This is a genomic window from Marinibaculum pumilum, from assembly GCF_042646425.1.
Taxonomy (GTDB): Bacteria; Pseudomonadota; Alphaproteobacteria; order Ferrovibrionales; family Ferrovibrionaceae; genus Marinibaculum; species Marinibaculum pumilum.
Window position 1 is genome coordinate 1 of record NZ_JBHRTR010000004.1, and the last position, 57,321, is coordinate 57,321.

At 70.9% G+C, this 57,321-nt stretch carries 47 protein-coding genes, 1 tRNA gene and 1 pseudogene (1 of these 49 only partly in view); 33 read left to right on the forward strand and 16 right to left on the reverse strand.

Translation table 11 applies throughout. The features are described from left to right. Positions 1-317 (reverse strand): annotated as a pseudogene (locus ACFOGJ_RS00480) (hypothetical protein); the annotation flags it as partial. A gap of 313 nt (positions 318-630) precedes the next feature. On the opposite strand from ACFOGJ_RS00480, the gene ACFOGJ_RS00485 reads away from it, so the two are divergent. From ACFOGJ_RS00485 to ACFOGJ_RS00510, 6 genes are all read left to right on the forward strand, one after another. Next, positions 631-2,295 (forward strand): electron transfer flavoprotein-ubiquinone oxidoreductase, encoded by a 1,665-nt coding sequence (locus ACFOGJ_RS00485; protein ID WP_379897419.1) that lies wholly within the window; start codon positions 631-633, stop codon positions 2,293-2,295. 168 nt (positions 2,296-2,463) lie between these two features. Beyond that, positions 2,464-4,344 (forward strand): tetratricopeptide repeat protein, encoded by a 1,881-nt coding sequence (locus tag ACFOGJ_RS00490; RefSeq protein ID WP_379897420.1) that lies wholly within the window; start codon positions 2,464-2,466, stop codon positions 4,342-4,344. Further along, on the forward strand, positions 4,341-5,249 hold the full coding sequence (locus ACFOGJ_RS00495) for a 4-(cytidine 5'-diphospho)-2-C-methyl-D-erythritol kinase (protein WP_379897421.1): 909 nt from the start codon (positions 4,341-4,343) through the stop codon (positions 5,247-5,249). The genes ACFOGJ_RS00490 and ACFOGJ_RS00495 overlap by 4 nt, the downstream gene beginning before the upstream one ends. A gap of 154 nt (positions 5,250-5,403) precedes the next feature. Continuing rightward, a complete protein-coding gene (locus ACFOGJ_RS00500; RefSeq protein ID WP_379897422.1) occupies positions 5,404-6,342 on the forward strand; it encodes an MBL fold metallo-hydrolase in 939 nt (312 codons plus the stop codon). A gap of 102 nt (positions 6,343-6,444) precedes the next feature. Then, on the forward strand, positions 6,445-7,209 hold the full coding sequence (locus tag ACFOGJ_RS00505; RefSeq protein WP_379897423.1) for an HpcH/HpaI aldolase family protein: 765 nt from the start codon (positions 6,445-6,447) through the stop codon (positions 7,207-7,209). 96 nt (positions 7,210-7,305) lie between these two features. Further along, positions 7,306-7,379, forward strand: a tRNA-Gln gene (locus tag ACFOGJ_RS00510). 34 nt (positions 7,380-7,413) lie between these two features. On the opposite strand, the gene ACFOGJ_RS00515 is transcribed toward ACFOGJ_RS00510, so the two are convergent. Both ACFOGJ_RS00515 and ACFOGJ_RS00520 read right to left on the reverse strand, forming a co-directional pair. Beyond that, positions 7,414-7,848: an HIT family protein gene (locus ACFOGJ_RS00515; protein WP_379897424.1), complete on the reverse strand. Its 435-nt coding sequence runs from the start codon at positions 7,846-7,848 to the stop codon at positions 7,414-7,416. A gap of 46 nt (positions 7,849-7,894) precedes the next feature. After that, a complete protein-coding gene (locus ACFOGJ_RS00520; protein WP_379897425.1) occupies positions 7,895-8,302 on the reverse strand; it encodes a VOC family protein in 408 nt (135 codons plus the stop codon). Between the two features lie 261 nt (positions 8,303-8,563). Here ACFOGJ_RS00520 and ACFOGJ_RS00525 point away from each other — a divergent pair, with 261 nt between their 5' ends. The 4 genes from ACFOGJ_RS00525 to ACFOGJ_RS00540 all read left to right on the forward strand — a co-directional run bounded on the left by ACFOGJ_RS00525 (position 8,564) and on the right by ACFOGJ_RS00540 (position 18,066). After that, positions 8,564-15,604, forward strand: a complete 7,041-nt coding sequence (locus ACFOGJ_RS00525) for a hypothetical protein (protein WP_379897426.1) — start codon at positions 8,564-8,566, stop codon at positions 15,602-15,604. 652 nt (positions 15,605-16,256) lie between these two features. After that, a complete protein-coding gene (locus ACFOGJ_RS00530) occupies positions 16,257-16,730 on the forward strand; it encodes a PadR family transcriptional regulator (protein WP_379897427.1) in 474 nt (157 codons plus the stop codon). Next, positions 16,727-17,536 (forward strand): siderophore-interacting protein, encoded by an 810-nt coding sequence (locus tag ACFOGJ_RS00535; RefSeq protein ID WP_379897428.1) that lies wholly within the window; start codon positions 16,727-16,729, stop codon positions 17,534-17,536. Before ACFOGJ_RS00530 ends, ACFOGJ_RS00535 begins: the two co-directional genes overlap by 4 nt. An 80-nt stretch (positions 17,537-17,616) precedes the next feature. Next, positions 17,617-18,066: a hypothetical protein gene (locus ACFOGJ_RS00540; RefSeq protein WP_379897429.1), complete on the forward strand. Its 450-nt coding sequence runs from the start codon at positions 17,617-17,619 to the stop codon at positions 18,064-18,066. An 18-nt stretch (positions 18,067-18,084) separates the two neighbouring features. Here ACFOGJ_RS00540 and ACFOGJ_RS00545 read toward each other — a convergent pair whose 3' ends face one another. Further along, positions 18,085-19,443, reverse strand: coding sequence for a GAF domain-containing protein (locus ACFOGJ_RS00545; RefSeq protein ID WP_379897430.1), 1,359 nt, complete (start codon positions 19,441-19,443; stop codon positions 18,085-18,087). After that, positions 19,440-19,907 carry a hypothetical protein gene (locus tag ACFOGJ_RS00550; RefSeq protein WP_379897431.1) on the reverse strand — a complete coding sequence of 156 codons (468 nt, stop codon included), beginning with the start codon at positions 19,905-19,907 and terminating at the stop codon, positions 19,440-19,442. Before ACFOGJ_RS00550 ends, ACFOGJ_RS00545 begins: the two co-directional genes overlap by 4 nt. Positions 19,908-20,033: 126 nt before the next feature. Here ACFOGJ_RS00550 and ACFOGJ_RS00555 point away from each other — a divergent pair, with 126 nt between their 5' ends. Then, complete coding sequence (locus ACFOGJ_RS00555; RefSeq protein WP_379897432.1) at positions 20,034-21,602, forward strand: flavin-containing monooxygenase; 1,569 nt, start codon at positions 20,034-20,036, stop codon at positions 21,600-21,602. Positions 21,603-21,611: 9 nt separating this feature from the next. Here ACFOGJ_RS00555 and ACFOGJ_RS00560 read toward each other — a convergent pair whose 3' ends face one another. Further along, entirely contained in the window at positions 21,612-22,094 is a 483-nt protein-coding gene (locus ACFOGJ_RS00560) for a TspO/MBR family protein (protein ID WP_379897433.1), read from the reverse strand. Between the two features lie 10 nt (positions 22,095-22,104). Then, positions 22,105-23,715, reverse strand: coding sequence for a gamma-glutamyltransferase (ggt, locus tag ACFOGJ_RS00565; RefSeq protein WP_379897434.1), 1,611 nt, complete (start codon positions 23,713-23,715; stop codon positions 22,105-22,107). Positions 23,716-23,819: 104 nt separating this feature from the next. Here ggt and ACFOGJ_RS00570 point away from each other — a divergent pair, with 104 nt between their 5' ends. Beyond that, positions 23,820-25,001 (forward strand): alpha/beta hydrolase, encoded by a 1,182-nt coding sequence (locus ACFOGJ_RS00570; RefSeq protein WP_379897435.1) that lies wholly within the window; start codon positions 23,820-23,822, stop codon positions 24,999-25,001. Between the two features lie 215 nt (positions 25,002-25,216). On the opposite strand, the gene ACFOGJ_RS00575 is transcribed toward ACFOGJ_RS00570, so the two are convergent. The 3 genes from ACFOGJ_RS00575 to ACFOGJ_RS00585 are packed head-to-tail and all read right to left on the reverse strand — an operon-like array spanning position 25,217 to position 28,797. Then, positions 25,217-26,836, reverse strand: a complete 1,620-nt coding sequence (locus tag ACFOGJ_RS00575) for a GMC oxidoreductase (RefSeq protein ID WP_379897436.1) — start codon at positions 26,834-26,836, stop codon at positions 25,217-25,219. Beyond that, on the reverse strand, positions 26,829-27,110 hold the full coding sequence (locus ACFOGJ_RS00580) for a hypothetical protein (protein WP_379897437.1): 282 nt from the start codon (positions 27,108-27,110) through the stop codon (positions 26,829-26,831). Before ACFOGJ_RS00580 ends, ACFOGJ_RS00575 begins: the two co-directional genes overlap by 8 nt. 10 nt (positions 27,111-27,120) lie before the next feature. Beyond that, positions 27,121-28,797 (reverse strand): sugar porter family MFS transporter, encoded by a 1,677-nt coding sequence (locus tag ACFOGJ_RS00585; RefSeq protein WP_379897523.1) that lies wholly within the window; start codon positions 28,795-28,797, stop codon positions 27,121-27,123. Here ACFOGJ_RS00585 and ACFOGJ_RS00590 point away from each other — a divergent pair. Then, positions 28,760-30,079: a DegT/DnrJ/EryC1/StrS family aminotransferase gene (locus ACFOGJ_RS00590; protein WP_379897438.1), complete on the forward strand. Its 1,320-nt coding sequence runs from the start codon at positions 28,760-28,762 to the stop codon at positions 30,077-30,079. The genes ACFOGJ_RS00585 and ACFOGJ_RS00590 overlap by 38 nt on opposite strands. Before the next feature lie 46 nt (positions 30,080-30,125). Beyond that, positions 30,126-31,481: a sugar porter family MFS transporter gene (locus ACFOGJ_RS00595; protein WP_379897439.1), complete on the forward strand. Its 1,356-nt coding sequence runs from the start codon at positions 30,126-30,128 to the stop codon at positions 31,479-31,481. 52 nt (positions 31,482-31,533) lie between these two features. On the opposite strand, the gene ACFOGJ_RS00600 is transcribed toward ACFOGJ_RS00595, so the two are convergent. The 5 genes from ACFOGJ_RS00600 to ACFOGJ_RS00620 form a co-directional block, all read right to left on the reverse strand. Further along, on the reverse strand, positions 31,534-32,052 hold the full coding sequence (locus tag ACFOGJ_RS00600) for a MarR family winged helix-turn-helix transcriptional regulator (RefSeq protein WP_379897440.1): 519 nt from the start codon (positions 32,050-32,052) through the stop codon (positions 31,534-31,536). Next, positions 32,045-33,313: an NAD(P)/FAD-dependent oxidoreductase gene (locus ACFOGJ_RS00605; RefSeq protein WP_379897441.1), complete on the reverse strand. Its 1,269-nt coding sequence runs from the start codon at positions 33,311-33,313 to the stop codon at positions 32,045-32,047. The genes ACFOGJ_RS00600 and ACFOGJ_RS00605 overlap by 8 nt, the downstream gene beginning before the upstream one ends. 19 nt (positions 33,314-33,332) lie before the next feature. Then, positions 33,333-33,656: a 2Fe-2S iron-sulfur cluster-binding protein gene (locus ACFOGJ_RS00610; protein WP_379897443.1), complete on the reverse strand. Its 324-nt coding sequence runs from the start codon at positions 33,654-33,656 to the stop codon at positions 33,333-33,335. A gap of 100 nt (positions 33,657-33,756) precedes the next feature. Further along, positions 33,757-34,959 (reverse strand): cytochrome P450, encoded by a 1,203-nt coding sequence (locus ACFOGJ_RS00615; RefSeq protein ID WP_379897444.1) that lies wholly within the window; start codon positions 34,957-34,959, stop codon positions 33,757-33,759. A gap of 135 nt (positions 34,960-35,094) precedes the next feature. Further along, entirely contained in the window at positions 35,095-37,524 is a 2,430-nt protein-coding gene (locus ACFOGJ_RS00620) for a xanthine dehydrogenase family protein molybdopterin-binding subunit (protein WP_379897445.1), read from the reverse strand. 172 nt (positions 37,525-37,696) lie between these two features. Here ACFOGJ_RS00620 and ACFOGJ_RS00625 point away from each other — a divergent pair, with 172 nt between their 5' ends. From ACFOGJ_RS00625 to ACFOGJ_RS00710, 18 genes are all read left to right on the forward strand, one after another. After that, positions 37,697-38,593: a UPF0280 family protein gene (locus ACFOGJ_RS00625; protein ID WP_379897446.1), complete on the forward strand. Its 897-nt coding sequence runs from the start codon at positions 37,697-37,699 to the stop codon at positions 38,591-38,593. An 89-nt stretch (positions 38,594-38,682) separates the two neighbouring features. Continuing rightward, positions 38,683-39,126, forward strand: coding sequence for a DUF4864 domain-containing protein (locus tag ACFOGJ_RS00630; RefSeq protein ID WP_379897447.1), 444 nt, complete (start codon positions 38,683-38,685; stop codon positions 39,124-39,126). Positions 39,127-39,554: 428 nt separating this feature from the next. Continuing rightward, a complete protein-coding gene (locus ACFOGJ_RS00635; RefSeq protein ID WP_379897448.1) occupies positions 39,555-40,019 on the forward strand; it encodes an Lrp/AsnC family transcriptional regulator in 465 nt (154 codons plus the stop codon). 73 nt (positions 40,020-40,092) lie between these two features. Next, positions 40,093-40,908 (forward strand): aspartate dehydrogenase, encoded by an 816-nt coding sequence (locus ACFOGJ_RS00640; RefSeq protein WP_379897449.1) that lies wholly within the window; start codon positions 40,093-40,095, stop codon positions 40,906-40,908. Between the two features lie 44 nt (positions 40,909-40,952). Beyond that, positions 40,953-41,618: a dioxygenase family protein gene (locus tag ACFOGJ_RS00645; protein WP_379897450.1), complete on the forward strand. Its 666-nt coding sequence runs from the start codon at positions 40,953-40,955 to the stop codon at positions 41,616-41,618. Between the two features lie 262 nt (positions 41,619-41,880). Next, on the forward strand, positions 41,881-43,122 hold the full coding sequence (locus ACFOGJ_RS00650; RefSeq protein ID WP_379897451.1) for a PAS-domain containing protein: 1,242 nt from the start codon (positions 41,881-41,883) through the stop codon (positions 43,120-43,122). Further along, positions 43,100-43,648: a SiaB family protein kinase gene (locus ACFOGJ_RS00655; protein WP_379897452.1), complete on the forward strand. Its 549-nt coding sequence runs from the start codon at positions 43,100-43,102 to the stop codon at positions 43,646-43,648. Before ACFOGJ_RS00650 ends, ACFOGJ_RS00655 begins: the two co-directional genes overlap by 23 nt. Positions 43,649-43,674: 26 nt before the next feature. Continuing rightward, positions 43,675-44,055 carry a biofilm regulation phosphoprotein SiaC gene (gene siaC, locus ACFOGJ_RS00660; protein ID WP_379897453.1) on the forward strand — a complete coding sequence of 127 codons (381 nt, stop codon included), beginning with the start codon at positions 43,675-43,677 and terminating at the stop codon, positions 44,053-44,055. A gap of 13 nt (positions 44,056-44,068) precedes the next feature. After that, positions 44,069-44,785, forward strand: a complete 717-nt coding sequence (locus tag ACFOGJ_RS00665) for a diguanylate cyclase domain-containing protein (protein ID WP_379897454.1) — start codon at positions 44,069-44,071, stop codon at positions 44,783-44,785. Positions 44,786-44,857: 72 nt separating this feature from the next. Beyond that, on the forward strand, positions 44,858-45,886 hold the full coding sequence (locus ACFOGJ_RS00670; RefSeq protein WP_379897455.1) for an LLM class flavin-dependent oxidoreductase: 1,029 nt from the start codon (positions 44,858-44,860) through the stop codon (positions 45,884-45,886). Positions 45,887-45,943: 57 nt separating this feature from the next. Continuing rightward, positions 45,944-46,624 carry a 2-phospho-L-lactate guanylyltransferase gene (cofC, locus tag ACFOGJ_RS00675; RefSeq protein WP_379897456.1) on the forward strand — a complete coding sequence of 227 codons (681 nt, stop codon included), beginning with the start codon at positions 45,944-45,946 and terminating at the stop codon, positions 46,622-46,624. Between the two features lie 31 nt (positions 46,625-46,655). Next, positions 46,656-47,618 (forward strand): 2-phospho-L-lactate transferase, encoded by a 963-nt coding sequence (cofD, locus tag ACFOGJ_RS00680; RefSeq protein WP_379897457.1) that lies wholly within the window; start codon positions 46,656-46,658, stop codon positions 47,616-47,618. Further along, positions 47,608-48,465, forward strand: coding sequence for a coenzyme F420-0:L-glutamate ligase (gene cofE / locus ACFOGJ_RS00685; RefSeq protein ID WP_379897458.1), 858 nt, complete (start codon positions 47,608-47,610; stop codon positions 48,463-48,465). The genes cofD and cofE overlap by 11 nt, the downstream gene beginning before the upstream one ends. Positions 48,466-48,580: 115 nt before the next feature. Then, positions 48,581-49,912: a hypothetical protein gene (locus ACFOGJ_RS00690; RefSeq protein WP_379897459.1), complete on the forward strand. Its 1,332-nt coding sequence runs from the start codon at positions 48,581-48,583 to the stop codon at positions 49,910-49,912. 292 nt (positions 49,913-50,204) lie between these two features. Beyond that, the gene (locus ACFOGJ_RS00695) at positions 50,205-51,755 is read left to right on the forward strand and encodes an ABC transporter ATP-binding protein (RefSeq protein WP_379897460.1); all 1,551 of its coding nucleotides are present in this window, start codon (positions 50,205-50,207) and stop codon (positions 51,753-51,755) included. A 31-nt stretch (positions 51,756-51,786) separates the two neighbouring features. After that, a complete protein-coding gene (locus tag ACFOGJ_RS00700) occupies positions 51,787-52,854 on the forward strand; it encodes an ABC transporter permease (protein ID WP_379897461.1) in 1,068 nt (355 codons plus the stop codon). Beyond that, positions 52,851-53,771: an ABC transporter permease gene (locus ACFOGJ_RS00705; protein ID WP_379897462.1), complete on the forward strand. Its 921-nt coding sequence runs from the start codon at positions 52,851-52,853 to the stop codon at positions 53,769-53,771. Before ACFOGJ_RS00700 ends, ACFOGJ_RS00705 begins: the two co-directional genes overlap by 4 nt. A gap of 62 nt (positions 53,772-53,833) precedes the next feature. Beyond that, positions 53,834-54,910 carry a BMP family ABC transporter substrate-binding protein gene (locus ACFOGJ_RS00710; protein ID WP_379897463.1) on the forward strand — a complete coding sequence of 359 codons (1,077 nt, stop codon included), beginning with the start codon at positions 53,834-53,836 and terminating at the stop codon, positions 54,908-54,910. A 350-nt stretch (positions 54,911-55,260) separates the two neighbouring features. Here the strand turns inward: ACFOGJ_RS00710 and yghU are convergent, their stop codons facing one another. Next, on the reverse strand, positions 55,261-56,133 hold the full coding sequence (gene yghU / locus ACFOGJ_RS00715) for a glutathione-dependent disulfide-bond oxidoreductase (RefSeq protein WP_379897464.1): 873 nt from the start codon (positions 56,131-56,133) through the stop codon (positions 55,261-55,263). 185 nt (positions 56,134-56,318) lie between these two features. On the opposite strand from yghU, the gene ACFOGJ_RS00720 reads away from it, so the two are divergent. Continuing rightward, a protein-coding gene (locus tag ACFOGJ_RS00720) for a metal-dependent hydrolase family protein (protein WP_379897465.1) crosses the window boundary here: on the forward strand, positions 56,319-57,321 show its 5' portion. The gene runs 233 nt beyond the window's last position; only the first 1,003 of its 1,236 coding nucleotides appear in the window; the start codon lies at positions 56,319-56,321; its stop codon lies off the right edge, out of view.

Here is a 57,321-nt window from a genome sequence, read left to right on the forward strand (position 1 = left end):
GCGGCCGGTCGCGCCGGCGCCGGCCCGCCCGATGCCGGTCCTGCCGGTCCTGCCGGCCGGGCCTGCGAGCGAGGCGCTGCCCCGTGCGGGGCCCGGGCCGGAACACTGGCCGGGGCGCCGGCCGCAGCGCTGACCGGGGGCCGGGCCGCGGCGCTGGCCGTGGCGGTGACCGGCTGGCGGCTCCAGTCGCGCGGGCTCTCGTCCACCGCGACCTCAACGCCGGCGTCGCGGTAGAAGGCCAGGATGCGGCGCAGCCTGTCCGCCTCGAACGGCCCGCCGGCCGCCGCCGTTCCACCTGCCTCGCCGCCGTCGTTCATCCTCTCTCCGGTGCTGACTGTGGCCCTGCCCGGGGTCCCGACTGGGTGATGCGGGCCGGAGGTCCGGCTTCTCGGAAGTCCCCGGGCCCGGCGGCCACGGGTTTCCGCCGCCGCCGGCAGGCCCATATACCTTCGCGGATCCGCCCCGCCGTCGCCGACCGCCTTCCCTTGGCATCTCGGGCGGAACCACCCTATTTTGGGCGTTTACAGTTGCCGGCAGGGGGGCGCGCGTCAAATCCGGGGCGCGTTGGCGGGCGCGGCATGGCGGCGCGGTTCGGGCCGGCACGGCGAGAGACAAAAGGATCGGGAGACGATGGAACGCGAATCGATGGAGTACGACGTTGTGGTCGTGGGCGGCGGGCCGGCGGGCCTGGCCGCGGCGATCCGGTTCCGCCAGCTCTGCCTGGAGAACGATGTCGACCTGTCGGTGGTCGTGGTCGAGAAGGGCTCCGAGATCGGCGCCCATATCCTCTCCGGCGCGGTGATCGACCCGATCGCCCTGGACGAGCTGATCCCGGACTGGAAGGACAAGGGCGCGCCGCTCACCACGCCGGTCACGGCGGACCATTTCATGGTGCTGACCGAGCACAACCACATCCGCATCCCGAACTTCCTGCTGCCGCCACTGATGAACAATCACGGCAACTACATCGTCTCCCTGGGCAATGTGTGCCGCTGGCTGGCGCAGCAGGCGGAGGAGATGGGGGTTGAGATCTATCCCGGCTTCGCCGCCGCGGAGGTGCTGTATGATGAGAACGGCGCCGTGAAGGGGGTGGCGACCGGCGATATGGGCGTCGGCCGCGACGGCGAGAAGAAGTCCGGCTACGAGCCCGGCGTCGAACTGCACGGCAAGTACACCCTGTTCGCGGAGGGCGCGCGCGGCTCCCTGTCCAAGGGACTGCAGGCCAAGTTCGGCCTGCGCGACGGGGTGGAGCCGCCGAAGTTCGGCATCGGCATCAAGGAGCTGTGGCAGGTCGACCCGGCGGTGCACAGGCCGGGCCTGGTGCAGCACAGCCAGGGCTGGCCGCTGGACAGCGCCACCGGCGGCGGCTCCTTCCTCTACCATCTGGCGGAGGACAACCAGGTGGCGGTCGGCTTCGTCGTTCACCTGAACTACCAGAACCCCTATCTGAGCCCGTTCGACGAGTTCCAGCGGTTCAAGACGCATCCCTCGATCCGCGAGACCTTTGAGGGCGGCAAGCGCGTCTCTTATGGCGCCCGCGCGATCACCGAGGGCGGGCTGCAGTCGGTGCCGAAGCTGGTCTTCCCCGGCGGGGCGCTGATCGGCTGTGCCGCCGGTTTCGTCAACGTGCCGCGCATCAAGGGCTCCCACAACGCGATGAAGACCGGCATGCTGGCCGCGGAATCCGCCTTCGCGTCCCTGCGCGAGGGCGGCGCCGGCCGCGACGTGCTGGAGAGCTATGAGAGCGGCTGGCGCCAGTCCTGGGTCTACAAGGACCTGCACAAGGTGCGGAACGTGAAGCCGGCGCTGCGCCACGGCATGTGGATGGGCACCGTCATCGGCGGCACGCATATGTGGCTCAACGACCTGGGCCTCGGCTTCCTGGTGCCCTGGACCAGCCCGCACGGCAAGGCCGACCACGAGACCTTGAAGCCGGCCTCGGCATCGAAGCCGATCGAGTATCCGAAGCCGGATGGCAAGATCAGCTTCGACAAGCTGTCGTCGGTGTTCATTTCCAACACCAACCACGAGGAGGACCAGCCGGTCCACCTGCAGCTGCGCGACCCGTCGGTGCCGATCGAGAAGAACCTGCCGATATACGACGAGCCGGCGCAGCGCTACTGCCCGGCAGCCGTGTACGAGGTGGTGCGCGACGACGACGGCAGCAATCCGCGCTTCCAGATCAACGCGCAGAACTGTGTGCACTGCAAGACCTGCGACATCAAGGATCCCGCCCAGAACATCAACTGGGTGGTGCCGGAAGGCGGCGGCGGCCCCAACTATCCGAACATGTGAATGCCTTGTGTACGGGCGGTTGCGCCGCCTCTTTGATGGCGGCGGTCTGTCCTGGCGCGGCCGCATCGGCTCACGCTTTCGGATACGGGGCGGCACCCCGGGGGATATGTTAGATTGGCCGGGTTCCGTGGGGGCGGCACCGCGGCGATGAGACCGGAATGTGACGTGATGGCTAGTCCAGAGTCGGAGAAGCTCCTGCCTTTCGGCGGCGCTGCGGGGGCGCCCCTGCCGCCCGCCTCGCGTACCCTGCGTGGGGCCAGGATCCTGACCGCCGGCGCGCTGCTTGCCGCCGGCACCGCGATTTCGGCCTGCGGGGCGCAGGAGCGGCCGGTGAGGCTGGCGGAGGGCCCCTCCGGACCGGCCGGCGTCGCGGTGGCGGAACTCGGCACCGTTCGCGAGCCGATCCCAGGCATGGAGGGGCTGGAATTCCCCAACCAGTCGGCGCTGGGCAGCTACCTGGCCGGGCGCATCGCCCGGGCGGAGCGCGACACCCAGGCGGCCGCCCTGTTCTACGGCCGGGCGCTGGACGCCGACCCGGAGAATTCGATGCTGGCGCGGCGGACCTTCATTCTGCTGCTGGCCGACGGCCGGTTCGAGGAGGCGCGGGTCCTGGCCCCGGCCCTGGAGGCGAGCGGCGAGGAAGCCTCCGTCGTGGCCCTGCTGTACAGCGTCGATGCCCTGCGGGCGGAGGATTATGACGGCGCGATCGCCGCGATCGAGAAGGCGCCCGTCGCCGGCTTCGTGACCCTGCTGGCACCGCTGGTCACCGCCTGGGCCGATGTCGGCCGCGGCGACACCGACGCCGCCCTGGCGGAACTGAAGAAGCTGGACGAGACCCCGGGCCTGTCGCTGTTCGGCGACTATCATCGCGCCCTGGTGCTGGACGCCAGCGGCCGCGATGCGGAGGCGGAGGCCGCCTACAAGAAGGTGCTGGCCGGCGGCCGCAATGCCGCCGTCCGCGCCGACACCGCCTATGGCCGCTTCCTGGAAAATCGCGGCCGGTCCGACGAGGCACGGGCGCTGTACAGCCAGGATATCGGCCTGCTGGAGGTCGAGCGCCAGGCCGGGCTGCGCCGGCTGGATGCGGGGGTGACCCCGGAGCCGCTGGTCTCCACCCCGTCGGAAGGGGTGGCGGAAGCCCTTCTAGGCGCGGCGACCGTGATCAGCCGCGACGATCCGGGCGAGGCCGTGGACATGTATATCCGCCTTGCCCTGCTGGCGCGGCCGGACATGCCGGCCGCGCAGATGTTGCTGGGCGACCTGCTGGAAAGCCGCGGCCACTACGATCGTGCGGTCGCGGCCTATCGCCGGGTACCCGCGAATGCCGCCTATCACGGCGAGGCACGGCTGCGCGCGGCCTGGGCGCTGAACCGGCTGAAGCGCTCCGACGAGGCGCAGGCGATCCTGCGGGAGATGGCGGCGGAGGATCCCACCACGGTGGAGCCGCTGGTCACCCTGGGCGATATCCTGCGCGAGGAGGAGCGCTTCGACGAGGCGGCGAAGATCTACAGCCGGGCGGTCGACCGGCTGGGCCCGGCCAATGCGCGGCACTGGCCGCTCTACTACAGCCGCGGCATCGCCTATGAGCGGGCGAAGGACTGGGACGCGGCCGAGCGCGACTTCCTGAAGGCGCTGGAGCTGCAGCCGGAACAGCCCTTCGTGCTGAACTATCTGGGCTATTCCTGGGTCGATCGCGGCGTCCGGCTGGAAGAGGCCCGCGACATGATCGCCCGCGCGGTGAAGGCCCGGCCCGACGACGGCTATATCGTCGACAGCCTGGGCTGGGCGCTGTACCGCATGGGCGATTTCGAGGGTGCGGTCGAGCAGCTGGAACGCGCGGTGGAACTGTCGCCCAGCGACCCCACCATCAACGACCATCTGGGCGATGCCTACTGGCAGGTCGGCCGCAAGTCGGAGGCCCGCTTCCAGTGGCAGCGCGCGATGTCGCTCGACCCGCCAGAGGAAATCGTCGACGAACTGGCGGTGAAGCTGAAGGACGGCATGGCGCCGGCGGCGCCGCCGGCCCGCCGCGCGGCAGAGGGCCGTTGAACGACGGTACCCTGTCGGAGCCGGCGCCGGCGAAACTGAACCTCTATCTGCACGTCACCGGTCGGCGGGCCGACGGCTATCACCTGCTGGACAGCCTGGCGCTGTTCGTCGACCTGGGCGAACGGCTGCAGGCGACCCCGGCCGCGGGCCTGTCCCTTGCGGTTGAGGGCCCGCTGGCCCCCGCGCTGTCCGACACCGCGGACCGCGACAACCTGGTGCTGCGTGCCGCGGCGGAGCTGCAGGCCGCGCTCTGGCCAGACCGGCCGGCGGGCGACCGGCCCGGCGCCGCGCTGACCCTGACCAAGACGATCCCGGTCGCGGCCGGCCTGGGTGGCGGCTCTGCCGATGCGGCCGCCGCCCTGCGGCTGCTGCAGCGGCTCTGGGACCGGGCCCTGCCTGCGGACCGGCTTGCCGACCTTGCCGCAGGGCTGGGCGCCGACGTGCCGGTCTGCCTGGCGGGCCTGCCGGCCCGCATGGCCGGGATCGGCGAGATCCTGGAGCCGGCGCCGGCCCTGCCGGCGCTGCAGCTGGTGCTGGTCAATCCCGGGGTGCCGGTGCCGACCGGCGCCGTCTTCGCCGGCCTGCAGGGTCGCTACGGCACCGCGCTGCCGCTGACCCGGCCGCAGCCCAGCCCGGCCGCCCTGGCGGAGGCGCTGTCGCAGCGCCGCAACGACCTGGAGCGACCGGCCCGCTTCCTGGCGCCGGCAGTGGACCGGGCGCTGGCCACCCTGTCGGCGCAGGAGGGCTGCCTGCTCGCCCGCATGAGCGGCAGCGGTGCGACCTGCTTCGGGCTGTTCGCCCACCCCCCCGCCGCCACCCGTGCCGCTTCGGCGATCCGCGCCGCGGAGCCCGGCTGGTGGGTCGCCGCTTCCGCCACCGCCGCCACGGCACTGGATGGCGGTTGAAGCGGCAGGTCCCTGTCCTAGCTGAAACTCTGCAGATGCGGTCCGCACCTGCGGACCGGGGTGCAGGCTCTCGAAAAAAGCCGCAGAAACAGGGGACTAGCTCATGACTGGTAGGACATTTGCCGCGGGCTTGGCGGCCGCAGCCGGGCTCGCCATGACCCTCGCGGGGCTTCCGGCGGCACAGGCCGACGATCACATGGGCGTGAAGGTGACGCCGCTCGGCAGCCATGAGGGCGAGTTCTGCCAGCTCGACCGGGCGCTGATCTTCGAGGATCCGGACGGCACCCGCATCCTCTACGACGCCGGCCGCACCGTCGCCGGTCCGGACGATCCGCGGCTGGGGCAGATCGACGTCGTGCTGCTGAGCCACATGCATGGCGACCATTTCGGCGACCGCCATATCGGCGCGGTGAAGCAGGGCGCCTGTGGCGACCTGGCGTTTCCGGTGGCCGCTACGCCGAACTCCAACACCCTGGACATCGTGAAGGCGAAGGGCGCCAAGCTGATCGCCGGCAGCGAGATGCCGGGCTTCCTGGCCCCGAAACTGGGCGCGATGGGCGGCAACAAGGACGATGTCCAGCTGGCCCGCTTCGGGGCGGAACGCCAGGTCGGCGGGGTGAAGATCACCACCGTGCCCGCCGCCCATTCCAACGGCCTCAGCGGGCATTTCATCGACGGCGATATGGGCAAGATGCTGAACGACGCGGGCCTGACCGCCTATGTCGGCCCGCCGACCGGCTATGTCCTGACCTTCTCCAACGGCCTGGTGGTCTATCTCTCCGGCGATACCGGCGTGACGGCGGAGCAGGAGACGGTGGTCAACCGCCAGTACGGCGCGCAGCTGGCGGTGCTGAACATCGGCGGCACCTTCACCACCGGGCCGGTGGAGGCCGCGTTCGTGGTCAACGAACTGGTGAAGCCGAAGTCGGTCATCGCCTCCCACGCCAACGAGCCGGCGACAGAGGGCGGCAAGGTGAAACCGGGCACCAAGACCGACACCTTCATAAAGGCCGCGAAGATGCCGGTCCATGTGCCGCTGTCGGGCCGCACCATGACCTTCGACGCCGATGGCGCCTGCACCGGCGGGTGCTGAACCGCGGCGGCGCGCCCCGCCCGCCGGCATCCGTCCCGCTCGACGCCGGACCGTTCCGCTTGCTATGAGCGGAACTGTCCGGAATCGAGGGAGGATGCGGAAATGGCGGCACCGGTAAACCGGCTGCGGGAGATCTGGGCGGCCGGGCGGCCGGCGGCGAATGCCTGGCTGTCGCTGCCGGGCCTCCTGAACGCGGAGGTGGTGGTCAAGGGCGGCTGGGATTCGGTCACCGTCGACCTGCAGCACGGCATGGCGGAACCGGTGGAGATGCTGCGCATGCTGGCGCCCATCCATGCCGCGGGCGCGGTGCCGATGGTGCGGGTGCCCTGGAACGACCCCGCCGCCGTGATGCGGGCACTGGATGCCGGCGCCCTCGGCGTGATCTGCCCGATGATCGAGACCGGGGAGGAGGCGGCCGCCTTCGTCGCCAACTGCCTCTACCCGCCGAAGGGCAAGCGCAGCTGGGGGCCGCTGCGGGCGAACCTGATGTGGGGGCCCGGCTATTCTGATGCCGCCAATGACATCGTGGTTCCCTGGGCGATGGTGGAAACAAGCAAGGCGATGGCCAACCTGGACGCCATCCTCGCCACCCCGGGCCTGGGCGGCATCTATATCGGCCCCTCCGACCTGTCGATCTCGCACGGCTTCAAGCCCGGCCTGGACCGGCAGGAGCCGGAGATGCTGGAACGGATCGAGACGATCCTGGCCACCGCCACGGCAAAGGGCCTTCCGGTCGGCATCCAGTGCGCCACCCCCGACTATGCCCGCGGCATGGCGGAGCGCGGCATGCGTCTGCTGACCATCGGCAACGATGCCGGCTTCCTGCAGGCCGGCGCCACCGCCGCGGTGCAGGCCTTCCGCACCTGACGGGAGGCGGCTGTCGCCGGGCCTTGGCAACAGGCCCGGCCGCCTCTATTTTCCGCAGCCTTCGGGCTGCCGCAGATGCCGGTCGGCCCGGCGTGTTGGGGCGTGGCCAAGTGGTAAGGCAACGGTTTTTGGTACCGTGATCGCAGGTTCGATCCCTGCCGCCCCAGCCAGTCCCCGCGCCAGGGCCCTGGTTCGCCCGTCGTCTCAATCCGGCCAGTGCGCCCGTATTTCCGCCTGCAGCGCCGCCATCTGTGCCGTTGTCAGGTCCGCCGCTGCCTTCAGGTCCGGCGCGCCGGGCCAGCCCGGATCCGGGATCGCGGCGCCCGCCACCTGCACAGCCGCGCCGTAGCGCGGGATGACATGAAAATGGACATGCGGGTCCACCATCATCAGCGCCAGGTAATTGAACTTCTCCGCGCCGAAGGCGGCTCTCAGCGTCTGCTCGATCGCCGCGACCAGGGCGGGCAGTTCCGCGCCGGCTTCCGGCGCGATCGCACCCAGCGAGATCGCCTCCGCCTTGCAGATCAGCACCAGGCACCCGGCGGTAACCTGCTGGGGCCGCAGTTGCACCGTCCAGTGCGCGCTTTCCGCGACCAGGCTGTCCGGATAGCCGAATGCCAGCATCGTCTGGTGGGCCATTGCCGCCTCCTGCCTGTCCTGACTTGATCCGTCCCGTCCGCTCCGCCTACTCGGTACCGGCGGACGGACCGTCGCCATAGCACACCGCCTGCAGCTTGTTGCCGTCCGGATCCCTTACATAGGCGGCATAATAGTCGGATCCGTATTGCGGGCGGGGACCGGGCGGCCCCTCGCAGCTCCCGCCCAGAGCCAGTGCCCGTTCGTGAAACGCATGGACCTGCAGGCGATTGTCCGCGAGGAAGGCGATGTGGGTGCCGTTGCCCCATGTCGCCGGACGCCCGTCCGCCGGCGTGTAGAGGTAGATCGTCGGCATACGGCCGTCGCGCGCATAGGCCGGTGGCTTGCCCGGCGGCTTCGGCAGGCGGTCGAAGCCGAGAACCCCCAGCACCGCGTCATAGAAACGGCCGGCGCGGGCGGGGTCGTTGGTCCCCAGGGTGATGTGGCTGAGCGGCATCTGGCAAAATGTTCCCTTTATGTTCCATCCCGTCTGATCTTAGTCCGCGGACCACGCCCTGTCATGCGCCGGGTCCAAGCGCCCAGCGAAAGGATCCGGGCGCGTGGAGCGGGCGCGCCCGCCGCGACGTTTTTTTCCTGCAGGCGTTCATCTTTGGTTAGAACGGCCCGGCTCTAGTGCATCCCGTTTGTCCAGGCGCGGTACCGGCGCAAGGGCAGGTCCAGCAATTCGCAGCAGGAGCGGGATGGGATGAGTTCGGCCATGAGGGCAAGGCGTATCAGCGTGCATCTGGCGCAGACAGGCATGCCCGTCGCGATCGCATTGCTCTCGGCCACCGCCCCGACGCCGGCGGCGGCGCATTGCGACATTTCCGACAAGGTCGAGACCTGTACCGGCAGTGTGACCGGCGGTGCCATCGTGCACGACGAGAACGGCGTCCACAGCCTGACGGTCAGCGACCTCGCGAATGCCATCGACGCGGCGGACAGCGCGGATGCGGACAAGCAGGACGGCCCGGTGATCCTCCTGCAGGATCCGGGCGGGGTGACGGCGGCACCGAGCGACTGGAGCGATTCCAACAGGAACGGACAGGCGGGAATCGCGGGCGATTCCGGCAGCGACCTGGACGCGACCCTCAGTCTGGACACCGGTTATGGACTTCAGGGCCAGAGCGGCGTGACCCTGGGATCCTCGGGCTGGCAGGGCAGTCCCGGCCATGAAGCCCATCATTTCGACAAGCATGCAACGGGCGGACAGGGCGGCACCGGCGGCGATGGTGGCGACCTTGTCCTGACGGGCAAGTCGAACGGTGGCGGCCAGGCCCCCAAGGCGATCACCGCGACAGGCGGCGGCGACAGCTCGACCGGCCTTGCGCTTTTCACGATCGGCGGCGCCGGCGGGGATGGCGGATGGGCGCATTCGGAAGGCGGGCTGAAGGACGCGCAGGGCGGTGCGGGCGGCAATGGCGGTGCCGCCGGGACGGTCCGGGTGGAGCTTCTGGACGGTCATGCCCTGACCTATTCCGGCGCCGGAATCGGCATCGTGGTCGAAGCGAGCGGCGGTGCCGGGGGGAACGGCGGCTATGGCGAGGTCGACGGGATCGACGCCGATTCCGCCCATGGCGGCGCCGGCGGCAAGGGCGGCAGCGGCGGGTCGATCGCACTGACGGCGGAAGCGGGCGCAAATGCGATCGCCGCTTCCGGCCCCGCCGGGATCGCCCTTGTGAGCCTCGGTGGCGATGGCGGGACGGGCGGTGCCGGCAAGGGGGGGCACGACTATGCGGGCGCCGGCGGCGATGCCGGCGATGGCGGCGATATCCAGGCAATTGTCTCGGCCCGGATCACCATGACCGGTGCCGACAGCGGCTTCGGCATCTTCCTCAAAAGCGCCGGCGGTTTCGCCGGCGACAGCGGCAGCGATTCCGGCGGCATCAAGAACCATCCCGGCGCGCCGGGCGACCCCGGCCAGGCCGGCAGTGTCACCTTGAGCGCGACGGGGGCGGAGGTCACGACGGACAATGCCGGGGCGGACGGAATCCTCCTGCAAAGCGTCGGCGGGATGGGGAGCAGCGGCGGCGACAGCTCCGGCCTCTTCACCTATGGCAGCAAGGGCGGCAGCGGCGGCGCCGGCGGCGCGGTTTCCGCGACCCTGACCGCCACGACCGTCAAGACCCTCGGCAACCATGCCAGCGCCTTTCACGTTCACAATATCGGCGGTGGCGGCGGCAAGGCCGGGAAGGCCTCGGGCCTGTCGGCGCTCGCCGCGGCGGCGGGCGCCGGCGGTACCGGCGGGGCCGTCGAGATCGTCCTCACCGGCACGACCCTGCAGACCGGGGGCATCAATTCCGCGGCCCTCAATCTTCAGAGCATCGGCGGCGGCGGCGGCAGCTCCGGCGCGGCGGAAGGGGTCTATGCCGTCGGGGGGCAGGGCGGTCTGGGCGGCGCCGGCGGTGCCGTCAGCCTGACGGTCGACGGCGCTGCCATCTCGACGGCCGGCTTTCATGCGCGCGGCATCGCCCTGTCGAGCATCGGGGCCGGCGGCGGCGATTCCCATTCGCCATCCGGCGTGATCGCCCTCGGACAGGATGGCGGCGGCGGCGGCAATGGTGTCGACGTCACCTATCTCAGCCGCAACGACGGGGCCCAGGTCGCCACCCAGGGCCATCTGTCCGACGCCATCCTGCTGCAGTCGGTCGGCGGCGGCGGCGGCAACGCCGGGAGCAGCTTCGAGGCCATCGGCGATTTCTCCAGCCATGTCGGCGCGACGGGCGGTGGCGGCGGATCGGCCGGCGATATCAGCTATACCGGCACCGGCGCCGATACCGTCGCCACGGCGGGCCATCACGCCCGCGGCATCGTGCTGCAGAGCATCGGCGGGGGCGGCGGCACCGGCGGCAATATCGTCACCATCAGCACGGGCTTGAGTTTCGGCAGCAGTGCGGGTTCCTCCGATGTCGATTCCACTCATCATGGCGGCAGCGTCACGGCGGATATCGGCGGCAAGATCGCCACGCAGGGCGACGGTTCGGTGGCGGTCCTGGCGCACAGCGTCGGCGGCGGCGGGGGCGCGGCCGGAAGCCAGACCTCCATCACGGTCGGGATCTCGCTGGGGCACGACCAGGGGGCGAGCGGCGGCAAGGGCGGCAGCGGCGGCACCGTGACCGTGACGTCGAGCGCCGACATCTCGACCGACGGGGCCGGCGCGGACGGCATAATGGCGCAGTCCGTTGGCGGCGGTGGCGGGCAATCCAGCAATATCGTGAACGCGGATGTGGGCCTTGAGATGTCGGGCTTCACGTCGCAGCAGGGCGCCAGCGGCGGCGCCGGCGGCGATGGCGGCGATGTCACGGCGGAATCGACCGGCAGCATCGCCACCAAAGGCGACAATGCGCTCGGCCTGGTCGCCCAGAGCATCGCCGGTGGCGGCGGCAGGGCCGGCCACACGATCTCTGCCGCGGTGGCGGTCGATCTCGGCAGCGTCACCCTTGGCCAGTCCGGCGGTCAGGGGGGCAATGCGGGCAAGGTCTCGGTCGATGCCGCGGGCAGTGTGACCACCGGCGGCGCGCTGGCGACCGCGGTCCTGGCGCAGAGCATCGGCGGCGGCGGCGGGCATGCCGGCCTGACCGTCAATGGAGAGCTGTCCGGGCTCCAGTTCAGTTCTACCCAGGGCGGCGCGGGCGGCGGGGGCGGGACCGGCGGCGCGGTTTCGGTCACCGGCAGCGGGTCCCTGTCGACGGCCGGCGACGGCGCCATGGCGATCCTCGCGCAGAGCATGGGCGGCGCCGGCGGCGCCGGCGGCACGACGGTTCATGGCTCGGTCAGCGTGATTTCCCTGTCCAATGACATGGGCGGCGATGGCGGCGATGGCGGCACGGCCGGGACCGTGACCGTCAGCAGCGCGGGCAAGGTCGCGACCGCGGGCAACCGGGCGGGCGCGATCGTGGCGCAGAGCATCGGCGGCAGCGGCGGCACCGCCGGCACGCTGGTCAATGGCAACGGGACTGGCGGCGAAGTCTCCGGCGCCCTGACCCTGTCGGTCGGCGGCTCGGGCGGCGGCGGCGGCAAGGCGGCGGATGTCGTGGTCACCGGGAAGGAAGGGGGGACGATCACGACCGCCGGCTACAATGCGAATGGCGTGACCGCGCAGTCGATCGGCGGCGATGGCGGCAGCGGCGGCAATGTGATCTCGGGCGATCTGGCGGCATCGTCCGAAGGCTCCCTGACCGTCAATGTCAGCGTCGGCGGCGAAGGCGGCAAGGGCGGCCAGGCCGGCGGCGCACAGGTCCGCAATGACGGCGGGGTCGCGACCACCGGCGATTATTCGGACGCCATTTTCGCGCAATCGGTCGGCGGCAATGGCGGCGATGGCGGCTCCAGCCATGCCTTGACCGCGAACGCCACCCTTGGCGCCAACATCGAATCGACGATCACCGTCGGGGGTGCCGGCGGTTCCGGTGCCATCGCGTCGAAGGTGCAGGTGACCAATACCGGACAATTGTCGACCGCCGGCGGCAGCGCCGCGGCGATCTACGCCCAGTCCATCGGCGGCAATGGCGGTGTCGGCGGCAGCGGCCTCGCCTTCTTCGGCAATTTCGAGGCGACGGCGGAGGACTACATCTCCATCGCAGCGGATGTCCATGTGGGCGGCGCGGGTGGCTCGGGCAGCGATGCCGGCGCGGTCGACGTGACGAATGACGGCGACATCGCCACTGCCGGCGACACATCGCCGGGGATCTGGGCGCAGTCCGCCGGCGGCGGCGGCGGCGATGGCGGCAGCGCCGGTTCCTATTCGATGGGATACCTCAAGAACCTGTCGACAGAGGAAGGCGAGGAACTGGAGAGCAAGGGCTTCAAGCTCGCCGTGACGGTCGGCGGCGGCGGCGGCGGCGGCGGCGATGGCGGGGCGGCGACGGTTTCCAGTTCGCAGTCCATCACCTCCGAGGGTGTCGCGTCCTACGGCATCTTCGCCCAGAGCGTCGGCGGCGGCGGCGGCAGCGGCGGCAATGGCAGTCCGGGGCTCGAAGGCTGGTTTGCCGACATCTACGAAGATGTCGAGAAGTTCCACCAGTGGCAGGAGGTCTACGAGGAGTTCAAGAAGGCCAAGAACAAGGACTGGAAGGGCCTGTTCCTGGAAGGGTTCTCGGTCGATGTCGGCGGCAGCGCGGGCGGCACCGGCGATGGCGGCGCGGTGACCGTCACCAACAGCGGCACGATCGCCACATCGGGGGATTCCGCGACGGCGATCTACGCCCAGTCGGTCGGTGGCGGCGGCGGAACCGGCGGCGACGGCTCGCAGGGCATGCTGACGTCGGTCACCGTGTCCGGCAGTGGCGGCGCCGGCGGCGATGGCGGCAAGGTGAGTGTCGACAATCATGGCACGATCCGGACCTCGGGCGCTGGCGCGATGGGCATCTACGCCCAGTCGGTCGGTGGCGGCGGCGGCTCAGCCGGCGATGTCGAAGGCACGATCGCGTCCGAAATCGGCGGTCTCGACGAAATTCTCGGCTACAACATCTTCGGCTCCACCGGCGGCAGCGCCGGCGATGGCGGCGATGGTGGGGATGTCGCGATCACGATGGCCGGCTCGATCGAGACCAGCGGCGAGAACGCCCATGGCATCTGGGTCCAGTCCGCCGGCGGCGGCGGCGGCGCCGCCTCCTCCTACGGCAATGAGCAGGGCGACAATGCGGTGGGCAGTGACGGGCTGGAGGGGAACAGCGGCTACGTTTCCATCGCTTTGCCGGGCTCGCTCCGTGTCGGCGGCACCGGTGCGCATGGCATTTTCGCGCAGAGCGTGTCCGGGGGCTCCGGCACCAGCTATTCCGGTGGCGTGGGCATCAGCATTTCCGGCACGCTGACCGCCTCTGGCGCCAATGCCCGTGCCATCCTGGCTCACGCAGCGTCGTACACCGCGAACGACTCGACGAGCGACACCGTTGCCGGCACCGTCCAGATCGACATTCACCAGGGGGCCGTGGTCTCCACAACCAGCAAGGACGCCTTCGAGACCGTCCTGATCAAGGGCGGCCGCAGCATCGACGGGGATACCGGCTTCTTGGTCTCCAACCGGCTCACCAATTCCGGCACCCTGTCCAGCGCAGGCCCGGATGCCATCGTCCTGGCCACCGACGATGCGGCGGGCCTGCTGGTCCACAACCACGGTCTCATGAGCGGCTCGGTCTCGGCGGGCAACAGCAACGCCGTCCACTTCTACAATTATGGGGGCGGCAGCTTCGCGCTGGGAACACAGGTCGATTTCGGAACGAACAGCGGCAGCTTCTTTCACAATTCGGGAGTGATCTCGGCGGCAGGGCTGGGGACCGTCGGATCCTCGACCCTGACGACGGGGCGGCTCGAGCAGTCGGCTTCGGGCGCCATCCAGGTCGATCTGAGCAACGGCGGCACGAACGCCGCACCGGCCAGCGATCTGATCACGGTGGATGTGAACGGCAAGGCGGGGGCGGTCGTGCTGGCCGGCAAGATCGCGCCGAACTGGGTCGGCCCGACCGGGTTCGCGTCCGGCGACACGGGAAGCTTCACCTACCTGGAAACGGCCGATGGCGCGGCGATCGACAGCAGCGCGCTTTCCGCGCCCGCTTCGCCCGCCATCGCCTACACCCTGCGCAGTGCCAAGGGCGATACCGCGCTGGTGGCCGATTATGTCGTGGATTATACGGGCGCCGCGAGCGGCCTGGATCTCGGCAGCAATGCCGTCGGCTTCGCCCGGTATTTCAGCTCCGCGATGGCCGCGCTGGGGGGCGCCCCCGGCAAGACCGCGGTGTCCCGTGCGCTGCAGGCGCTGGCGACGGAGTTCCTGAACCACGGCAGCGGCGAGATCCTGGCCGCGGCCTATGGCGAGCATGTCCTCGACGAGGGCCTGATCGGGGCGGCCAATGCGATCGACACCGCCCATGACCTGCACGGGCTGCTGCAAAGCTGCCCGGAACTGGAAGCCGGGGCCGACCGGCCGTTCTACCGGCAGCGCGAATGCGTCTGGGCGGAGGTCCAGGGCGAGGTCTATCGCCAGGACGCCACCGAAACGGCGCCAAGCTTCGACGAATATGCCTCCGGCCTGTCCGCCGCCGCGCAGAAGGAAGTCGTCGACGACACCTTCATCGAGTTCGGCGGGCAGCTGGAGCAGGTGCGCGTGAGCGGCAGCAATTTCACCGACCAGGGGACCAGGACGAGTGCCGGCGTGGCGCTCAAGAAGGAGATCGGCGCCTTCACCCTCTCCGCCACATTGGGTGGCGGCCATTACGGCTATGACCGGCGGCGGGGCTATTCGGTCGCCGGCATCGGCTATACGGCGGAGGCCGACCTGAGCGGCGTCTTCGCCACCGGCGAGGCGCGGGTCTCCGCGGTGCTGCCGTGGGACGGCTTCTACGCCAAGCCGGCGCTCGCCCTCTCGGCGACCCGGCTGTGGCAGGACGGGTATACGGAGACCGGCCAGGGCCCCTTGAACTGGCAGGTCGATTCAGTTTCTTCCACCAGCTTGGCGGCGCATCCGTCGCTCGAGCTCGGGCATGCCTTCGAGCATGCCGATCATGCGGCTGTCGCCTTCGTGCGGGTCGGCGTGAACGCCACCCTGTCCGATACCGGTACGGTCATGACCACCCGCCTCGTCGGCGCTCCGCTCGGCGATCTCATCGTGACCTCAGAGGAAGACCGGTATGCGCTTGACCTGACGGGGGGGCTGGACATGGACCTGAGCCACAGCCTGGCGGTGGCGGTCCAGGGGCAGACCTCGTTGTCGGAGATCGCACGGGCCTATGGCGGTGCCGTCCGGTTGAAGCTGCGCTTCTGAGGGCAATTGCCGGTGCGCGCTCTGGGCTTGGTGCAGCGCGACGCGGGCATGCCGCGGCGGCATTGGGCAGCCTGAAGCGGATGCGCCTGAGCCGCGATCTGCCGGGGGCGGAGGCGCTGGCGCGCCGGCCGATCCCGCCCAGGCCGAACTGCCGGCCATCCTCAACCAGCGCGGCGCGCGATCGACCTTCCGCCGGACAGTGCCGGTGCCCGGGTGATCCTGGGTCAGGCCCTGATCGCCCAGGACCGGCCGGAGGCGGCGATCCCGGCGCTGGAGGAGGGGATGGTGGTGATGCTTCCCGCCGCCAGCTTCCAGCGCACGATCCCGTTCCGCGCGGCCGGCGAACGGGGATCTCCTTCAACTGCAGCCCTACTAGGCTTTCCGGCTTGCCCGCACGCGGGCTTGAACTTCGCATTCTTAAAACGATATATCGTTCGATATAATCAAAAGAGGAAACGATATGGATCCCTTTGCGGTCTGCGACGACCTGATCTCCTGTGCCGGGAACGGCCACGGGCGGGGGCGTGGCGATGGGCATGGAAGAGGCGGCAGCCGGCGACATGACCACGGTCAGGGACATGGCCGGGGCCGGGGACATGGCGGAGGGCGGGGTTCGGCGCATGGCGGCGGCTTCGGCCGCCGCGGCGGCCGGGTGTTCGGCCCGGGCGACCTGCGGCTGGTGCTGCTGGCGCTGGTCGCGGAGCAGCCCCGCCATGGCTACGAACTGATCAAGGCGATCGAGGAGAAGTTCGGCGGCACCTATGCGCCGAGCCCCGGCTCGGTCTATCCGACCCTGACCCTGCTGGAGGAACTGGGCCAGGTGGCCGCCGCCACGACGGAAGGCGCCAAGCGGCTGTTCGAGATCACGGAGGAGGGGCGCGCCTTCCTGGCGGAGAACAAGGCCGCGGTCGACGGTGTGATGGAGCGGATGGCGATGGCCGCCCGCGCGATGACCGGCGAGGCGCCGCCCGAGGTGATCTTCGAGGCGATGCACACGCTGAAGGCGGCCCTGCGCTTCCACCGCGCCGGCTGGGACGATGCCGAGACCGAGCGGGTGCGGGCGATCCTGGTACGCGCAGCCAGGGAAATCGGGGCCGGAGAGACCGGCGAGGGAGACGGCGAATGACCGCCTTCGAACGGCTGGCGCGCCGGGTGCGCCACGACCTGAAGCCGCGCCTGCTGACCGTGCGCCAGACCGGCCAGCTGACCGCCACCCTGCACCGGGTGGTGCTGGAGGGCGCGGACCTGGAAGGCTTTGTCAGCCTGGGCTTCGACGATCATGTGAAGCTGGTCCTTCCGGCGCCGGGCGCGGCACGGCCGGTCCTGCCGCGGCCGGGCGAGGGCCTGCCGGCAATCGCCGGGCAGGCGCTGCGCGACTATACCCCGCGCCGCCACGATGCGGCCGCCGGCACCCTGGCGATCGACTTCGTCATGCACGGCGACGGGCCGGCGGCCAGCTGGGCCGCCGCGGCCCGCCCTGGCGACGCGCTCGGCGTGCTGGGGCCGCGCGGCTCCTTCGTGGTGCCGGCGGAACTGGACTGGCACCTGCTGGCCGGGGATGAGGCGGCGCTGCCGGCCATCGCCCGCCGGCTGGAGGAACTGCCTGCCGGCACCCGCGCCTTCGTCGCGGTGGAGGTCGCGGAACTGGCGGCCGAGCTGCCGCTGCCCAGCCGGGCCCAGGTGGAACTGCGCTGGCTGCACCGGCACGGCAGAGCACCCGGCGATGCGGCTGCCCAGCTGGCGGCGGTCGCCGGCTTCGACCTGCCGCCGGGCGCGGGCTATGCCTGGGCGGCAGCGGAGGCAGGTGTCGCCCGTGCCCTTCGCCACCATCTGGTGGCGGTACGCGGGCTGCCGCCGGCGCAGGTCAAGGCGGCCGCCTACTGGACCCGCGACAGGGCCGGCTCGGGCGGGGTGGTGGAGGCGGCGGCGTAGGTCCTGCCTGCGCCCCGCCGGCGGTCCTGGCCTGCCTGTTGCATCGCTCCGCGTCCGAACAACCGAACGGAGGAGCAGGCATGCGATCCATTCTCGTGGCGGGACTGCTGTTTCTTTCAGGGACGGCATCGGCACTTGCCGGCCAGGACTGGACCATCTCCGCGCCTGGCCAGACAATCTGGCAGGTCGAGGCACAGGGCGGCTGCACCGTCGCGAGCCAGTCGGGCGACGGTCTCAGCGGCAGCTGCGACGCGACCGGCGGCGGCGCGGATGCCCAGGTCCGCTTCGCGCTGTCGCAGAACCTGGGGGCGCCCGGTGTGGTCACCAACCCCTGCACGATCCTGCTGCAGGCCGATGCCGGCGGCGCCCTCGGCCTCTCCACCCCTTCGGCGGGCAGCGAGATGTACTGCTATACCCTGGACATTTCCGGCGGCGGCAGCGGCCAGGGCTACAGCTGGACCCTGACCCATCCGGGCTGCCTGGACGTAAACTGCAACCAGACCAAGAGCGATGGAGGCTGGGGAGACTGAGCCCGCCATCGCCTTCGGCTACGGCTGTTCGATGACGGGCCGGCCGCGCAGATCGAGGCGCAGGCGGCCGCGGCCGATGCGATGCAGGGTCACCGGCAGGCGCTTCTCGTCGAGACGGCGGCGGAGCAGCAACAGGCGGGTTTCCAGATTGTCCTTCAGCGGCGGCAGCTTGAGGGCCTCGACCAGGCGGAGTTCGCGATTGCTGAACTCGGTCCGCCCCTCCCGCAGGTGGAGTTCCAGCATGCAGACCAGCAGTCGGCCCGGCAGCCCTTTGATGACATAGCCATTGTCGATGAAGACGCTGTCGTCGTAGCGGTGATGCACGATGCGGATCTCGGTATCCGGCGCGCCCGGCCGGTTCCGGCTTGCCGCATCTGCCGGACCCGGGGCGGGTGCCGGCTCCCGGGGCGGGGCTTCCAGTGCGGCCAGTGCGTTGGCCGTTTGCCCGGCGACAATCCGGAACAGCGCCTCGTCCGCCGCGTCGAACGCCATCCTGCGGTCGCTCTCCGCATAGAGCACGCCGTGCAGTCGGCCCTGCGCCAGCAGCGGCATGGCGATCTGGCTGAGGCTGCCGGGCAGGCCGGGCAGAGGGATCTGCCGGACATCGTCCCCGGCCGGACCGCTGGCGCGCACTGCCGCGGTCATGCGGCGCACCCGGCTCATGTCGGTGATCCGCACCGGGCGGCGATCCGCCGCGGCCACGCCGATCGTGCCACTGCCAGGGGCGACTTCGGAGCCGATGCCTGCCGCCGGAAAGCCGTGGCTGGCGACGGTGGCCAGCACCCCGCGATGCTCGTCATGGGCCAGCACCAGGATGCCGGTGCGCGGGAAACGGGCCGACAGCCCGTCCAGCAGGGCGTCGAGCAGATCCTCGACCTCCTCCGCGGCGGCGATGGCGCCGGCCAGGGCGGCGACCGCCTCCAGACTGGCGGGTGGCGGCGCGGCGATCGCCTCTTCCGGCGGCGGTGCCGGGACCCGGTCGATCCGCTCCACCCGGTAGATGTCGACGCCGCGCAGGCGCATCACCTTCGCCATGCCGGTCTGGGTGATGCCGGCGCGCAACTGGGCGTCAACCCGCTCGAACAGGCTTCCGTCGCTCTCCGTCCGCAGCCAGACGGCCCGCAGCCGGTACTGCTGGCCGGTGCGGCCGTCCACCAGCAGCAGCGCCGCCCGCGGGTTCTGCCGGAGGTTCGCTGCCGTCTTGCCGAAGAACTGGTTCGACAGAGCGACATGCTCGTCGCCGACCCGAACAACCTGGGAGAGGTAGGAGAGGTTCGGCCGGCCGTCCGCATCGGCGGTGGCGACCAGGGCGGGGACCACCCCCTCGAAGCAGTCGGCGAGGTCGGCAAGGCGCAGGCCGTTGACATTTGCGCTCATCGCGTGGCGTCCAGTGGCCGGCCGGCCTGCGCCCCGGGGGTCTGTACGAAGACCCGGGCGGGTGTCAGGCGCAGTACCGCGGGGTCGCGGCAGACCAGCCAGGGGGCGATCACCGCCTGCGGCAGGCCGAGGCCCTGTAGTTCGGCATCGATCGCGGCCATGTACCGTTCGGCATGCGCCAGGTCCGCCGCGTCGGCGGGCCGCAGCGCCGCCGATCCCTTGACCTGGTAGGCGACATAGTCGCTGGGCCGAGCGAAAGTCGCTGCCGCCTGGCCGGTGCGGCGCAGATTGTCCAGGGTGGCCGGCCATTGCCAGCCGGACAGGACGATCTCGACGATGCCGTCCGCGGCGATCCGTGCGCCAAGCCCGCGGCCGATCTCGGGCCGCAGCTCCGCATCGCAGGTGCCGATCACGATCATCACCGGACTGGCCACGAAGGCCGCCCGTTCCGCGTCCAGCTGCATTTTCCAAGTACCCGGCGACCGTTTAGGCATCTTTTAGGATCCGCCGACGCGCTTAGGAAGGGTTTAGGATGCGCCGGCGTCCGCGCGGCCTTAGTCGAAGGCGATCACGGACAGGGAGCCTTCGCCATGAGACAGGATGACCAGGACCAGGCTGCGCCGCGCGCCATGCCGGACGATGCGGTGGCGATCGTCGGGGCGGGGCCGGGCGGCCTCGCCGCTGCCCGCTGGCTGCTGGCGCATGGCATGGAGCCGGTGCTGTTCGAGGCCGCCGACGCGCCGGGCGGGCAGTGGAATCCGGCGGCGCCGGGCAGCGGCACCTGGCCGGGCATGTGCACCAATACCAGCCGCGTGATGACCGCCTTCTCCGACCTCGATCATCCGGACGGCACCGCCACCTGCCCGAGCCGCGAGGAAATGCAGGCCTACCTGCAGCATTATGCCGGCCTGCATGGCATTGCGGCGCGGGTCCGGTGCCGCACCCGGGTCGCCGGTCTGGAGCCGGCCACCGGCGGCGGCTGGCTGCTGCGCACCGAGGGCCCGGACGGCCCGCAGGCATGGCGCTTTGCCCGGGTGATCGTCGCCAGCGGTCGCCACGCGGTGCCGGAGATCCCGGCGATTCCCGGGCTGGACGGCTTCACCGGCCGCCACGGCGCCATCCATGCCGCCGCCTATGACGGGCCGGAGCGCTATCGCGGTGCCACCATCGTCACCGCCGGCTGCTCGATCAGCGCACTGGAGATCGCTTCCGACCTGGCGCTGAACCGGGTGCGGGTGGTCGCCAGCTATCGCCGCCAGCGCTACGTCCTGCCGAAGCTGAATGCCGGGCTGCCGACCGACCATGTCCTGTTCAACCGCGCCGCCGCGCTGGCCGCGGAGCGGCTGCCGCCGGCCGCCCTGGAAGGCGGGCTGAAGACGGCGGTGCTGCGCGCCGGCGGCGACCCGGCGCCCTACGGCGCGCCGGCGGCCGACCCCAGCATCTTCGCCGCCGGCATCGCCCAGGCGCAGCATTTTCTGCCCTGCGTGGCGGAGGGCCGCATCGCGGTGAAGCCCTGGATCGCCGCGGTGGAAGGGTCGGAGATCCGTTTCACCGACGGCAGCACGGTGACCGCGGACGGCCTGCTGTTCGGCACCGGCTATCGCCTCGACCTGCCATGGCTTGCGCCGCGGGTCCGCGACCGGCTGGCCCCGGACGGCTGGCACCTGGATCTCTGCGACTTCACCTTCCATCCCGACCTGCCGGTGCTCGCTTTCCTGGGGCTCTACGAGATGGCCGGCCCCTATTTGCCGGTGCTGGAACTGCAGGCGCGGTGGATCGCCTATGCCTTTGCCGGCCTGCGCCCGGCGCCGACCGAGGCGGGCTTGCGCGACGGCGTCGCCCGCGCCCGGGCCGCGCGGAGCGGTCCGCCGGTCCTGCCGATGCACGACATGGCACTGCTGTTCGCCCGCCGTGCCGGGGTGGAGCCGGAGCTGGACCGCTGGCCGGCACTGGAGCGCGCGCTGTTGTTCGGGCCGCTGTCTCCCGCCTCGTTCCGGCTGCAGGGGCCGGACAGTCTGGCAGAGGCGCCGGACCGCGCCCGCGCGGCGGCAGCGGCCTTCGGCGGCGAGGCGGAGAACCGCTTCACGCCGGAGGAGGAGGGGTTGCGAGGCCTGCTGCACGGCAACCCGGCGGCAGAGGCGCGCGGCAGCGCCGCCTGACATGGCGCCTCAGTTCAGTGCCAGGATCGCCGCGTTCAGGGCCGTGGCATAGGCCGTCCAGGCGGCATAGGGCAGGAACAGCAGCGCCGCCACCCGGTCCGCCCGCCAGGCTGTGGCGATGAAGGCCAGGATGCAGGCCAGCAGGGCCGCGACGATGGCCAGCGCCAGGCCGACCTGGTGGGCCGCGAAGAAGGCCGGCGACCAGAGGAAGTTCAGCGCCAGCTGCACCGCCCACAGCCCGGCCGGCAGGCTCAGGTGCTGTCGCCCGGCGTCTGCGTCTGCATCGGCTGGCCCGGGCCGGCGCCGCCAGATCCGCCAGCCCGCCACCGCGATCAGGATGTAGAGCAGGGTCCAGGCCGGGGCGAAGACCCAGTCCGGCGGGGTGAAGGCGGGCTTCGCCAGGGTCGCGTACCAGTCGCCCGGCGCGGTGACATAGCCGATCACCAGCCCGCCGCCGACCACCAGCAGAAGGAAGCTGGCGAGCGCTGCCATGGTGCCGCACCTATACCGTCAGCGCCACGCCGTCATGACCGGGGTCGGCGCCGCCGTCGCATTTCCCGTCCACGATGCGGATGCCGTGCACCGCGGCGATGCCGTAGGTGAAGGGGGAACGGATCACCTCGTAGCCCTGTGCCTCCAGTTCCTCGGTCACGTAGCGGGGAATCCGGTTGGTGACGTCGATGGCGTCGGAGGTGGCGGAGAAGCGGGGCGCGGAAACCGCCTCCGTCATCGTCATGCCATGGTCCAGCACGTTCAGCACGACCGTGGTGACCCCCATGGCGATCTGCGTGCCGCCCGGCGCACCCAGCACGACATGCGGGTCCTCGCCGTCGAACACGATGGTCGGGCAGAGCGAGGAGAAGCGCGACTTGCCCGGCTGGACGGAGCCGGCGCGGCCCGGCCGCGGGTCGAACACCCCCATGCAGCCGTTGTACATGAAGCCCAGCCCGTCGGTGATCACGCCGGACGGCATGCCCAGCGAATGGGTCATCGTCACGCAGGTGCCATGCTCGTCCACCACCGCGACATGGGTGGTGTTCGGGCTCTCCGCCCGATCGCCGGCATAGCGGGTGACATGGCGCTTCTGCCCGGCCCTGATCTGGTCGGCGCAGGCCTTACCGTGCGCCTTGCCGGTCAGCCGTTCGATCGGGACATCGACGAAGGCCGGGTCGCCGACATGATCGTCCTTGTCGGCGGTGGCATGCTTCATCGCCTCCGCCACCACCCGAAGATATTCGGCGCTGTTATGGCCGATCGCGGCAAGGTCGAAATTTTCCAGGATCGCCAGCATCTCCGCCAGCTGCACGCCGCCGCCGGGCGGCTGGTTGGTGGCATAGGACCAGCGGCGATAGCTGCCGCGCAGCGGCGCGCTCCAGGTGGTGCGGTACTCGGCCAGGTCGCGCTCGCTCAGCAGGCCGCCATTGGCGGCGAAATCCTCGGCAATGCGGGCGGCGATCTCGCCGGTATAGAAATCGGCCGCACCGTGCTTCGCGATGCGCCGCAGGGTCGCCGCCAGGTCGGGATTGTCGAGCCGGTCGCCGACCTGCTTCACATTGCCGTCGCTGCGGAAATAGACCGCGCGCCCGGTCTTGGTCAGCGCCAGCCGCTCATGGCCCTGGGCCCGCCCCATCAGGTCCGGCGTGGTCCAGAAGAAATGCATGTGCGGGCGAACGGTGACGCCGCGCTCGCACTCCGCGATCGCCGGCGCGACGATGTCCGCCCAGTCCCAGCTGCCCCAGTTCTCGATCGCCTGCGCATAGGCCATCAGGCTGCCTGGCGTGGTGACCGACTGGTAGCCGATATCGTTGACCTTGCCCTTCAGCAGGAAGCCGAAGCCGTCGCGGGTCTCCCCCTCCAGCAGGTGGGTCCACATCTCCGGCGTGGCGGCGAGCGGCGTCTTGCCGTGGAAGTCGATGCACTGGTGCACGCCGCGGGACGGCATGTAGACCTGCAGGTTGCCGAAGCCGGCCACCCCGGTCATCTGCGGGTCGACCACCCCCTGCACCAGGGCGCAGGCGATCGCGGCATCCACCGCATTGCCGCCCCGCATCAGCACCCGCGCGCCGGCCTCGGCCGCTTCCGGCTGTGCGGCGGAGATGGTCCCGTGTGTCATCGCGTATCCCCCTCTGCGCTGTCGCAGCTGTTATGGTTGGCCCGAACTTTAGGGCGAGCAGGGGCCGCGACGGAAGCGGCGCGCAGCAGGCAAGGGGGAATGATATGACGCAAGCGCCGGCGCCGGATGCGGCGGGCTATGGGGGCGCAAGCCTGCCCGCAGGGGTGACGGCGCGCTTCGTCGAGGGGGTGAACGGGCTGCGCATGCATGTCCTGGAGGCGGGCGGCGGCGCCGGCCGGCCGCTGCTCCTGCTGCTGCACGGCTTTCCGGAACTCGCCTGGTCCTGGCGCAAGGTGATGCCGGCGCTGGCGGAGGGCGGCTTCCATGTCGTCGCGCCCGACCAGCGCGGCTATGGCCTGACCACCGGCTGGGCCGACGGCTACGACACCGACCTGCGCCCCTTCGGCATGCTGGGCCTGGTGCGCGATGCGGTGGGGCTGGTGGCGGCGCTGGGGCATGACCGTGCGGCCGCAGTGATCGGCCACGACTTCGGTTCGCCGGTGGCGGCCTGGGCGGCGCTGCTTCGGCCCGACATCTTCCGCGCCGCGGCACTGATGAGCGCGCCGTTCGGCGGCCCGCCCGACCTGCCGGAGGCCGGCCGTGGGGCCGGTGCCGCCGTCGGCGCCCCGCCGTCGGGCGGTGGCCTGGCGGAGGCGCTGGCCGACCTGCCGCAGCCCCGCAAGCATTACCAGCATTACTATGCCACCCGCGATGCCGATGCCGACATGCGGAACGCGCCGCAGGGCCTGCACGCCTTCCTGCGCGCCTATTATCACGTGAAAAGCGCCGACTGGCCGGGCAACCAGCCCCATGCCCTGGCCGACTGGTCGGCGGTAGAGCTGGCGCAGCTGCCGACCTACTACGTGATGGATCTGGCCCGCACGATGGCGGAGACGGTGGCGCCGCAGATGCCGTCGCCCGCCCAGGTTGCGGCCTGCACCTGGCTGACCGAGGCCGACCTGGCGGTCTATGCCGAGTGCTTCGCGGCCACCGGCTTCCAGGGCGGGCTGAACTGGTACCGCGCCGCACAGGCGCCGGCGATCGTGACAGAGCAGCAGCTGTTCGCCGGCCGCGGCATCGAGGTGCCGGCCTGCTACATCGCCGGCGCCGCCGACTGGGGCATCTACCAGTCGCCAGGGGCGCTGGAGCGGATGGAGCAGGCGGGCTGCCGCCGCTTCCTGGGTCGCCACCTGGTGCCCAATGCCGGCCACTGGGTGCAGCAGGAGCAGCCGGATGCGACGGCCCGGCTGCTGCTGGCCTTCCTGGCGGAGGCGGGGACGGCCTGACGTCGACCCACAGGTTCCCTCGCCCTCGGGCCTGACCCTACGGCATTCACACATCTCGCAAGCGGGCCCAAATCAGCCCCGCGGTGCTACCTTTTTGCCGTCATCCTCGGCCCCCGAGCCGAGGATCGTGGCAAGACGGCGAAGCTGCGCGGCGTCCCTGTCACGTCACGATCCTCGGGTCAGGCCCGAGGACGACGGCCGGGGTGGAGGGGTTCCTACGCCGCCCTGTCCCGCTCGACCAGATGCCGGCCCAGGCGGTGGGCCAGGGTCATGATGGTCAGGGTCAGGTGCTTGTCGGGCAGGGTCGGGATCACGCCGCCGTCGCAGAGATAGAGGTTCGGATGGTCGTGGGCGCGCAGGTTCGCGTCCACCACCCCGTCCTGCGGCAGCGCCGACATGCGGCTGGTGCCGGCATAGTGGATGCCGGTGCCCGGCCGGTCGCGGCCGCCATAGATCAGGGTGCCGGAGCAGCGGCGCAGCGCCTGGCGGACGAAGACCTCCATCTTGTCGAGCTGCGCCAGGGTGCGCTCCGAATAGCGGTAGGCGATATCGACCTGGGCTACGCCGAACCGGTCGCGGTCGGCCGACGGGGTCAGCCGGTTTTCCGGGTCCGGATCGCCTGGCGCGAACACCGCCAGGGTCAGGTAGGCGTTGAACAGCTTGCGTGCCAGCCAGGGGCGCATCGCCGCCGGTGCCGTCTGCAGCCCCTCCAGGTAGTAGGGCGTGTCCAGCACGGTCTGGATCGCATGGCCGCAGAAGCTGAATTCCGAGCCGTCCGGCAATGTGTCCTTCGACAGCAGGATCAAGAGGTCGCCATAGCCGATATCGGGCGCGGCCGGCTTGCCCCACAGCTTCCACAGGGCGGTGGACAGCGCCACCTTGGCATTGTCCTGCAGGTAGCGGCCCAGCGCACCGGAGGAATTGGCCAGGCCGTTCGGCGCGGCATCGTCGCGGGAGTTGAACAGCAGGCGCGGCGTCTCGATCGCGCCGGCGGAGAGGATGAAGGTGCGGCCGCGGATCACGACCTCCTCGCCGCTTTCGGTGTCGCGGCAGACGAGGCTCTCGATCTCCGCCGATCCGTCGCGGCGCTGCAGCCGTACCGCCTTCAGCCCGGTGCGCAGGGCATAGTTCGGCAGATGCTCGATCTCCGGCAGCAGGCGGGTGGGGAACTTGTAGACCGCCCCGGTCATGCAGCCGGAGGTGCAGATGCCGGTGGAGATGCAGGCATTCGCCCGGCCGGCACGGGTCTCGATCGCCTTGCGGTTCGGGATCACCCAGGTGTCGGGCCTGCCCATGCGGTCGATGGCGTCGATCACCATCCGGTCCGCGGGGCGCAGCGGCTTCGGCGGGATGAAATGCCCGTCCGGCAGGCCGGGGATGCCTTCCGCCGTGCCGCAGACGGTGATCAGTTCCTCGGTCGCGCCATAGTCGTCGGCCAGGTCGTCATAGCCGATCGGCCAGCTGCCGAAGTCCTGCGGCGCAAAGCGCACCGAGACGCCGTTCCACAGGTTCTGCAGGCCGCCCACCGCCATCAGCTGGTAGGACAGGAAGGATCGTTCCGCGCTGCGGGAGCTCGACCGGTTTTCGCCATCCGCGAACAGCTCGTGCCGGAAGATCGCATCCCGGGAATCGCCGGGGAAAGTCATATGGGACCGGATGCCCCAGTCCTTGCGGGCGCCCGGCGGGTTGACCTCGGTGAAATAGTCCGCCGGCAGGCGGGGGCCCTGTTCCACCGACAGGACGTCCAGCCCGGCCTTGGCCAGCTGGTGGGCCAGGATGCCGCCGCCGGCGCCGGTGCCGACGATGACATAGTCGTAGATCCGGTCCTCAGCCACGTTTCGCACGCTCCACGAAATCGCTGGAGGCGAAATAGACCCACTCCAGCATATGCTCGATCAAGGCCTTCTGGCGCTTCAGCCGCCTGCCGTCGATGCGGCCCAGGCTGGCATAGTCGGGGTCGGCGATGATCTCGTCCATCGCGCCCCGCAGCTGGTCGTTGGCGATGGCGACCCGGGCCACCTCGTCGCCATGGGGGCGCAGTCCGCGGCGATAGGGGCTGCGCTCCAGCAGCGAAAGGACCAGTGCCCGGCGGGCGGTATCGTCGGCCATCGGGGGCCCCTCAGCTGTCGCCGATGCGGCGCAGCGGCCGCCCGGCATAGAGATGGCGTTCGATCGCCTCCAGGCTGATCCCCTTCGTCTCCGGCACCAGGGCCAGGGTGAACAGGAAGCCCAGGACGCAGATCGCGGCGAAGAAGAAGAAGGTGACGTCCAGCCCGACGCCGGCCAGGGCGATCGGGAACAGCAGCACCACGATATAGTTGAAGCCCCAGTTCGCGATCGAGGCCATGGCCATGCCGGGGCCGCGCACGTCCATCGGGTAGATCTCCGACATCATCACGTAGGGGATCGGGCCGAGCGCGATGGCGAAGGCGGCGATATAGATCACCACGCCGATGAAGCCGAGATATTCGGGGCTGTCCCAGGCGCCTTCGACTTCGACCCCCTGCGCGACCATCATCGCCGAGACGGCCAGCAGCACGAGGCCCAGGGCGGTGCCGGCGAAGCCGATCAACAGCAGCCGGCGGCGGCCGGCCCGGTCGATCAGCCACATCGCCACCAGGGTCATCACCACGTTGACGATGCCGACGCCGACGGTGGCCAGAAGCTGCGCGGTGGTGCCGGAGAAGCCGGTGCCGTCGAAGATCTTCGGCGCGTAGTAGATCACGGCGTTGATGCCGGAGAGCTGCTGCAGGAAGAACAGCCCCATCGCCACCACCACTGCCGGCCGCACGGCGGCGGCGAACAGCCGGCCCCAGGCATTGCTATGGCCCTGGTCGGCCTGCGCCGTGGCCAGGATCTGCTCCGCCTCCGCCGCCAGGTCAGCGGCGGGCACGTCCCTGCGCAGGCTGGCGAGGACGGCGCGCGCCTCCTCCGTCCGGCCCTTCAGCGCCAGCCAGCGCGGGCTTTCGGGCAGCCGCCAGGCGCCCAGCAGCAGGACGATCGCCGGCACCATCCCGGCCGCGAACATCCAGCGCCAGGCTTCCCACTCCGCCAGCGCCAGGTTGACCAGGTAGGCGGACAGGATGCCGACCGTCACCAGCAGCTGGTAGGCGGAGATCATCACCCCGCGCCGGTGGGTGGGCGCCGTCTCCGACAGATAGAGGGGGGCGACGATGGCGGCGATGCCGATCGCCAGGCCCAGCAGCAGGCGTGCCAGGACCAGCACCCAGATGCCCGGCGTGAGGGCGGAGACCAGCGCTCCGCCGACGAACAGCAAAGCCGCCAGCATCAGGATCCGCCGCCGGCCGAAACGCTCCGTCAGCCGGCCGGTGACGATGGCGCCGAACAGCGCGCCCAGCGGCACGGCGGAAGTCATCACCCCTTCCAGGGTGGCGCCATAGTCGAAATCCTTGCGCAGGAAGATCTCTGCGCCCGAGATCACGCCTTCGTCGAAGCCGAACAGGAATCCGGCGACGGCGGCGATCAGCGCCACGAATATCAGCATCCCGCTATTCCCCCTGCCTGTGGCATTTGCATGCCGCCCCGGCGGCTGCCCCGCCTTTTTTGCATGCCCGGCTGCGGCTCCGGATGCTCCGCACCATAGCCGCAAATGCGGCCCTTTTTTGCCGCGTTCATGCTGAAAGAGTGATGGATTACAGCGTTCGATGCTAGTTTTGCGCTGCGCGGCGAAGCGGGGCGCACCCGCACCGAAACCGCCCGATCCGTGATCGGGCCGACCAGAGACCGAGGTCCAGACCATGTCCGCCAAGCCCAGCACCAATGCCGATCTCGCCATCAACGGCGGCACGCCGGTCCGCACCGCGCCGCTGCCCTGGGAACTGCCGGGCGCGCACTGGATCGGCCAGGAGGAAGAGGAGCTGGTGACCAAAGTGGTGCGGGCGCAGAGCCCGTTCCGCTACTACGGCGCCGACCCGCAGCACATGGTCGACAGCCTCGAATCGGAATGGGCCGCGCGGCTGAAGCGGCGCCACGCGCTGGCGGTCAATTGCGGCACCCAGGCACTGCATATCTGCCTGGCGGCGATGGGCGTCGGCCCCGGCGACGAGGTGCTGGTGCCCGGCTATATGTGGGTCAGCTGCCTGTCCGCCGTCGTGCGGCTGGGCGGCATTCCCCGGCTGGTCGATATCGACGACACCTTCTGCATCTGCCCGAAGGACCTGCAGGCGAAGCTGAACGACCGGTCGAAGGCGATCCTCTACGTCAACATGTCGGGCGCGCCCGGCCGCATCGACCAGGTGCGCAAGATCGCCAATGCCCGCGGCGTCTACCTGCTGGAGGATTGCGCGCAGGCCGCCGGCGCCAGCCTGAACGGCACGCCCAGCGGCGGCTTCGGCGACATGGCGATCTTCAGCTTCCAGCAGAACAAGAACATGACCTCGGGCGAGGGCGGGCTGATCGTCTGCGACGACGAACATCTCTACAAGCGCGCCTTCGCCGTGCACGACCTGGGCTATGCGCGCACCGCCGCCGGCCGCCTGGACCCGACGGACGAGGCCTACCAGCTGTGGGGCGTCGGCGCCCGCATGTCGGAGCTGTCGGGCGCGATGGCGCTGGCGCAGCTGCGCAAGCTGGACCGCATCACCGGCGCCATGCGCACCGCCAAGTGGCAGATCCGGGACCGCCTCGCGGCGCTGCCCGGCATCGAGATGCGCACCATCCTCGACCCGGCCGGCGACAGCGGGCCGTTCCTCCTGATGCTGTTCCCCGACAGCGCCACCGCCGACAGGGTGGTCGCCGCGGTGCAGGCGGAAGGGGTGAAGGGGCCGGAGGGCAGCCTCGCCTGCGTGACCATGAAGCAGTGGGGCCTGCACTGGTACTTCAACGTGCCCAGCCTGGTGCACAAGCGCGCGATCTCCCCTGACGGCTTCCCCTGGAGCCATCCGGCCAATGCCTTCCACGAGGAGATCTCCTACGCCCGCGGCACCCTGCCGGTCTGCGACGATTATCACGACCGGGGCGCGCTGCTGGCCATCGCCTCCTGCCTGACCGACAAGGATGTCGACGATATCGCCACCGCCTTCGAGAAGGTCGCTGCCGTCCTGATGCCGGGGCGCTGAGCGGCGGTCCTGCACCGCCGGCACATCTGATCGCGAGCCGCCTGTCATGAGCCTGCTTTCCGGGCTGATCGCCCTTGTCGCCGCGCTGTCGGGCCTGGTCGTCGGCTATGCCACCGGCGTGATCGCCGGCGCGGAGGATCCGATCGCCACAGAGTTCGGGCTGCAGCAGGCGCCCTTCCTGCGCGGGCTGGTGGTCGGCTGCATCCTGATCGGCGGCTTCGTCGGCGCGATCGCCAGCGGCCCGCTGTCCAGCCGCATCGGGCAGAAGCCGACCCTGATCGCCACCGGCCTGCTGTTCCTGGCCTGCGGCCTGGGCATGGCGGTCTCCGACGCGGCCTGGCAGCTGATCCTGTGGCGCAGCGGCGCCGGCCTGGCGATCGGCGCGGCCACCATGGTGGCGCCGCTCTATGTGGGGGAGACGGCGCCGGCGAAGTGGCGGGGGGCGCTGATCACCGGCTTCCAGCTGGCCCTGACGATCGGCATCCTGCTGGGCTATCTGGCGAACATCGCCTTCGCCGACAGCGGCGACTGGCGCATGATGCTGGGCCTGACCGCGCTGCCCGGCGCGCTGCTGGCACTCGGCATGCTGCCGCTGCCGGAAAGCCCGCGCTGGCTGGTGCTGAAGGGGCGGGAGGTGCCGGCGCGCGCGGTCTTCCACCGTATCCACGGCAGCCACTGGGCGGACGAGGAGGTGGCGCAGATCCTGGCGACCCGCGGCAGCACCGCGCGCTGGGCGGAGCTGCTGGGCCCGCGGGTGCTGCCGGTGATGGTGATCGCCGCCGGGCTGTTCGCCTTCACCAACCTCTCCGGCATCGACGTAATCCTGTACTACTCCCCCACCATCTTCGAGACGGTGGGATTCAGCGGCACGATGGGGCCGATCCTGGCGACCGCCGGCATCGGCGCGGTCAATGTCGCGGCCACCGTGCTGGCGATGTGGCTGGTCGACCGGGCGGGGCGGCGGCCGCTGCTGCTGGGCGGGCTGGTGCCGATGACCCTGGCGATGGCGCTGATGGTGCCGGCCTTGGCCTCCGACGATCCGGTCTGGCACGGCGTGGCGGTGGCGGCGCTGGCGGTCTTCATCATCGCCTTCGCGATCAGCCTGGGGCCGCTGCCCTACGTGGTGATGGCGGAGGTCTTCCCGGCGCGGGTGCGCAGCCTGGGCATGGGGATCGCCGCGGCGATGGCTTGGGGGGTGAACGCGATCGTCTCCGTCGCCTTCCTGCCGCTGGCGGCGGCGATCGGCATGTCCGGCGTCTTCGCCCTGTTCGCCGCGATCTGCGCCATCGCCTTCGTCTTCGTCTGGGTCCTGGTGCCGGAGACCCGCGGCCGCAGCCTGGAGGAGATCGAGGCGAACCTGGCCGCCGGCAAGCCGGTGCGCCGGCTGGGAGATGTCGACTGAAGCGTTCCGCAGGGCCCAGCGCGGGACGGTCCGGCTCCGGGCCCCGCCGGCACTAGCCTGCCGCGTCGCCGTCCTCCACCAGCGGCAGGTTGGCCATCATCTGGCGGGCCACGGCCAGGAAGGCCTCCTTCTGCGCCGGGCTGACGCCGGCGAGGAGGCGCGCTTCGCGCTGCAGGGCGACGTCCAGGATCTCGTCGTACAGCGCCTCGCCGCGTTCGCTGAGGCGCCAGGTGCGGCGGCGGCCGTTGCTGCCCGCCTTCAGGTGGCCAAGGCTGTCGAGGCGGCGCAGGGCGCGGCTGACCAGCGCCTTGTCCATGCCCAGATATTCGCAGGCGCGGGCGGCCGGGATGTCGGGCTCCAGCGCCAGCATCGCAACCAGCCGCCATTCGGTGACGCCGATCCCGAAGCGGCGCAGGTAGAGCCGCGAGGCGCCGCGCGACAGGCGGTTGTTGATGATCGCGAAATAGGCCGGGACATAGCGGTCCATGTCCAGGATCCGCCGCCCGGCGAGCAGCGCCGTGGGTTCGTTGCCGCCGGCGGCGGCGCGCTGCAGGGGGCGGCGGTCAGCCACCGCCGGCCCGCCCGCGCATCGCCTGCAGCCAGGTCTTCAGGGAAAACCCCGCCGCCTCGACCTCCGCCGGCTGCGGCGACAGCCGCTCCGCCATCAGGCGGCGGCAGGCCATGTGGTCGCCCGGATTGCTGACCGTCTCCACCCCGGCCAGATGGCCGTCGCGGAAGCAGTAGACGGTCAGCCGGCCCTTCTCCTCGTCCAGGCGGGCGATCTGCCGGTCGCTGCCGGCGGTCAGGCCGGCGATCTGGATCTTCATGTCGAACTGGTCGCTCCAGAACCAGGGCACCTCGCTGTAGGGCGCGGGCTCCGCCAGGATGTTGCGGGCCACGCATTTTGCCTGGTCGACCGCGTTCTGCACCGATTCCAGGCGGATCCGGCCGGGCAGGGCGCCGCCGCCGAAGTCGGGCGCGGGAAAGGCGGCGCAGTCGCCGAGGGCGAAGATCGACGGATCCGCCGTCCGCAGGCAGGAATCCACGACGATGCCGTTGTCGGTCTCCAGGCCGGCGGCGGCGGCGAGCGCGTCGTTCGGCAGGATGCCGATGCCGACCAGCACCAGTTCCGCCGCGATCAGGCCGCCGGCCGCCGTCTCCACCCCGGCGATCCGGCCCTCGCCATCGGTGGCGATCCGCGCCACCCCTTCGCCCAGCCGCAGGCCGACGCCATGGCCGCGATGGACCCCTTCGACATGGGCCGACAAGGCGGGTGAGGCGGTGCGCGGCATCAGCCGGTCCATCGCCTCGACAACGGTGACATCCAGCCCGCGGCCACGGGCCGTTGCCGCGATCTCCAGGCCGATATAGCCGCCGCCGACGATGGCGATGCTGCCGGCACTGCCCAGCCGGTCGCGCACCGCCAGGGCATGGTCCAGGCTGCGCAGCTCCAGCAGGTCGGGATGGTCGCCGCCCGGCACCGGCAGGGCGCGGTTGCGCGCCCCGGTCGCCAGGACGAGGCGGTCGTAGTCGAGGCGGCCGCCGGAAGCGAGCTCCACGGCGCCGGCCTGGCGGTCGATCGACGCGACCCTCTCGCCGTCCAGCAGCTCGATCTTCTGCTTCTCGAAGAAGTCCCGGTTGCGCAGGGCCAGGCTCTCCGGGTCGCTGTCCGCCTTCAGGAAGGCCTTGGACAGCGGCGGCCGCTGATAGGGCAGCCCCTTCTCCTCGCCGACCAGGCGGATGCGCCCCTCATAGCCGAACTGCCGCAGGCTGGCCGCGGTCTGCAGACCGGCCTGGCCGGCGCCGACGATGACGATCTCGCTCAGCGCCACCGTCCGGCTCCCCCCGCGATCAGATCTGCTCCGGCGGCATATGCACCACGATGCCGTCGATCTCCGGCCCGGCCGTGATCTGGCAGGACAGGCGGCTGTTGTCCTTCCGCGCGCTCACCGTGCATTCCAGCATCTCCTCCTCAACGTCGCTGCGCGGCGGCAGCCGGTCGATCCAGTCCGGATCCACATAGACATGGCAGGTCGCGCACATGGCGGACCCGCCGCATTCGCCGACGATGCCGTCGATACCCTGCGTGATTGCCGTCTGCATGAGGCTGATGCCGGGCTGCGCATCGACCTCGTTCCGGGTGCCGTCATCGGCGACATAGACCACCTTCACCATCGTTTCCGCTGCTCCCCATCTCCTGCGATCCCAAGCCTTTTGCATCCGGGCCTTTTGGATCCGGGCCTTTTGGATCCGGCCCCTCGGTTGTGCTGTACCGTCAGTTCACTCTGGCGAAGCGGACCGGCAGGCTGCCCAGGCCGCGCACCGAATTGTTGGGCCGCCAGACCGCGGGGCCGGCCGGTTCGATCCGGCCGACTTTGCGGGCGAGGGCGGAGAGTACCGCCTCCGCCTCCTGTCGCGCGACCGACTGGCCGACGCAGCCATGCACGCCGGTGCCGAAGGCGACATGGCCGACCGGCCGGCGGGCGATGTCGAAGCGCGCCGCGTCCGGCCAATGGTCGGGGTCCAGGTTCGCCGCTGCAAGCACGCAGAGGATCTTGGATCCCTCCGGGATCGGCACGCCGGAAACCTCCGTATCCTGGTTCGCGGTCCGGCAGAAGGAATGCACCGGCGAGGTCATGCGCAGCACCTCCTCGAAGCAGGGGCGGGCCAGCTTCGGGTCGGCGCGCAGAGCAGCGAACTGCGTCGGGCTGTTCGCCAGGCACCAGACCGCACTGGCCAGGCCGTTCACCGTGGTATCGACCCCGGCGGACAGCAGGGAGCGCACCAGCAGGCCGCATTCCTCCTCGCTCAGCTCGCCGTTGTCGGCGGCGGCATAGATGGCGGCGGCGAAGCCGTCGCCGGTGATCGCCGCGCGCTCGCAGCGCGCCGCGATCCATGCCGTCACCCGCGGCGCCTCCGCCAGTGCCGCGCGACGGATCGCATTGTCCGGCCCCAGCGCGTTGAACACCATGGCGCCGTAGGTCAGCAGCATCTCGCGACCCTCGGGCGCGATGCCCACCGCATCCGGAAAGACCTTCAGGGGAAAGGCCTCGGCCAGGTCCGGCACGGCATCGAACTCCCCTTTCGCGACCAGCCGGTCGACCAGGGCGTCGGCCTCCGCCTGGAAACTCTCCTTCAGTCGCGCGACCGCGCGCGGCGACAGCGCCCGGGTGAGGACGGCACGCGTGCGGGTATGGGCCGGCGGGTCGACCTCCAGAACGATGCTCGGCTGCCGCCAGGGCGTTTCCGTCTTGAAGTCGGTCAGCCCGACCCCGCGGGAGGAGACGAAGCGCTGCCAGTCGGAGAAAATCTCCTGCACCTCGGGATGCCGGCCGGCGGCGAAGATGCCGTAGCGGTCGAGCCAGACCAGCGGACCCTTGCGGCGCAGCGCATCGTAATAGGGGACGGGGTCGCACAGCACGGCCGGGTCATAGGGGTCGATGTCCCAGGTCGGAATCGACGGGTCGGGCGGCGGCACGGCCGTGGCCGCGGGTTCTGCCTTTGCGCTGCCTTCGGTTATCGGCCCATCCTCCCCTATGGCTGTCGTTGATTTGTTAACAATATCATGCCCGACGACGGGCCGGATGTCGACCGGGGCGGGGCGCCGCGCCCGTCACCCGCGCGGGCCGGCCAGCGCCGCCCAGATGCGCTCAGGCGTGGCAGGCATGTCCACCGGGCCGGCGCCGCGGCTCGCCAGGGCGTCGTTCACCGCATTCATCACCGCGGGCAGCGAGCCGCTGACCCCGGCCTCGCCGCAGCCCTTGGCGCCAAGCGGATTACTGGTGGCCGGCACCGGGTGGAAGGCGATGTCGAAGCGCGGGACAAGATCGGCGCGCGGCAGGGCATAGTCCATGAAGGAACCGGACAGCAGCTGGCCCTCGCCGTCATAGACCATGCGTTCCGTCAGGCATTGGCCGATGCCCTGCACGATGCCGCCATGGACCTGTCCCTCCGCCAGCATCGGGTTGATGACGGTGCCGAAATCGTCCACCGCGGTGTAGCGGTCGATCCGCACCGTGCCGGTCTCCGGGTCGATCTCCAGCTCGCAGACATGGCAGCCATTGGGGAAGGCCATCGGCGGGCTGTCGTCGGCCAGCGCCGCATCCAGGCTGTCCGGCACCGCCTCCGGCAGGGCGGTGCCGCCGGCCTGCGCCTCCCGCAGCCAGGCTGCCAGGTCCATGAGGCCGACGAAGCGGTCGGTGCCGGCGATGCGGAAGCCACCCATGCCTGGATTGCCTGACGTCCCGCCCAGGCCCTCCGGTTCGAAGACGATGTCGGCGATCGCCGCCTCCAGGACATGGGCAGCCAGGGCGCGGCCATTCTCCTCCACCCGGTCGGCGGCGGCGAGCAGTGCCTTGCCGCTGGCCATGATGGAGCGCGAGCCGCCGGTACCGCCGCCGGTGATCAGCTGGTCGCTGTCGCCCTGCACCAGGTCCATCAGCTCGAACGGGATGCCCAGCCGGTCGCCCACCACCTGGGCGAAGGCGGAGGCATGGCCCTGGCCATAGTCCAGGGTGCCGGTCACCAGGCTGACCCTGCCGTCCGCCTCGAAGCGGATGCCGCCCATCTCCTTGCCCGGCGGGGCGGTCACCTCCAGGTAGCAGGCCATGCCACGCCCGCGCAGCAGTCCACGCGCGGCGCTCTCGGCCCTGCGGCCGTCGAAGCCGTCCCAGTCCGACCGCGCCAGCCCGGCCTCCAGCAGATGGCCGAAATCGCCGGAATCGTAGGTCAGGCCCGACGGCGCGGCATAGGGGATGGCTTCCGGCGCGACCAGGTTGCGGCGGCGGATCGCCACAGGGTCGTGCCCGGTCTCCCGCACCGCCTGGTCGATCAGCCGCTCCATGACATAGTTGGCTTCCGGCCGGCCGGCGCCCCGATAGGGACCGATCGGGCCGGTATTGGTGAAGACGCAGGTGGTGCGGATGTCCATCACCGGGGTGGCGTAGGGGCCCGGCAGGTTCTTCTGCATGTTCACGCTGGGCATTGCCGGGCCCATGGCGGAGAGCCAGGCGCCCATCGCCGCCAGGTGGTGCACCCGCACCGCCAGGAAGCGGCCCTCGGAATCCAGCGCCAGCGCGCCCTCGATCACGGTGGCGCGGCCGCCCAGGTCGGACAGGAAGCTGTCGCTGCGCGCATCCCGCCACTTTACCGGCCGGCCCAGCGCCTTCGCCGCGTGCAGCACCATGATGTATTCGGGATAGGCGGCCGCCTTCATGCCGAAGGAGCCGCCGACATGGCCGACCAGGACGCGGACCTGCTCCGGCTTCACGTCCAGCTGCGCGGCGAGCCCGGCGCGCAGGCCGAAGGCGCCCTGGCAGCCGGCATGCAGCACGTAGCGGCCGGCTTCCGCGTCCCACAGGCCGAGCGCGGCGCGCGGCTCCATCGGTGCCACCGCCAGGCGGCCGTTTTCCAGCCGCACCCGGGCGATATGGGCGGCCGCGGCAAAGGCCTTCTCGGCCGCCGCGCCATCGCCATAGCGCCAGTCCAGGCAGACATTGCCCGGGCAATCGTCGTGCAGGGCGGCGGCGCCCTCCGCCATCGCCGCCGCCGGGTCGGTGGCGGCCGGCAGCGGCTCGATCTCCAGCTCGATCGCCTCCAGCGCGTCCAGGGCGGCGGCTTCGCTCTCGGCCACGGCCATCGCCACCGCCTCGCCCACGAAGCGCACCCTGTCGGTCGCCATCAGCGGGCGCGACGGCGCGAACAGCGGCGTGCCGTCGGCGCTTTTCAGCGGCAGGCCGCAGCGGAACCCCTTGTAGCCGGCCGCGTCCATGTCGGCGGCGGTATAGACTGCCAGCACGCCGGGCAGGGCCCCCGCCGCCGCCGTGTCCAGCCGCACGATCCGGCCATGCGCGACCGGCGCGCGCAGCACCGCCGCCCAGGCCTGGCCCGGCATCGACAGGTCGTCGGTATAGCGCCCCTGCCCGGTGAGGAGGATCGGGTCCTCCTTCCGGGACACGGGCTGCCCCACCCCGAACTTCAGCGGGGCAATCTGGCGGGCGATCTGGGGGCTGCTCTCAGCGGAACGGGTCGTCTGTTCGTTCATGCTGGCTCCGGTCGGAAGGAAGGCTGCGCTGCCGCGCATTCTCGCCGTCCTCGCCGGCATGTGCCACCCCGGCACCCGGACGCGCCGCGCATGGCGGCCCTGCGCCTGTCGCCCGGGCCCGCCGGAACGCCTAGGATCGACCCATGCAGCCCCATCCCCCGACATTGCCGGCATGACCGGCCCCGCCGCGGCGCTGCTGCCCGACGGGCGGCGGCTGCACCTGCAGCACGGGCCGATCGACCTGATCATCGACGTCGACGGCGACCGGCAGGCCGCCTATGCCGCCGCGCAGGCCCGGTTCGCCACCGTGCTGGCGGAGCTGGTGGGCGAACTGCCGGCGCTCCGTTCGCCCTGCCCGCCGGAGGGGCGCAGCTTCGCCGGCGCCATCGCCCGCCGGATGGAAGCGGCGGTCCGCCCCCATGCCGCTGCCGGCCTGTTCGTCACGCCGATGGCGGCGGTTGCCGGGTCGGTGGCGGAGGAGGTGCTGACCGCGATTCTCGCCGCGCTCGATGCCGCCGGGCGGCCGCCGGCACGGGCCTATGTCAACAATGGCGGCGATATCGCCCTGTACCTCGCGGCGGGGCAGCGCTTCGACCTGGCCGTGGCGCGGGTGGAGGATGGCGGCGGCCATGGCCGGGTCCGCATCGAGGCTGCGGATCCTGTGCGGGGTGTCGCGACCAGCGGGCGCGGCGGCCGCAGCTTCTCGCTGGGCATCGCGGAGGCGGTGACCGTGCTGGCGGACCGTGCCGGCGCCGCCGACGTCGCGGCGACCCTGCTGGGCAATGCGGTCGACCTGCCGGGCCATGCCGCGATCCGCCGCGTGCCGGCCCGGGAGCTGGATCCGGACAGCGACCTGGGCGACCGGCCTGTGGTCACCGGTTGCGGCCGGCTGGCGGCGGCCGAGGTGGCGGATGCCCTGGAGCGCGGCCTGCAGGCGGCCGAGCGGATGCGGGCCGCCGGCCTGATCCATGCCGCCGCCCTGTTCCTGCAGGGCGAGAGCCGGGTTGCCGCGCCTGCGGACAGGGCGATGCTGGCCGGCGCGCCGGATCGCCCCAGTTCTCAGGGGTGAAGCCGCGCGGTTGGCTGCGCGGTGGCCGGCGGGACGGGCGTGGCCCTTCCTGTCCGGTGCAGGCAGGGAGACAGGCAGGGAGAAACGGGATGCGGATGCTTTTCGCCCTCATGCTTCTTGTCGGGCTGGCGCAGGCGGCCGCATGGCTGCCGGTCCCGGCCCGCGCGGAGCCCGCAATCGGCACCGAGGACCGGGCGGCGATGACGGCGGTGATCGCCGAGCAGATGGCGGCGTTCCAGCGCGACGACGGCGATGCCGCCTTCGCCTTCGCCGCGCCGGAGATCCAGATGCAGTTCGGCACGCCGGAGGCCTTCATGACCATGGTGCGCCGCGGCTATGCTCCGGTCTACCGGCCGCAGAGCGTGGAGTTCCAGGCGCCGGAGCACCGCGCTGGCCGACCGGTCGTGCCGGTGATCGTCGGCGCCCCGGACGGATATCTGGTGCGCGCGCTCTATACCATGCGGCAGCTCGACGACGGGTCGTGGCGGATTGCCGGCTGCACCCTGGAGCGGCTGCCCGGCATGGGGGTCTGAGCCGCTGCCGCATCTGCGGCGGTCGGCGCCGCCGCGACAACGGCACGACCGATCGCCGGCATGGCCATGAGCCGCGCCTCCAGCTGGGCGGGCTGGAACGGCAGGGGACCGGCCAGCTGGAAGACAGCCCGGAAGCTCCGCCCCGACCTGTCGACCGGCTGGAGGTCGAGCCCCAGCAGGTCGATGCCGCAGCGGCGCAGCAGGGTCGCCACCCGGCACAGCCCGTCCACAGGGTCCGTCATTTCGCACAGCAGCGGCACGCTGGCCGCCCTTTCCGGTTCCGTCCTCGTCATAGAGGCATTCTGCCGCGCCGGGGGCGGAATGTGCTGCCGAATGCGTTCGATGCGATGCCGGGTTCCAGATGGCTGTTCCGCAAAATCGCAAATCAGCGGATGATCATGCCGTGAACTCTGCTGAACGGCATAGCGATGATCGAGCTGGATGCCATAGATCTGAAGATCCTGCGGGAGTTGCAGGGCGCGGCCCGGATCAGCAACCGCGAGCTGGCCGACCGGGTCGGCCTGTCGCCCAGCCCGTGCTGGAGCCGGGTGCGCCGGCTCGAACGGGAAGGGGTGATCGCGGGCTATGTCACCGTTTTCGACCAGGCCGCGCTGGGGCGGCCCGACACGGTCGTGGTCGAGGTCACCCTGGACCGTCATGACGACGACATGCTCGACCGGTTCGGCGCCGCCCTGGCCGACCTGCCGGAGGTGATCGAGGCGCATCTGGTCACCGGCGACTACGATTATCTGGTGATCGCCGCGGTGGCCGGTACCGAAGGCTATGAGCGGTTCCTGCGGGAGCGCCTCTACCGCATTCCAGGCATCCGGCACAGCCGCTCCAGCTTCAGCCTGCGTTGCCTGAAGCGCAGTTTTTCCGTCGGCCCGGCATGAGGGGCGGCCTTGCGGCCGGGGCATCGCCGTGCCGCACTGGGCCATCCATACTGATCGGGAGAGGGAGGGGCGCATGACGAAGCTGGAGCGGGTGGCGCTGATCGGCTTTGGCGCGATCGGCCGTGCGGTGGCGGACGGTCTGCTGGCGGCTGCGGGTGACGATGCGCCCGTCCTGGCGGCGGTGCTGGTCCGCCCCGGCCGCGCGGAGCCGGTCCGGGATGCGCTGCCGGCCGGGACGGCGGTGGTGGAGGATGTCGCGGGCCTGCGCGCCGCCGCGCCCGGACTGGTCGTCGAATGCGCCGGGCAGGCGGCGGTGGCTGAGCATGCCGAAGCGGTGTTGGCGGCAGGGATCGACCTGATGGTGATTTCGACCGGGGCCCTGGCGGCACCGGGACGCCTGGAGCGGCTGACCGCCACCGCCAAGGCGGTGGGCGCGCAGCTGATTGCGCCGGCCGGGGCTATCGCCGGGCTGGACGGGCTCGGCGCGCTGCGCCGCTCCGGCCTGTCCGCGGTCACCTATACCTCGACGAAGCCGCCCCTGGCGTGGCGCGGCACCGCTGCGGAGGAGCAGCTGGACCTGGAATCCCTGGCGCAGGCCACTACGTTCTTCGAAGGTTCGGCCCGCGACGCCGCGCTCGCCTATCCGAAGAACGCGAACCTGGCTGCGACGGTGGCGTTGGCGGGCCTCGGCCTGGACGAGACGCGGGTGCGGCTGGTGGCCGACCCGGCGGCGCAGGGCAATACCGGCCGCATCGAGGCGGAGGGCGCAGCCGGCCGCCTGTCCGTGACCATGGGCGGTGCGGCGAGTGCCAATCCGAAGACCTCCGCCTCCACCGCCTGGAGCCTGCTGGACGCCATCCTGCGACGCGGCGCCAGCTTCGTGATCTGACGGCCGCCCTTGGCAACCGCGTGGTGGCCGGTATGAGGCATGCGATGCGTTCTTCCTTCAGTGCCGGCCGGATCGGGCGGCGGGCCGCCCTGCTGGGCGGCGCCGGACTGGCTGCCTACATCTTCGTTCCCCGGGTCCTGGGCCGAAGGGCCATGGCGCAGTCGCTGATCCCGACGCCGATGCAGACCGCCGGGCCGTTCTATCCGGTGGAGATCCCGGCCGACGCGGACAACAACCTGGTGGATGTCCGCGGCGCGGCGGCGCCGGCGGAAGGCCAGGTGGCCCATATCCTGGGACGGGTGATGACCGTCGCGGGCGAGCCGCTGCCGGGCGCTATGGTGGAGATCTGGCAGTGCGATGCGCAGGGCATCTACCTGCACCCGGGCAGTCGCCGGCAGGCCAGCCGCGACCCCGGCTTCCAGGGCTATGGCCGTGCGATCGCGGATGCCGACGGCCATTACCGCTTCCGGACCATCCGCCCGGCGCCCTATACCGGGCGCACTCCGCATATCCATGTCGGCGTCCGCTCTGCCGCCGGCGAACTGGTGACCCAGATGTTCGTCGCGGACGAGCCCGGCAATGCGCGGGATTTCCTCTATCGCCGGCTGGATGCGCGTCAGCGCGCGGCGGTCACCGTGCGGCTGGCGCCGGCGGTGGAGGTCGAGCAGGGCGCCCTGGCGGGACGCTTCGACCTGGTTCTGCCGGCCTGAACCGTCCGGGCCCGATGGGCGGTTAACGTCGCGGCCTGCCTTTGCTAGCGTCCCACCCCGATGGCACGCCTCCTGCACTGATGCCGTGGGCCGGCGACCGGAATGCGACAGGCAGGCCGGTCGGCGGCAGCGGCGCGGATGGGGGCGATCCCTGATCGGGACATTGCCGGAGGGGAACGGTCCCGCGCGGGACCGGCCGTCCGCGGCACGGGACGATCGGCATGGGACCGGGCGATCCGGCCCTTCAGGGGACAGACAGGCGATGGACGTGGACAAGACCGCCGCACATCTGCGCGAGGCCGGCGCGGGCATCACGCAGGGACTGCTGGTCGTCGATGGCGACCTGCGGATCGTCTTCGTCAACCGCCCCTACCGGACCTTCTTCGGCCTCGACGAGGCGGACCCCCTGGCGCAGCCGGGCGTGCCGCTGGCCGAGCTGCTGCGCCATCACGGCATGCTGGGCGAATACGGGCCGGGCGATGTCGATGCCCATGTCGCGGCGCGCATGGATCCGGTACGCGCGCGGCAGAGCTGGTCGATGGACCGCCAGCAGCCAAGCGGCCGCTATCTGAACATCACCGGCAATCCGCTGCCCAGCGGCGGCTTCGTCTTCACCTTCACCGACGTGACCGACCGGGTGCGGGAGCGCGAGCGGCTCGACGCCCTGGTCGCGGAACGCACCCGGGAACTGGAGGAGGTGAACAACAAGCTGCTGGAGGGGATCGAATATGCCCGCATGCTGCAGGGCTCGACCCTGCCGCCGAAGGGCCTGCTGCGGGAAACCTTCGGCGATCACTACCTGATCTTCCAGCCGCTCGACATCGTCGGTGGCGATTTCTACTTCTGCGTCGCGAAGGAATACGGCGTCTATTTCGGCGTTGCCGACTGCACCGGCCACGGCGTGCCGGGGGCGCTGATGACCATGCTCGCCCGCACCGTCATGCGGCAGGCTGTCGACGAGGTCGGCCCCGACGGTCCGGCGGCGGTGCTGGACCTGTCGGACCGGCTGACCCGCGCCAGCCTGGGACAGGGCGGCGCCGGCGAGGGGCTGGACAACGGCTTCGACGTGGTGCTCTGCCTGATGGACGACAGCCACCTGCGGATCGGCGGTGCCGGCATCGGCCTGGTCTGGCAGGGAAAGGACGGCCTGCAGGAAATCGCCGGCCGGCGCGGCGGCCTGGGCTATGCCCGCCGCCGCCAGCAGGACAGGCCGATCGAGGAGGTGCGGCTGCCGGTCGGCGATGTGCAACGGTTGTTCCTCACAACGGACGGCCTTTATGATCTGCCCGGCGGGGAAAAGGGGTTCGGCTTCGGCCGCCGGCGCTGGTTCGACGCGCTGCGCGCTGGCGCCGAGAGTGATTTCAGGTCCCAATGCGCCGGGGTCGTCGCGGCGCTGGAGGCCTATAGCGGCGACCTGAGCCAACGGGACGATGTCACCTTCCTGGCGCTGGACCTGGCGGCGGGACGCGGCGGAGAGGGGCATGCAGCAGGACACGATTCTTAAGCTGCGCGAGATATTCGAGCGCTGCCAGATCATTCTCAGCTTCAACGGCCCGTTCTCCCAGAGCCTGATCGAGGAGCTGGGGCAGGCGATCCGACATTACCTGGAGGCCCAGGCGCAGGCACGGAAGTCGGTCAGCGACGTCTTCGCCGTCTATATCGAGCTGACCCAGAACATCCGCCACTATGCCGACAGCGCGCCGGTGGACGAGGCGCAGCGCGCCCGGCTGAACGCCGGTACCGTGCATATCGCGCGGGAGGGCGACAGCTTCCTGGTGGTGTCGGGCAACCATATCCGGCGCGAGGACGCGCCCCCGCTCGTGGCCCACCTGGACCGGCTCGCCGCGATGGACGCCAAGGAACTGCGCAGGGCCTACAAGGAGAAGCTGCGGGAGCCGGTGCCCGAAGGCGCCACCGGTGCCGGCCTGGGCCTGCTGCAGATCGCCCGTCTGGCCACCGCGCCGCTGGAACATGCGATGGCGGAACTCGACGACGGGCATCTGTACTTCACTCTGACGGTGCGGCTGTGAGCGGGACGGAAAGGGGAACGACCGAGATGGCAGGCCTGGATGTCCTGAAGATCGAGGGGACCCGGTCGTCGCCCACTGTCGAGGGCGATCCGGCCGCCGGCGTGCTTCGCCTGGCCGGCGATTCCTATCCGGAGAACACCTTCGAGTTCTATGCCCCGCTGATGGACTGGCTTCGGGCCGCGATCGAGCGGGTCGACGGCCCGCTGCGGCTGGAGATCGAGCTATCCTACCTCAACACGGGCAGCATCAAGTCGATGATGGACATGCTGGACCTGCTGGAGGAAGCCCATGGCGAGGCGCGCCAGGTCGCGGTGGTCTGGCGCTGCGATCCGGAGGACGAGCGCGCGATGGAGCTGGCAGAGGAACTGCTGGAAGACCTGACCCTGCCCTACCAGATCGCGCGCTGACGCCACACCCGCGATGGCGCTTCCCGAGAAGATACAGGAACGCATCGAAGCCCTGCGGCGCCGCGCGCAGGAGGTCGATCCCGACCTGGCGACCGAGGTCGCCTGGCTGGCCGACCTCTACATCAAGCTGGAGCACAACCTGCTGAAGCTGAGCCGGGTCAGCGACCGGATGCAGTCGCAGATCATGGAACTGAACGAGCAGCTGGCCGCGGCCGCGGTCACCGATCCCCTGACCGGCCTGGCCAATCGCCGCGGCACGATGGAACGGCTCACCGCCCTCGCCGCGCAGGGCGATGCCGCCCGGTTCGTCCTGATGCTGGCCGACATCGACCGCTTCAAGTCGATCAACGACACCTTCGGGCATGAGGCCGGCGACCAGGCCCTGGTGCAGGTGGCGGAGCGGCTCTCCACCGCGGTCGGCGACGAGGATTTCGTCGGCCGCTGGGGCGGTGAGGAGTTCCTCGTCGTGCTGGTCGTCCCCGACCGTGCGGCGGCGGAGGCGCGCGCCGTCCGCCTGACGGAGGCGGTGCGCGACCAGGCCATCACCACGCCGCAGGGCCCGTTGGAGGTCCAGGTGTCCAGTGGGCTGTGCTGGCACCGGCCCGGCCGGTCGGTGATGCAGACGATCCTGTTCGCCGACCGCGCATTGTATGCTGCCAAGCAGGCCGGCCGCGACCGCTTCGAGTGGTGGGACGAACCGGCAGCGGATGACGGCGCGGACACGGGCTGACGCAAGGGCCAGGTTTGCCCGTTGCATTCCCTATCGCTGCGCCATGCCGGGCGGGCAGGACGGAGGACAGGCGTGAAATTCTCCCTGATGTACAGCTTCGTCACCGAGCCGGGCGGGACGATGAGCCACCGGGACACGTTCCGCGAGATGGACCGGCTGCTGCCGCTGGCGGAGGAACTGGGATACGATTCCTTCCACACCACGGAGCATCATTTCCAGGACAATGGCTGGGCGCCCAGCCCGCTGCTGGTGCTGGCGCATGCGGCCGGCCTGACCCGCCGCATGCGGCTGGCCACCAACATCATGATCCCGACCCTGTGCCAGCCGCTGCGCCTGGCGGAGGACCTGCTGACCCTCGACAACCTGTCCAACGGCCGCCTCACCATGGGCACCTCGCCCGGCTATGTCTCCGAGGAGTTCGCCGCCTACGGCGTGGCCTACGAGGACCGCTTCCGGCTGCACGAGGCGATCATCGACTTCATCCAGCATGCCTGGGCCAATCCCGACGATGCCGGCTTCGACTGCCCGTTCTTCGGCATCCCGAAGGTGAAGCTGGTGCCGCGGCCGGTGCAGGCCCGGCTGCCGATCTGGTACGGCGTGTCCGGCCCGAAGCTGCTGGCGCGTGCGGCACGGCGCGGGGTGCCGGTCACCGCCTCGCCGCGGCACACGATCCGGGAACTGACGGAGCAGTTCGGCCGCTACGAGGAAGCCGCCGCCGCGGCCGGCTACACGCCGACCGAACGGCCGGTCATCCGCGAGGCCTTCCTGGCCGATACCGATGCGGAAGCGGAGCGTATCGCCGGCCCGGCCTTGTCGCAGATCTTCGCCCTCTACGTGAAGAAGTCGGCGCAGGGGGAGCGGGTGCTGCTCAACGACGCGGGCGAACCGATCGACAGCGAGGCGGCCGGCGATTTCCGCAACTTCGCCTCCCGCTACATGATCGGTGACCCGGCTACCGTCCGTCGCGACGTCCAGGAGCTTATTGACAAGCTGGCACCGACGGAGATCATCCTGCGCATGCAGCTTCCCGGCATTCCGACACCGGCGCTGGAACATTCCCTGCGGCTGTTCGCAGAGCAGGTGATGCCCGAATTTGCCTGATGCCCCATCGCCTGTTGCTTCTGCGCATGACCCATCTGGCCTGACCTCGGTCTGCCCATGCACGTGCTGGTCCCCGCCAAGAGCTTCGCCGCCGCCAAGTCGCGGCTTGCGGCCGTCATGGACGCGGCCGCGCGGGCCGGGCTGGCGCGGGCGATGCTGCGGGACGTGCTTGCGGCGGTGGCCGCGGCGCGCGGCGTGGGGCGGATCCTGCTGGTTTCCGCCGAGCCGGAGGCGGGGCGGCTCGCCGCGGCCGCCGGCGCCGACTGGCTGCCGGAATGCACATCCCTGGGGATGAATGCCGCGGTCCGGGCCGGTGCCGCGCATCTTTCCACAGCGGGACAGGCACCGCTGCTGGTCCTGCCGTCGGACATTCCGATGCTGCAGGCGGCGGAGGTGGAGGCGCTGGCCGCGATCCTCGCTGCGCCGCCGCGCCGGGCCGGCCTGGTGCGCTGCGCCGATGGCGGGACCGGAGCGCTGGGCCTGCCGCCCGGTGCCGGACCGCTGTTCCGCTTCGGACCCGACAGCCATGCCCGGCACCGGCAGGCCCTTCTGGCCGCCGGCCTTGGGCCGGTCAGCCTGGACCTGCCCGGTGCGGCACGGGACATCGACCTGCCCGCCGACCTTGCCGCGCTGGAGACAGGGCCAGCGGGGCCGGCGACGCGCGCCTTTCTCGACGGCGGCGGGCTGCGCCCGGCCGCCGCCGCCGCGGTGCCGCAGCTGGCGGCAGGCACAAGATGACCATCGGCCCGGCCATGCGGCGGCCCGGGGCGTGAGCGTCGTCCTGCTGTCGGGCGGGGTCGGCGGCGCGCGCATGGCCCGCGGGCTGGCGGCGGCCCTTCCTGCCGGCGCCCTGAAGATCCTGGTCAATACCGGCGACGATTTCGACCATTACGGCCTGCGCATCTGTCCCGACCTGGACACGGTGACCTATACCCTGGGCGGGGTCAGCGACGAGGCCCGGGGCTGGGGTCGGCGGGACGAGAGCTGGGCCTTCCTGGACAGCCTGGGCGCGCTGGGCGGCGAGACCTGGTTCCAGCTGGGCGACCGCGACCTGGCGCTGCATGTCCTGCGCAGTTGGATGCTGCGGCAGGGCAGCCGGCCGACGGAGGTTGCCGCCCATATGGCGGCCCGCTTCGGGATCGGTGCCGCGCTGCTGCCTATGGCGGACGAGCCGGTCGCCACGATGCTGGAGACCGACCAGGGCCTGCTGTCCTTTCAGGACTATTTCGTCCGTCACCGCAGCGGGCCCCGGGTCCTGTCGGTGCGCTTCGACGGCGCGGCACAGGCGGCTCCGACCGCGGAGCTGCGGGCGGCGCTGGCCGATCCCGCGCTGGAGATGATCGTGATCGCGCCCTCCAACCCGTTCCTCAGCATCGACCCGATCCTGGCGGTGCCGGGGCTGCGGGACGCGCTGTCCGGTGCCGGCGTTCCGGTCGTCGCGGTGTCGCCGATCGTCGGCGGTGCGGCGGTGAAGGGCCCCCTTGCCGCGATCCTGGAAGGCTATGGCCTGGCCGTGAGCCCGGCCAGCATCGCCGCCCATTATCGCGGCCTGCTGGACGGCTTCGTGATCGACGAGGCCGATGCGGCGCTGGCCGGCGGGTTCGGCGCCGATGCGCCGCCGGTCCTGGTGACCGGCACGATGATGACAGGGCCGGAGGCCAGCCGCCGGCTGGCGGATGCCGTGCTGGCCTTCGGCCGCGACCTGGCCGGGGGCGCCGCGCATGGACGCTGAGGACGGGCGGACCGCCGGCGGCGGCGATGCGCTGGCGGGCGCGGGCGGGCTGTACTTCCTGCCCCTGCTCGGCCTGGGGCGGATCGGCCCCGGCGACGACCTTGCCGGGCTGCTCGCCGCGGCCGCTGCCGCGGATCCCGCGATCGGCGGGCTGCAGGCGGGCGATGTCCTGGTGCTGGCGCAGAAGATCGTCTCCAAGGCGGAAGGCCGGCTGCGCCGGCTGGCAGAGGTGGTGCCGTCGGCGGAGGCGCTGCGCCTCGCCACTGGTATCGGCAAGGATCCGCGCCTGGTGGAACTGATCCTGTCGGAGGCGGAGGCCGTGGTCGCCACGGCGCCCGGCGTCCTGGTGGTGCGCCACCGGCTGGGCCTGGTGCTGGCCAATGCCGGCATCGACCGGTCGAACACCGGTGCGGGCGCGGAAGGCACGGCGGAGGAAGCGGTCCTGCTGCTGCCGGAGGATCCCGACCGCTCGGCCCGGGAGCTGCGCGCCGCCCTGTCCGACCGGCTGGGCCATGCCCCGGCCGTGATGATCGTCGACAGCCTGGGCCGTGCCTGGCGCAACGGCACCTGCGGCACCGCCATCGGCAGCGCCGGCCTGGCCGTGATCCACGACCGGCGCGGTGCCCCCGACCTCTTCGGGCGGCCCCTGATGACGACCCAGATCGCCATTGCCGACGAGATTGCGGCTGGCGCCTCCCTGGCCATGGGCGGGGCGGACGAGGGCCGGCCGGCAGTCATCCTGCGGGGATTGTCGCCGGCGCTGCTGTGCGAAGAGGGCGGGGCGGGCGACCTGGTGCGGCCGGCCGCCGGCGACCTGTTCCGGAGCGGCCGGCGGGATGCCGGCTGAGCGGGACATCCTGTCCCATTCCCCACCGACCCGCCTGCCGGTTCAATGCCTGCGCAGACCGGCCTATGGTTGCCGGCACCGGCTGCAACGCCGGGCTTGGTGGAGGAAGCGCGTGATGTCCAATTCAGCGGCCAACCTGTCGGACTACGGGATGCCCGATGCCTCGGTGCCGGATCTGGCGATGGTGCGGGTCGGCGGAACCGGTGTGCCGGCGCCGCTGCCGGTGCCGGAGCCCGGCCTGACCCCGGCGGAGCTGGTCGCGCGCGCCCGAAACATGAAGTCGGTGCTTCGGGCCGAGGCGGCGGCGGCCGATGCAAGCGGCGCCTATTCGGCGGAGATGCACCAGCGGTTCCGGAAGGCCGGCTTCTACCGCATCATGCAGCCGCGGCTGTTCGGCGGCTACGAGTTCGACCCGGTGACCTTCTACCGCGTAATGCTGGAGGTCTCGACAGGCCATCCGGGCACCGGCTGGTGCCTGACCCTGGGCGCCTCGCATGCCTACCTGATCGGCTGCCACTGGCCGCTGCAGGCGCAGGTCGAGCTGTTCGGCCGCAAGGGCGACTTCATCGCGCCGCACCGGCCGATGCCCTCGGGCCGCGCGGTGCCGGTCGAGGGCGGCTTCCGGGTCACCGGCCTGTGGCGCTACTGCTCCGGCATTCCCCACGCGACCCATCTGGTGGGCGGCGCCTGGCTGGAACGCAGCGACGGTCCGCCGAAGGTCGTGCAGCTGGTTCTGCCGCGCGACAAGGTGACGGTGCTGGACGATTGGGGCGGCGACCAGACCATCGGCATGAAGGGCAGCGGTTCCAACAGCGTCAGCGCGGAGGATGTCTTCGTGCCGGCGCATCACGTGGTGGAGATTCCAGCGCTGGCCGCGCGCCCGGACGGTATGGAGGCCGGCACCGAAGGCACCCGCCTGCACGGCAATCCGATGTATCTGGGCCGGCTGATGGCGCCCTACCATGCCTCCCTGGTGGTGCCGGTGATCGGTGCCGCGCGGGCCGCGCTGGAGGAATACGAGAGCATCGTCCGCAACCAGGCGATCTTCACCGACCCCACCGTGCTGCGGGCCGATCACGGCGATTTCCAGCGCCATCTGGGCCAGGCGCTGGCCTGGACCGATGCCGCGGAGGCGGTGCTGATCCGCGGCCTGGAACAGTATATGGAGCTCTGCCGCCGCTGGGCGGCTGACCGCACGCCGATCACGGTGGAGGAGAATCTGCGCCTCTGGCTGCTGCTGCAGCAGGGCGGTCGCATGGCCTGCGATGCGGTGGAGCGCCTGTTCCAGACCGCCGGCTCGACCGCGACCCGCCAGGGCGCGACCCTGCTGGGCTATTTCCACGACGCGCAGATGTATCGCGGCCACATGTCCGCGCAGTACGAGACCTTCTCCGGCTATCTGGGCCGCGCCCATCTGGGCCGCCCCACGGGATTCCAGAACCTCTAGGGCGGCACTCCGGAGTCTCTGGGATGCCGCCACGCGCCTTCTGACCGCAACCGGCGCAGGGTCGGCCTGCCCTTGCACGCAAATTGGGCAGATCGGGCGGAGCGGCACCGGTCGCCGGTGCCGGCCGGCCCTGTCCCTGCCTTGCGTCGGCCGGGTTGGCAGAAGGCTTGCTAGACGCGATAGGCTTGCCAGGGACGGGGCCGGGACCGTAACAGGGGCGCCCGCGGCCGGGGCAGTTCCGGTGCGACACCCGGGCGGCAGGGGAATCCGGAAAAATGGGGGCTGCGCAGTGATGACCGGGGAACCGGTTCCGATCCTGGAAACGGTGGAGGTGACGAAGACCTTCGGCGATTTCGTTGCCAACGACCGGGTCAGCCTGTCCGTCGCCGCCGGCGAGATCCACGCCCTGCTGGGCGAGAACGGCGCCGGCAAGTCCACCCTGGTAAAGGCTCTGTTCGGCGTTCACCGCCCTGACAGCGGCAGCATCCTCTGGCGCGGCCGGCCGGTGGAGATCGGCAGCCCGGCCCGGGCGCGCGAACTGGGCATCGGCATGGTGTTCCAGCATTTCTCCCTGTTCGATGCCCTGACGGTGGCCGAGAACGTCGCCGTCGCCCTGCCGGCCGACTATTCCGTGGCCCGGGTCACGCGGGAGCTGGCGCAGATCTCCAGCCGCTACGGCCTGCCGCTCAACCCGCACGCCCTGGTCGCCGACCTGTCGTCGGGCCAGCGGCAGCGGGTGGAGATCGTGCGCTGCCTGATGCAGAACCCCGACCTCGTCATCATGGACGAGCCGACCAGCGTGCTGACCCCGCAGGAGACCGAGGACCTGTTCGCCATGCTGGAGCAGCTGACGGCGGAGGGGCGCTCGGTGCTCTACATCTCCCACAAGCTGGACGAGGTGCGCCGCCTCTGCCAGCACGCCACGGTGCTGCGCCACGGCAGGGTCGTCGGCAGCTGCGTCCCGGCGGAGACCGACAAGGCGGAGCTGGCCCGCATGATGGTGGGGGAGACGGTGCATGCGGCGCGGCCTGCCGGCGCCGCGGCAGGGGCGGAGGTGGCGCTGCGGGTGCGCGACCTGTCGATGCCCGCGCCGACCCTGTTCGGCACCGCGCTCAAGGGCATCTCGTTCGCCCTGCCGGCGGGGCAGGTCAGCGCCATCGCCGGCATCGCCGGCAACGGCCAGGGCGAACTGTTCGCCGCCCTGTCGGGGGAGCGCCTCTGCACGGGGCCGGAGACGATCGCCATCTTCGGCCGGCCGGTGGGACGGCTGGGGATCACGGCGCGGCGGCGGATGAATGCCGACTTCATTTCCGAGGACCGGCTGGGCCATGCCACCGCGCCCGACATGACCCTCAGCGAGAATGTGCTGGTGACCCGGGCGAAGACCGATCCGGATCTTCTGGCCGGCGGCATCCTGCGGAAGGGCCTGGCGGGCCGGATCGCGGCGCGCATCCGCAAGGCGTTCGACGTGCGGGCCGCCGCAGCGGACCCGGCGGCGCGGGCGCTGTCGGGCGGCAATCTGCAGAAGTTCATCGTCGGCCGGGCGGTGGACCGGGCGCCGGCCCTGCTGGTCGTCGACCAGCCGACCTGGGGGGTCGATGCCGGCGCCGCGGCGCATATCCGGCGCACCCTGGTAGAGCTGGCACAGGGCGGCGCCGCGATCCTGGTGATCAGCCAGGACCTGGACGAGATCTACGAGATCGCGGACCGCATCGCCGTGCTCTGCGAGGGCCGCCTGACCGACTTCCATCCGGCCGCCGAGCTGTCGACCGAACAGATCGGCCTCTGGATGTCGCCGTCCATTGCGGCGCAGGACGCGAAGGGGCCCGATCTTGCGGCTTAGGCTGGAACGCCGGTCCGAGCGTGCCCGCGCGATGACCCTGGCGTCGCCGCTGGCGGCGCTGGCGCTGACCGTGGTGACCGGCGCGATCCTGTTCCTGGCGCTGGGCAAGGATCCGGTGGCCGGCCTCTACTACTTCTTCGTCGAGCCGGTCACCGTCGGCTGGTCGCTGGAAGAGGTGCTGGTGAAGATGACTCCGCTGGCGATGATCGCCGCGGGCCTGGCGGTCTGCTATGCCGCCAGCGTCTGGAACATCGGCGCAGAGGGCCAGTTCGTCCTGGGCGCGATCTTCGCCGCCTTCTGGCCGGTCGTGCTGCCGGAGTTCCAGGGCCTGGCCGTGCTGCCGCTGATGCTGCTGTCCGGCATCCTGGGCGGCGCGCTCTACGCCCTGATCCCGGCGCTCTGCCGGGTGCGTTTCGGCGCCAACGAGATCCTGACCAGCCTGATGCTGGTCTATGTCGCCGACCTGTTCCTGGACTGGCTGGTGCGCGGGCCCTGGCGCAGCCCGAAGGGGCTGAACTTCCCGGAGACGATCCCCTTCCACGACTGGGCCGCGATGCCGGTGATCGGCGCGGACCGGCTGAACATCGGCTTCCTCCTGGCCATCGCCGCCTGCCTGGTGCTGGGCTTCGCGCTCAGCCGTACCTTCACCGGCTTCAGCCTGCGGCTCAGCGGCACCGCGCCGATGGTGGCGCGGTTCGCCGGCGTCAGCCGCAACCGCACGATCGTCCTGGTGATGCTGATCTCCGGCGGGCTGGCGGGGCTGGCGGGCGCGATGGAGGTGGCCGGCCCGATCGGGCAGCTGCGCACCGAGATCTCGCCGGGCTACGGCTTCACCGCCATCATCGTCGCCTTCCTGGCGCGGCTGAACCCGGCGGGCGCAATCCTCTCCGCCTTCCTCCTCTCGGTGACCTTCATCGGCGGCGAGTCGGCGCAGATCGCGATCGGCGTCTCCGACAAGATCACCCGCGTCTTCCAGGGCATCCTGCTGTTCTACGTGCTGACCTGCGACGTCTTCATCCTGCACCGGCTGCGGCTGGTCCGGCTGGCGTCGAGGCCTGCCGCCGGCACCGCCGCGACCGGTGAGGCGGGCGCGCGATGAGCCCGGACATCGTCGTGGCGGTGCTCCTGACCATCATCGCCGCCTCCACACCGCTGCTGCTGGCCGCCATCGGCGAGCTGGTCGCCGAACGATCGGGCGTGCTGAACCTCGGCGTGGAAGGAATGATGATCGTCGGTGCCGCCGCAGGCTTCGCCGGCGCCCAGGTGGCGGGGTCGGCCTATGTCGGCGTGCTCTGCGCCGCCCTGGCCGGGGTCGCCCTGTCGATCCTGTTCGCGATCCTGGTGCTGGTCTTCACCACCAACCAGGTCGCCACCGGCCTGTCGATCACCCTGCTGGGGATCGGCATCGCCGGGCTGGTGGGGCAGGGCTATGTCGGCACGCCGGGCGTGAAGCTGCGGGCTTTGGAGATCCCGCTGCTGTCCGAGATCCCGGTGCTCGGGCGGCTTCTCTTCAGCCACGATATCCTGGTCTACCTGTCGGTGATCCTGGTCGCCGCGGTCGCCTGGATCCTGGCCCGGACCCGCCTTGGGCTGACCATCCGCGCCGTCGGCGACAATCACCACTCCGCCCATGCCATCGGCTACAACGTGGTGGCGGTGCGCTTCCTGGCGGTGATGTTCGGCGGGCTCTGTGCCGGGCTGGCGGGCGGCTACCTGTCGCTGGTCTATACCCCGCAATGGGTGGAGGGGATGTCCGCCGGCCGCGGCTGGATCGCGGTCGCGCTCGTCGTCTTCGCCGCCTGGCGGCCGGTGCGCGCTTTCTTCGGCGCCTACCTGTTCGGCGCGGTGGTAATCCTGCAGTTCCATGCCCAGGCCGCCGGCGTGCAGATCCCCTCTCAATTCCTGTCCGCTTTGCCCTATATCGCGACCATCGTCGTCCTGGTGGTGATCTCCGCCAGCCGCCGTTCGGCGCAGGGCGCCGCGCCCGCCTGCCTGGGCCAGCCCTTCGTGCCATGACCGCCGGGCCGGCGGTCCGGCCCTTCACCCGTCACGTTCACCCGCAGAGGAGACACCCGACCATGAAATTCAGACTGCTCGGAGCGCTGGCCCTGGCCGCCGCGCTGACACCCGGCCTGGCCGCGGCGCAAGGCATGGACGAGGCGAAGGCCTGCTTCATCTATGTCGGCCCGATCGGCGATTTCGGCTGGAGCTACCAGCACGACCAGGGCCGGCTGGCCGTTGAGGAAGAGTTCGGCGACAAGGTCACCACCGCCTATCTGGAAAATGTGGCGGAGGGGGCCGATGCCGAGCGCGCGATCGAGCGCTTCGCGCGGTCGGGCTGCAACATCATCTTCACCACCTCCTTCGGCTTCGGCGACGCGACCAACGCGGTGGCGGGCAAGTTCCCGGACGTGAAGTTCGAGCATGCCACCGGCTACAAGCGCGAGCATCCCAACGTCACCACCTATGACAGCCGCTTCTACCAGGGCCGCTACGTGCTGGGGCAGATCGCGGCGAAGATGTCGAAGACCGGCACCGCCGGCTATATCGGCTCCTTCCCGATCCCGGAGGTGGTGCAGGGCATCAACGCGTTCATGCTCGGCGCGCAGTCGATCGATCCCGACTTCAAGGTCAAGATCGTCTGGGTGAACAGCTGGTTCGACCCCGGCCGGGAGGCCGATGCCGCGAAGTCGCTGTTCGACCAGGGCGCCGACGTGCTGAGCCAGCACACCGATTCCACCGCCGGCATGCAGGTGGCGGAGGAACGCGGGCTGATGGCCTTCGGCCAGGCCTCCGACATGATCAAGTTCGGCCCGAACGCCCAGCTCACCGCGATCGTCGACGACTGGGCGCCCTACTATATCGAGCGGGTGAAGGCGGTGATGGACGGCAGCTGGGAGCAGCAGGCGACCTGGGAAGGCATGGCCGACGGCGCCGTGGTGATGGCGCCCTTCACCAACATGCCCGACGACGTGAAGGCGATGGCGGAGAAGACCACCCAGGCGATCACCTCCGGCGAACTGCACCCCTTCACCGGGCCGATCAGGAAGAAGGACGGCAGCGTCTGGCTGAAGGAGGGCGAAGTGGCCTCCGACGGCGACCTGGCCAGCATGAACTTCTATGTCGAGGGGATCGACGACAGCCTGCCGGAATGACCGGCTGAGCCACCCCGCAACGACGACGGGCCGCCCTGCCCCTGCAGGGCGGCCCGTTTGCGTCTGCAAAGGGTATGAACCCGGCTACCCAATTCCCGTCATTCTCGGGTCGGGCCACAACGGCATTCGCTCATCTCTTTGACGCGACCTCCCTGCCGACGTCGTCCTTGGGCTTGACCCAAGGACCGTGACGATACGGCGAAGTCGCGCGGCGGCAGGGGTCCCGTCGCGGCCCTCGGGTCGGGCCCGAGGGCGACGGCAATGGGTTGGCCCGGCGGGGCGGTATCCGATCCGCCGCAGAGATATCTGGCCCCGCAGGGTCAGGTCCGAAGGCACCCAGGGTGCAGGCGCTACTCCGCCGCCTCGACCTTGTCCTGGGTCTTGGTGTCGAAGTCGCTGGCGTCGTGGCGTTCGTGCAGCTGGCCGGCCGGATGGCCGGACACGCGGTTCACCATGCGGCCGCGGCGAACAGGCTCGCGGGCGCCGAGTTCCTCGACCCAGCGGTTGACGTGTTTGTAGCTGGCCGCGTCCAGGAACTCCGCCGCGTCATAGGCCTTGTTCTGCACCACCGCGCCGTACCAGGGGAAGATCGCCATGTCGGCGATGGTGTAGTCGTCGCCGCAGATGTAGCGGCGCTCCGCCAGGTTCTTGTCCAGCAGGTCGAGCTGGCGCTTCACCTCCATCGCGAAACGGTCGATGGCGTATTTGATCTTGAACGGGGCATAGGCATAGAAGTGGCCGAAGCCGCCGCCCAGATAGGGTGCCGCGCCCATCTGCCAGAACAGCCAGGACAGGCATTCCGCCCGCGCCGCGCCCTCCATAGGCACGAACTTGCCGAACTTCTCCGCCAGGTAGAGCAGGATCGCGCCGGACTCGAAGACCCGCACCGGCTTCGCCTCGCTATGGTCCATCAGGGCGGGGATCTTGGAGTTCGGGTTGGCCGCGACGAAGCCGCTGCCGAACTGCTCGCCATCGCCGATCTTGATCAGCCAGGCGTCGTACTCGGCCTCCTTCACGCCGGCGGCCAGCAGCTCCTCCAGCAGGATGGTGACTTTCTGGCCGTTCGGCGTGGCCAGGGAATAGAGCTGCAGCGGATGCTTGCCGACCGGCAGCTCCTTCTCGAACTGGGCGCCGGCCGTGGGCTTGTTGATATTGGCGAACCGCCCGCCATTGCCGGGCTCCCAGGTCCAGACCTTCGGCGGCGTATAGGACTCTTCGGTCATCGTTCCTCGCTCCGCTTGGAAAAGCTGCGACAGCATGTAACGCCGAGGCCCCCAAGGGAAAGGGTGGCTGCGCCCGCGCATGGCAGGGACGCCGCCTGCGCGCATCACATGGCCGTGCGCAGGCCGCCGGCCCTCGACAGCGTGCGCGGGACCGGGAAGGATGGCACCGGCACGGGAGGAGACGCATGACGACCCAGACACTGATCCGCAACGGCCTGCTGTTCGACAGCCGGGCCGGCCTCCTGGCGGGGGAGCGCGACATCCTGGTCGACGGTGGACGGATCCGCGAGGTCGACGGCTGCGGCACCATCCGGTCCACGGGCGCCCGCGTGATCGACCTGCGGGGGCGGACGGTCATGCCGGGGCTCTGCGACGCCCATGTCCACGTCATGGCCGGGTCGGCGGACCTGGCCGCGCTGGACGGCTGGTCGCCCTATTATCAGGCGGCCAAGGCCGGGCAGATCATGGCCGGCATGCTGAAGCGCGGCTTCACCACGGTGCGCGACACCGGCGGCGGCGACTGGGGGCTGCAGCTGGCGGTCGAGCATGGCCTGATCGCCGGGCCGCGCCTGATCCAGGGCGGGCCGGTGCTGAGCCCGACCGGCGGCCATGCCGATTTCCGTGGCCCCGGCGCGGCCGGTATCGATCCCTGCGCCTGCTGCACCGGGCTGGGCCGCATCGTCGACGGCGTGCCGGAGATGCTGCGCGCCTGCCGCGACGCGATCCGCCGCCATGCCGGCCATATCAAGCTGGTGATCTCCGGCGGCGTATCGTCGGAGCATGACCCGATCACCGCGATGCAGTTCTCCGCCGACGAGATCCGCGCCGCGGTGGAGGAGGCGGAGAGCGCGGAAATCTATGTCACCGCCCACGGCCATCCGGCGCGCGCGATCAAGCGGGCCCTGAAGCTGGGTGTGCGCTGCATCGAGCATGGCACGATGCTGGACCGGGACTGCATCGACCTGTTCCTGGAGAAGGACGCCTGGCTGGTGCCGACCATGTCGATCCTGGAATGCCTGCACGAACGCGGGCCGGAGGCCGGGCTGCCACAACGCAGCATGGAAAAGCTGGCGGCGGTGCGGCCGACCGCCATGGCGTCGATGGAGATGGCCTACAAGGCCGGCGTGAAGCTGGCCTACGGCACCGACCTGCTGGGCATCCTGCATGACGAGCAGAGCCGCGAGTTCC

Bases quoted from the DNA above. Each gene is read 5' to 3' on its own strand.
- ACFOGJ_RS00665 (WP_379897454.1), top strand. From the start codon at position 44,069: ATGGCGCTTCCCGAGAAGATACAGGAACGCATCGAAGCCCTGCGGCGC.
- siaC (WP_379897453.1), top strand. From the start codon at position 43,675: ATGGCAGGCCTGGATGTCCTGAAGATCGAGGGGACCCGGTCGTCGCCC.
- cofE (WP_379897458.1), top strand. From the start codon at position 47,608: ATGGACGCTGAGGACGGGCGGACCGCCGGCGGCGGCGATGCGCTGGCG.
- ACFOGJ_RS00705 (WP_379897462.1), top strand. From the start codon at position 52,851: ATGAGCCCGGACATCGTCGTGGCGGTGCTCCTGACCATCATCGCCGCC.
- ACFOGJ_RS00540 (WP_379897429.1), top strand. From the start codon at position 17,617: ATGCGATCCATTCTCGTGGCGGGACTGCTGTTTCTTTCAGGGACGGCA.
- ACFOGJ_RS00690 (WP_379897459.1), top strand. From the start codon at position 48,581: ATGTCCAATTCAGCGGCCAACCTGTCGGACTACGGGATGCCCGATGCC.
- ACFOGJ_RS00595 (WP_379897439.1), top strand. From the start codon at position 30,126: ATGAGCCTGCTTTCCGGGCTGATCGCCCTTGTCGCCGCGCTGTCGGGC.
- ACFOGJ_RS00635 (WP_379897448.1), top strand. From the start codon at position 39,555: ATGATCGAGCTGGATGCCATAGATCTGAAGATCCTGCGGGAGTTGCAG.
- ACFOGJ_RS00505 (WP_379897423.1), top strand. From the start codon at position 6,445: ATGGCGGCACCGGTAAACCGGCTGCGGGAGATCTGGGCGGCCGGGCGG.
- ACFOGJ_RS00535 (WP_379897428.1), top strand. From the start codon at position 16,727: ATGACCGCCTTCGAACGGCTGGCGCGCCGGGTGCGCCACGACCTGAAG.
- ACFOGJ_RS00620 (WP_379897445.1), bottom strand. From the start codon at position 37,524: ATGAACGAACAGACGACCCGTTCCGCTGAGAGCAGCCCCCAGATCGCC.
- ACFOGJ_RS00515 (WP_379897424.1), bottom strand. From the start codon at position 7,848: ATGGCCCACCAGACGATGCTGGCATTCGGCTATCCGGACAGCCTGGTC.
- yghU (WP_379897464.1), bottom strand. From the start codon at position 56,133: ATGACCGAAGAGTCCTATACGCCGCCGAAGGTCTGGACCTGGGAGCCC.
- ACFOGJ_RS00710 (WP_379897463.1), top strand. From the start codon at position 53,834: ATGAAATTCAGACTGCTCGGAGCGCTGGCCCTGGCCGCCGCGCTGACA.
- ACFOGJ_RS00545 (WP_379897430.1), bottom strand. From the start codon at position 19,443: ATGAGCGCAAATGTCAACGGCCTGCGCCTTGCCGACCTCGCCGACTGC.
- ACFOGJ_RS00485 (WP_379897419.1), top strand. From the start codon at position 631: ATGGAACGCGAATCGATGGAGTACGACGTTGTGGTCGTGGGCGGCGGG.
- ACFOGJ_RS00500 (WP_379897422.1), top strand. From the start codon at position 5,404: ATGACCCTCGCGGGGCTTCCGGCGGCACAGGCCGACGATCACATGGGC.
- ACFOGJ_RS00520 (WP_379897425.1), bottom strand. From the start codon at position 8,302: ATGCCGCTCAGCCACATCACCCTGGGGACCAACGACCCCGCCCGCGCC.
- ACFOGJ_RS00630 (WP_379897447.1), top strand. From the start codon at position 38,683: ATGCGGATGCTTTTCGCCCTCATGCTTCTTGTCGGGCTGGCGCAGGCG.
- ACFOGJ_RS00570 (WP_379897435.1), top strand. From the start codon at position 23,820: ATGACGCAAGCGCCGGCGCCGGATGCGGCGGGCTATGGGGGCGCAAGC.
- ACFOGJ_RS00555 (WP_379897432.1), top strand. From the start codon at position 20,034: ATGAGACAGGATGACCAGGACCAGGCTGCGCCGCGCGCCATGCCGGAC.
- ACFOGJ_RS00560 (WP_379897433.1), bottom strand. From the start codon at position 22,094: ATGGCAGCGCTCGCCAGCTTCCTTCTGCTGGTGGTCGGCGGCGGGCTG.
- ACFOGJ_RS00655 (WP_379897452.1), top strand. From the start codon at position 43,100: ATGCAGCAGGACACGATTCTTAAGCTGCGCGAGATATTCGAGCGCTGC.
- ACFOGJ_RS00695 (WP_379897460.1), top strand. From the start codon at position 50,205: ATGACCGGGGAACCGGTTCCGATCCTGGAAACGGTGGAGGTGACGAAG.
- ggt (WP_379897434.1), bottom strand. From the start codon at position 23,715: ATGACACACGGGACCATCTCCGCCGCACAGCCGGAAGCGGCCGAGGCC.
- cofC (WP_379897456.1), top strand. From the start codon at position 45,944: ATGCACGTGCTGGTCCCCGCCAAGAGCTTCGCCGCCGCCAAGTCGCGG.
- ACFOGJ_RS00590 (WP_379897438.1), top strand. From the start codon at position 28,760: ATGTCCGCCAAGCCCAGCACCAATGCCGATCTCGCCATCAACGGCGGC.
- ACFOGJ_RS00550 (WP_379897431.1), bottom strand. From the start codon at position 19,907: ATGCAGCTGGACGCGGAACGGGCGGCCTTCGTGGCCAGTCCGGTGATG.
- ACFOGJ_RS00490 (WP_379897420.1), top strand. From the start codon at position 2,464: ATGGCTAGTCCAGAGTCGGAGAAGCTCCTGCCTTTCGGCGGCGCTGCG.
- ACFOGJ_RS00580 (WP_379897437.1), bottom strand. From the start codon at position 27,110: ATGGCCGACGATACCGCCCGCCGGGCACTGGTCCTTTCGCTGCTGGAG.
- ACFOGJ_RS00650 (WP_379897451.1), top strand. From the start codon at position 41,881: ATGGACGTGGACAAGACCGCCGCACATCTGCGCGAGGCCGGCGCGGGC.
- ACFOGJ_RS00700 (WP_379897461.1), top strand. From the start codon at position 51,787: ATGACCCTGGCGTCGCCGCTGGCGGCGCTGGCGCTGACCGTGGTGACC.
- ACFOGJ_RS00610 (WP_379897443.1), bottom strand. From the start codon at position 33,656: ATGGTGAAGGTGGTCTATGTCGCCGATGACGGCACCCGGAACGAGGTC.
- ACFOGJ_RS00645 (WP_379897450.1), top strand. From the start codon at position 40,953: ATGCGTTCTTCCTTCAGTGCCGGCCGGATCGGGCGGCGGGCCGCCCTG.
- ACFOGJ_RS00640 (WP_379897449.1), top strand. From the start codon at position 40,093: ATGACGAAGCTGGAGCGGGTGGCGCTGATCGGCTTTGGCGCGATCGGC.
- ACFOGJ_RS00625 (WP_379897446.1), top strand. From the start codon at position 37,697: ATGACCGGCCCCGCCGCGGCGCTGCTGCCCGACGGGCGGCGGCTGCAC.
- ACFOGJ_RS00525 (WP_379897426.1), top strand. From the start codon at position 8,564: ATGAGGGCAAGGCGTATCAGCGTGCATCTGGCGCAGACAGGCATGCCC.
- ACFOGJ_RS00585 (WP_379897523.1), bottom strand. From the start codon at position 28,797: ATGGCGAGATCGGCATTGGTGCTGGGCTTGGCGGACATGGTCTGGACC.